Source organism: Vreelandella lionensis (assembly GCF_002087295.1).
GTDB classification, from domain to species: Bacteria; Pseudomonadota; Gammaproteobacteria; order Pseudomonadales; family Halomonadaceae; genus Vreelandella; species Vreelandella lionensis.
This window is the reverse complement of sequence record NZ_MWVI01000007.1, coordinates 1-45,683: the sequence shown is the minus strand read 5'-3', so window position 1 is coordinate 45,683 and position 45,683 is coordinate 1. Positions and strand designations below refer to the sequence as shown.

Genomic DNA, 45,683 nt, shown 5'->3' with positions numbered 1-45,683 from the left:
CACCATTCACCATTCACCATTCACCATTCAAACAGCACTTACTTCTCAACGAACGCACGCTCGATGACGTAGTCGCCCGGCTCGCCCATACGCGGGGAGATATTCAGGCCCAGTTCGTCGAGCAGCGCGCTGGTGTCGTCCAGCATTGCCGGGCTGCCGCAGATCATGGCGCGGTCTTGGCGCGGGTCAATCGGCGGTAGGCCGGTGTCTTCAAACAGCTTGCCGCTGCGGATGTGGCCGGTCAGGCGGCCCATGGTGGGGAACTCTTCACGGGCAACCGTGGGGTAGTACACCAGTTTTTCGGCGACTTCTTCGCCCAGGTACTCGTGGGCGGGCAGCTCTTTGGTGATGAAGTCGGCGTAGGCCAGCTCAGAGACTTCACGCACGCCGTGGATCAGCACTACTTTCTCGAAACGCTCGTAAACTTCCGGGTCTTGGATCAGGCTCATAAACGGCGCCAAGACGGTACCGGTCGAGAGCATATACAGGTTGCGGCCCGGTAGCAGGTCGTCGCACACCAGCGTGCCGGTCGGCTTGCGGCTGACCATGATTTGGTCGCCTACTTTCAGGTGCTGTAGGCGCGAGGTGAGCGGGCCATCGGGCACTTTGATGCTGAAGAACTCAAGGTGGTCTTCGTAGTTGGGGCTGGCGATGGAGTACGCGCGCATCAGCGGCTTGCCGTCCACTTCCAGGCCGATCATCACAAACTGGCCGTTTTTGAAGCGCAGGCTGCGCTCGCGGGTGGTGCGGAAGCTGAACAGGGTATCGTTCCAGTGGTGAACGCTTAGCACTTCTTCCAGGGCAAACTTGCTCATGCTAACTCCTCCAAGGGCAGCGCGGCCTAAGCCTTGCTCGCCATATTCCAAAAAAGAATAAAAAATAGCTCTATAAGTTGCTCTCAATTCTAAATAAGGGTGGTATATCTGTTAAGCAAATTATCTTGATAACGCTTATCTTTAAAATCGATATAGCCCTTTCGCGGACCACTCTACAGATAGGTTTTGGCCATGCACTACACCCTGCGACAGTTAGAAGTTTTCGTGGCTGTTGCTCAGCACGAGAGCGTTTCTCACGCGGCACGCGCGCTAGCCATGTCGCAATCGGCTACCAGCACGGCGCTGGCCGAGCTGGAGCGCCAGTTCGATTGCCAACTGCTTGATCGCATCGGGAAACGGCTGAAACTCAACGCGCTCGGCTTCCAGCTACTGCCCAAGGCGGTGGCCCTGCTCGACCGCGCCGAGGAGGTCGAAGAGCTGCTGCGGGGTCAGCAGGGCGTGGGCGCATTGGACGTGGGGGCAACGCTCACCATCGGTAACTATCTCGCCACGCTGCTGATCAGCGATTTCATGCAGCGCTATCCCGGTAGCCGAGTGCGGCTGGCGGTGCGCAATACGCGGCATATTATCGAGGGCGTGCGCCAACACTCGTTGGATTTAGGGCTGATTGAGGGGCAGTGCGATGACGATATGATTATCAGCCAGCCCTGGGTCGAGGATGAGCTGTGCGTGTTCTGCTCGCCGCGCCACCCGCTGGCAGGGCGGGAGCATCTGGAGCTGGATCAACTGCTGCGGGAGGATTGGATCATGCGCGAGGAGGGCTCCGGTACGCGTATGACGCTAGAGCATGCCGCCCGCCACCGTCGCAGTCGGTTCAATACGCTGTTGGAGCTGGAGCATACCGAGGGCATTAAACGCGCGGTGGAGTCGGGCCTTGGCATTGGCTGCGTGTCGCGGCTGGCGCTGCGCGATGCCTTCCGGCGCGGCAGCTTGGTGCCGCTGCCCAGGCCGGAGTTGGATCTAAAGCGCCATTTCTCGTTCATCTGGCATCGCCACAAAAATACCTCACCACCGGGGTGCGGGAGTTTTTAAGGCTCTGCCGCGAAATGACCGCCGGGGCCAAGCGCAGTGACGATATTCCGCTGCCACCGATACCTAGCGGTTACATCTTGGCCTTTTCAGGGCTTGGCAGCGCCTGAGCCTGGTGCTGCGACGCCTCTAGCGTAAAGCCACCCACTAGCGCGGCCAGCCTGTCCGCTTGGTCTTTAAGCTGCTCGCCCGCGGTGGTGGACTCTTGCACCAGGGCGGCGTTTTGCTGGGTCATCTGATCCAGGTCGGTCACCGCGATGCTGACTTGGTTGATCCCGTCGTTCTGCTCACCGGCTGCCGTACTGATATCGCCCAGCATTTGGGTGACGCGCGTTACGCTATCGGCCAGCTCGTGCATGGCGGCTTCAGCGTCGCGTACCATTTGCGTGCCGCTTTCGACCTTGTCGGCAGACGCATCGATGCGCTGGCGGATGTCCTTGGCGGCGTCGCTGCTGCGCGAGGCGAGCTTGCGCACTTCATCGGCCACCACGGCAAAGCCGCGCCCGTGTTCGCCAGCCCGCGCTGCTTCTACTGAGGCGTTGAGCGCCAGCAGGTTGGTTTGGAAGGCAATGCCGTCGATCACGCTAACGATGCTCTGAATCTCTGACGAGGTCGCGCGGATGTCATCCATGGTCGAGACCACCTGAACAAACGCCGTGTCGGTATGGGAAGCCAGCTGCGAGGCGGTGTTCGACAGCCCGCTAGCTTCTTGGGAGGCGTGGGTGGTGTGGCTGACGGTGCTGCTGATCTCTTCCATCGCTGCCGAGGTTTCTTGCAGGCTTGCAGCGGCTTGCTCGGTACGCCGTGAGAGGTCATGGCCGCCTTGAGTGATCTCGTTGGCCGCGTGGTTTACGGCCTCGCTGCTGCGCCGTACGTCCAGCAAAATGGCCTGAATTTTTTCGGCAAAGGCGTTGAACTGCTCGGCCACGGCGGCGCTCTCATCGCGGCCATGCACGGGCAGGCGCTGAGTGAGATCACCGTGTCCAGAGGCGATCTCTTCCATTCTGTTCGCCAAGCGTTTGAGCGGACGCGCAATACGCCCACCAATCCACCACAGAGCGGCGATGCCGATGGCTGCCAGCAGCAGCCCCACCAGCGTCATCCCCAGGGTGTTTTGCTGGCGCTGATCGCTCAAAACGTTTTGCAGCGCGTTGAGTTCGGCGAGCACGACGGACTCGGGCAGCTGTAGCACCAGCACCCACGGCTGCTCCGTATCGCCAATGGTTAGTGGCTGATAGCGCTGAAACATGCCGTTGGCCATGCTGCTGTAGAGGCTGCCTTGTGACGTGGCTTCGGCAATGCCGTCAAGCGCCGTGTCGCTCAGCGCGTTGCTGGCTGGCAGGCCCAGGGCCTCTTCGCCGTTGGTATCCGCCACCAAGCCGCCGCGCCCGGCGACCAGCGCCATCCGGCCTGCGCCGTCATACAGCGAGGCGTTGGCGTCGCGCAGCAGCGTTTGGATGAAGTTCAGCGAGAGGTCGACCCCGGCCACGCCGCGAAATTCGCCATTCACCAAAATCGGTGCGTTAAACGAGGTGACCAGCTGTGTTTCGCCGTCGTAATCGTAGGCGGCGGGGTCGATCACACAGGGAGCGAGCGTTTCGCGGGGGCAGAGGTAGTACTCCCCCTCACGCACGCCGCTGGCCAGGCGGGTTTCGCTCTCCATGGGGGCGCCTAGTGGCAAGACCTCGAGCGAGCCATCCCCGGTGCGGTACCACCAGGGCATGAAGCGGCCGCTGCCATCGTGGCCGTGGCGCTCGTCGCCAGCAAAGCGGGCGTCGTCCCAAAAGGCATTGGGCTCCCAGCCGATGAACGCATCCAACAGCGCCGGGTTGTCGGCAACCGTCTGCCGTACCAAGTTGGAAAGCTGACGGCGGCTCAGGTAGAGCGCGCGCTGGCCTTCGGCATCTTCCACGCCCATGAGGGCGTTGGTGGTGGCGAGCTGGCTGGCCAGGGTCATGGCCTTGTCCAGCTCGCGTTGAAGCCGTGCACCCTCTGCCTCTGCAATGGCATCGACCCGCGCGTCCAGTGCGCTCTGCATGAGCGTTTGGGTATGCTCTTCAACGGTGGATTGGGTGCGGGCGGCCGCGATCAGGTTATACACCACCAGCGCGGCAACGACGGCAAGCAGGCAAGGGCCTGCCAACGCCAAAACGAGAGAGCGAAGGGAGCGAAAGTGCATAGAAGAGCGGTCCTGTTTCAGCAAGAGGCGAAAGAGCGTATCGAGTGCCATCCTTGAACCAGTAGAACAAAGATTCATGGCTAACGCGTGACATGGCCACCACCGCAGGCGAGAGGGCGGAGGCTGCCATGGAGGCGCTGACGGTTAGAAACTCTCCGACGTGCGCGGTAAACGGTCCTGTGGTTCCTGTATCGCGGGCGATGCCGCGTGAGAGAGTTTGAAGCTACTAATCGTCCCGGTCAGGTGATCCGCCTGCTCTTTCAACTGCTCGGCGGCGGTGGTGGACTCCTCGACCATCGCAGCGTTTTCTTTGGTCATCCGGTCCAGTTCTGCCACCGCGATATTGACCTGCTTGATACCGTCGCTCTGTTCGCTCGTCGCGGCGTTGATCTCTTCTAGAACATCGGTCACGCGGGTGATGTGCACCACGATATCCTGCATCGTGCTGCCCGCGTTACGCACCAGCGCTGTGCCGTTATTCACTTTGGCTTGCGAGTCTTCGATCAGCTTCTGGATATCGTTGGCCGCGTCGCTGCTGCGGCCTGCCAGCTTACGTACCTCATCTGGTACAACGGCAAAGCCGCGGCCTTGCTCGCCTGCCCTTGCTGCTTCTACCGAGGCGTTCAGTGCCAGCAGATTGGTTTGAAAAGCGATGCTGTTCATCAACGTGACGATGTCGCCAATCTTGTTGGAAGCGTCGGAGATGTCTTCCATGGTGGTGACCACGTTCGACACCACCTGACCGCCCTCTTTCGCGACTTCGGTGGCTGCGTGGGAGAGCTTGTTGGCTTCCTGAGCAGAGGCCGCCGTATGTTGCACGGTGCTGGTGATCTCTTCGACCGAGGCTGAGGTTTGCTGCAGGCTCGAGGCGGCGTTATCCGTACGGCGCGAGAGATCCTGGCCAACCCATGGCAATCTCGTTAGCGGCGTGGTGCACCGATTCGCTGCTGGTGCGCACGTCGATTAAGACGTGCTCCATTTTGTTAACAAAGCGGTTAAAGGCGCTAGCGATTTGAGTGACTTCGTCGTTGCCTTCTTCTGGCAGACGCTGGGTGAGGTCGCCCTCGCCGGAGGCGATGTTATCCATCGCGTTGCGCACCCCCAGCAGGCGGCGCAACAGTAGCGACAGCAGCAGCCCAAATACCACAGCGGTAATGGCTGCAACGATCAATAGGGTAACAATAGATGTGGTGGCAATGGCGCGTAGTCCTGCGGTGGCCTCCGCTTCATCCAGTGCTACCACAAGCTGCCAGTCGCTATTGCCGCCTATTGGGCGGCTCAGCAGTAATTTACTGCTTCCTTCTAACTGCATCTGCTGTGGCTGCTTGGTGTTAGCAAGTTGCTCGATATAGGCGGCGTTTAATTCATCGCTTAAAACAGTGGTGGGTTCTAGCGCTAGCTCGCTGTTGGGATGGGCGCTTAGCGATCCATCGCCGGGAGTCAGAAAGCCAAAACTTGAAGGAGTAGGCGAGATGTCTTGCACGATCGCGACCATATCGCGAATATTGACGTCAGCACCTACTACCGCCTGAAGTTGGTTATTTTGGTAAAACGGGCGGGCAAAGGTCACGACTAAGTCGCCGCTTTGGGCATCGACCTACGGCGCGGTGACAATAGTATCCTGCGCGGCAGCGGCGGCTTGGTACCAAGGTCGCTCTCGTGGGTCAAAATCGGCGGGTGGCTCCCAGCCGTTGAAAAAAATGGTCTCTCCGCTATCAGCCAAGCTCAGGTAGGTTGCCATAAAATCGCCAGAGGTGGTCAACTGACGCAAGGCAATACGTGGGTCATTGCTGGAGATAGCTTCCTCCATACCGTTCAGCATGGTGCTACGGGATGCCATCCACTCATGTAGGGCGCTACTGTTACCACGTACTACAGCGTCTAGGTTGCGTGCTACCTGTTGGGTATTGTGCTGCTGGACTGTGTAGTAGCTGGCAACACCATTGACGATCAGGGCAAGGGTGATGGCAGTGAGTGCGGCTAGCAGTATGCGGGCTCGCAGAGATGAAAACATGGTCGCTCTCAACGTCGTTTGGAATCAGTACGCGGGTGCCACGTACACTAAAGTTCGACGTTAGCTATCGGCGAGAGCCACCATGCCTTTAATAAAAGAGTAAGAAAGTGTTGATTTGATTAGCGCAGATCGCTCACGGCGCTTTGAATATCTGCCATCGACGCCTTGCTAAGATCTTTTGAGAGCGTGTGCGTCACAAGCTTTTGGGTAGGGTGATCAAGCTTTTCTCGCAGTAGCCCTAAAAACTTGGGCGGCGCGACCATAATCAGTTTTTCCATGCTGTTACTCACGCGGGCGCTATACAGGCGTTGGGCGACCTCTTTAGCAAACAGCTCGTTCTCATGCTGAGAGGCAGCCCCCTCTTCGCCAGATGAGCGCGACGACGTTGACGTTGATTCATGGACATCAGCCCCGCGGCGGTCAGTGATCAAGTCACCTTCATGCAGCCTGCCGGCTGCGTGTACCAAGCTCTCTTGCTCGGCGAGATTGAGCGCGTCACGGGTAAAAATACGTGCGCGGGCGGCGTCAGCTACCACGATATAGGTGGTCATCGTCGTACGTCCTCCATGTCGTTGATTACCCTTTAACCATGGCAATCGTTCGGTGTTTGGTCAAACACGGTTTTTGAGAGGTGACAATGGACTTACTGCGTACAAATTATCATTGGCGAAATCGCTATTTACTCATGCGCCATGGACATAGCCAGGCTAACGCCCAGCGGAAAATTATCAGCTCCCCCGAGCGGGGGCTTACGAATTATGGGCTCTCTGAACAGGGTGAACAGCAGTTGGTGGATGTGCTGGCGCAGTGGCGCTGGCCGGAGCCGACGCGGGTGGTACATTCAGATTTTTTACGCACCACGCACACTGCCGCCAGAGTGACGGAGGCGTTCGCGCTGGACATGCAACAAGAGGAGCGCTTACGAGAGCGCCATTTTGGTGAGCTGGATGGCCAGGCCGATAGCTATTACCCAGAGGTGTGGGCCTTTGATGCGCAGAGTGCAGACCATACCCAGTGGCAGGTTGAGCCGGTCAGCCGGGTAGCTGCACGGATGTGCGCCGCATTGGACGCGCTAGAGCAGCGCTTTGAGGGGGAAACGGTGCTGGTGGTCAGCCACGGCGACCCCCTGCAAATTCTGCTCACGGCGCTGGCGGGCAAGCCGCTGACGCAGCATCGGGAGCAGCCTGCGCTACTGCCTGCCCGCCTTACGCTCGTGGGTGGTTAAGCGCCCGCTTTGGGAGGAATCCAGGCGATCATATCGACTTCGACATCCGCTCCGCCCGCAAGCCCGGTCACGCCAATGCAGGTGCGGGTGGGCAACGGTTGTTGGAAGTAGCTGGCGTAGACCTGATTCACTTCATCGAAGTGGCCCATATTGGTGATGAAGACCCGCGACTGAACCACGTATTCGAAGCTACTGCCGACCTCTTCCAGCACGATGGCCAGGTTCTGCATCACCCGGTGGGTTTGCTCGGTAAACGTGCCGAGCAGCATCTCGTTGGTTTCCGGCACCGTGGGCATTTGGCCGGTGATGAAGACCAGATCGCCCACCCGGCAGGCGTGTGAGAACGGGGCGATGGGCTGCGGCGCGCGGTCAATAAATAGCTTTTCCATGGTGGCTCACTTGTTGTGACGTTATTGGATCGAGTTTAAACATAAAAATGGGCCTCATAGGAGGCCCAGATTTAGCATCCAGTGATGCTATCCGTTGTGTTAATGGCCCAGAATCTGGCTCAAGAAGAGCTGGGTGCGCTCGGACTGCGGATTGTTGAAGAACGGCTCAGGCGCGTTCTCTTCAATGATTTGCCCTTGGTCCATAAAGATCACGCGGTCGGCAACGGTTTTCGCAAAGCCCATCTCGTGGGTGACGCAGAGCATGGTCATGCCTTCTTCGGCCAGTTCCACCATGACGTCCAGCACTTCCTTGATCATTTCCGGGTCAAGGGCCGAGGTGGGCTCGTCAAACAGCATGACGTCCGGGTGCATACACAGCGAGCGGGCAATCGCGACGCGCTGCTGCTGGCCGCCAGAGAGCTGGCCGGGATACTTTTTGGCCTGCTCGGCAATGCGCACCCGCTCCAGGTACTGCATGGCCATGGCTTCGGCCTCTTTGCGGGGCTTCTTCTGCACCCACATCGGTGCGATACAGCAGTTCTCTAGCACCGTGAGGTGAGGGAACAGGTTGAAGTGCTGGAACACCATGCCGACGCTACGGCGAATCTGCTCGATGCGTTTAACATCTTGGGTCAGCGGCACGCTGCCTACCGTAATCTCGCCTTTCTGATGCTCTTCTAAGTGGTTGATACAGCGAATCATGGTGGATTTGCCAGAGCCGGAAGGCCCGCAAATAACGATTCGCTCGCCGCGTTTTACCTCTAGGTTAATATCGCGCAGCACGTGGAAATCGCCGTACCACTTGTTGACGTCGCGCATTTCAACCATCAGGTCAGACGTACTGGTGCCAGGGTTGTTGGTGGCTGCTTGAGTCATGTCACTATCCTGCTAAAAATCGTTTAATGAAAGCGGCGTTAGCGCTTGTGGCCGGTGTGCAGCTTGCGTTCTAGGTACTGACTGTAGCGCGACATGCTGAAACAGAAGATCCAGAACATGAAGGCGGCAAACACGTAGCCTTCCAACGAGAAGCCGAGCCAGCGTGAGTCGGCCAGTGCCGCTTGCACGATCCCCAAAAGGTCAAATAGCCCGATAATCATGACCAGGGTGGTGTCTTTAAACAGCGAGATAAACGTATTCACGATGCCGGGAATCATCATCTTCAGCGCTTGGGGAAGAATGATCAGCCCCATGCGCTTCCAGTAAGTCATGCCGAGCGCTGCCGCGGCCTCTTCCTGGCCTTTGGGTATCGCCTGCAAACCACCGCGAATGACCTCGGCCATATAGGCACTCTGGAACAGCGTTAAGCCGACCAGTGCCCGCACTAAGCGGTCTACATTCATTTCAGAGGGTAGGAACAGCGGCAGCATCACCGAGGCCATAAACAGCACGGTGATCAGCGGCACACCGCGCCAGAACTCGATAAACACCACGCAGAAGCTTTTGACGATCGGCATGTTGGAGCGTCGCCCCAAGGCCAGCACGATGCCGATAGGCAGCGCGCCCACCATGCCCACCGTGGCTAACAGTAGCGTCAGCATCAGGCCACCCCAGCGGTGGGTAGGCACTTGGGGAAGGTCAAAGTAGCCGCCGTAAAGCAGTACAAACCGACAGAACTGGGAAGACCACCAGCGCAAAGACGGCAACCCAGCGCTTGAAGGGCAGGCGGGGTATGGCCAGCCAGCCAATCAGGGTAAAGAACATGGCGAACACGATATTGGCGCGCCAGGTCTCCTCGCTGGGGTACAGGCCGTAAATAAACTGGGATAAACGGGCGTTGATAAATACCCAGCAGGCGCCTTCGCGAGAGCAGTCGTCGCGGGTAGTGCCTACCCAGTCGGCGTTGATTAAACGCCCACTGCACGGTCGGTACCACCAACAGGTAGAGAATATAGAGGCCGACTAAGGTGAAAATAGTATTAATCGGGCCGTTAAACAGGTTGGTGCGCAGCCAAGCAACAGCCCCAACAGAGCTACTAGGCGCTGGTCGCTGCTCAATCACGGTTTGGTTATGAATCATGTATGGCTCCTCGCCTCAGCCTAGCGTTCAACCAGCGCCACGCGGGCGTTGAACCAGTTCATAAACATGGATACCAGCAGGCTGATCGTCAGATAGACCGCCATGGTCATGGCAATGACCTCAATGGCTTGGCCTGTCTGGTTCAGCGTGGTACCCGCAAACACCGACACGAGGTCTGGGTAGCCAATAGCGGTGGCCAGCGACGAGTTCTTAATCAAGTTCAGGTACTGGCTGGTCAGCGGGGGAATAATGACCCGCAACGCCTGGGGAATGACCACCAAACGCAGCACTAGGTTACGCGGCAGACTCAGGGCCTGTGCCGCTTCGGTTTGGCCATGAGAAATGGCCTGTATGCCTGAGCGCACGATCTCGGCGATGAACAGGCGGTGTAGATCGATAGTGCAAACCATAGCGCCAGGAACTCGGGAATCACCGTAATACCGCCGCGGAAGTTAAAGCCACGCAGTTCGGGCATTTCCCAAGTGACGGGCACGCCAGTCACAAACATAACCAACAGCGGCAAGCCAAAAATCAGCGCAAAGGAGATCCAGTAGGCAGGAATACGTTTCCCCGTGGCTTCCTGGCGGCGCTTCGCCCAAATCACCAGCGCAATGCTGGCCACAATGGCGATCACAAAGGTCACGGGAATTAGCCCAAAACCGGACTCAAACAGCGGTTCTGGTAGATACAGTCCGCGCACGTTGAGGAAAAACGCTTCCCCAAAGGCAAGGCTTTCCCTGGCGCTTGGCAGGGTGCGCAGCACGGCAAAATACCAAAAGAAAATCTGCAGCAGAAGCGGAATATTCCGGAACGTTTCGATATACGCCGCGGCCAGCTTGGCGATCAGCCAGTTGGGCGATAGGCGAGCGATACCGACAATAAAACCAATGATGGTGGCGGCGATCACGCCTAACCCGCCCACCAGTAGCGTATTCAGTAGGCCAACGAAAAAGGTACGGCCATAGGTGCTTTGGGAAGAGTAGTCGATCAGACTCTGTACGATCCCAAAACCGGCGGTATTACTCAGGAAACCAAAGCCTGTGGTGATACCCCGAGAGGAGAGGTTGTCTTGCACGTTGCCGACGATATAGAACAGAAAGGCGATGACAGCGGCAATCAGCAGACATTGGAAGATGAGCGCACGTTTGGCGCGGTCTCGCCAGAACGGTGGCTTTTGGCCAGCGGGGCGAGCGTTAGGTCTTACGGACATGGGTGGCGTCTCCGCGATACGGAAGGTCAATCAAATGGCCCGCCATGACCAAGAAGGGTGGCGGGCCGGGGTCAAGCGAGACGCTTAGCGAATCGGCGGTGCGTAAATGGAAGCCGCCTTGGTTCCACAGGGCGCGTTAACACCGCGCTCGATTTCTAGCGGTGAACCCATACCTACGTTGCGCTCGAAGCTTTCACCGTAGTTACCTACTTGACTCAGGATGTTGTAAGCCCAGTCGGCTTCAAGACCCATGCCTTCACCGTAGTTACCGTCCTGGCCGAGCAGGCGAGCAACGTCCGGGTTCTCAGAGCTGAGCATCTCTTCAGCGTTCTCGCTGGTGACGCCGTACTCTTCACCGTTGATCATGGCGAACAGCGACCACTTCACGATGTTAAACCACAGGTCGTCGCCTTGGCGTACTACCGGGCCCAGCGGCTCTTTCGAAATAACGTCGGGCAGAATCATGGCGCCAGCCGGGTCGTCCAGTTGGATGCGCAGAGCGGCCAACTGAGAGGTGTCAGAGGTTAGTACGTCACAGCGGCCAGCCTGGAAGCCGCCTACCGTTTGCTCAGAAGTATCGAAAACGATGGGGTCAAACTCCATGCCGTTGGCACGGAAGTAGTCCGCCAGGTTCAGCTCAGTAGTGGTACCGGACTGGATACAAATAGCCGCGCCATCCAGCTCCGAAGCACTGGAGATACCCAGGTCACGAGACACCAAGAAGCCTTGGCCGTCGTAGAAGGTCACCCCAGTGAAGTTTAGGCCTAGCGTGGTGTCACGGGTGGTCGTCCAGGTGGTGTTACGAGAAAGGACATCCACTTCGCCGGACTGAAGGGCAGTGAAGCGCTCAACGGCGTTCAAGGAAATGTAGTTGACGGCGTCTGCGTCGCCCAGTACTGCTGCGGCTACGGCGCGACATACGTCAACGTCCAGGCCCTGCCAGTTACCGTTATCGTCTGGGGCGGAAAAACCTGGTAAGCCGTCGCTGACGCCACACTGTACGGCACCGCGCTCGCGGGTATCTTCTAATGTATCGGCTTGCGCGGTGGGAACACCGGCGAGGGGAATAGCACCACCGCAGGCCAGCAGTACCAGGGGTTTCTTTTAATCATGTTTGTTCCCCTTCCTCGATTTAATGTCATTATGCATGGTGATGCATCATTAAAAGCTAGCAAGGAAGGTGCCAAGAAAGATATGCCGTCAAATTCAGCGCTTTTCAACGTAAAATCAGCGGATTTGACGAAGGTAGTGGTGCAAAAAAGTAGCCCAGCAGCTACGCCATGCGCTTTTTTGGTGCGCAGCCGCTGGCGGAGGTCGGTGGCTAGTCGCTTAGCGTGTTAGCGAATGGGCCGCGCGTACTGAATGCCACCATCTTTCCACAGAGCGTTCAGGCCGCGCGCAATGTTGAAATCAGAGTCCGCGCCCACGTTGCGGTCATAAATGTCCGCGTAATTACCCACCTGTTTGACGATTTGGTAAGCCCAGTCTGACGAAAGGCCCATGGCTTCACCAAAATCGCCATCTTGCCCAAGTAGGCGCATCACATCGGGGTTTTCTGAGCTTAGCTGCTCATCCACGTTGGCTTGGCTGACGCCCAGCTCTTCGGCATTCAGCATGGCAAACAGCGACCACTTCACGATGTTGAACCACTGGTCATCGCCTTGGCCGCACTGCTGGGCCAAGCGGCTCTTTGGAGATGATCTCCGGTAGTACCACGGCCATATTGGGGTCGGCCAGTTGAATGCGCCGGGCGTAGAGCTGCGAGGCATCCGAGCTCAATACATCGCAGCGGCCTGCTTCGAAGCCCGCAATCGACTGTTCAGGTGAATCAAACACCACCGCATCATAGGTCATGTTGTTAATGCGGAAGTAGTCGGAAAGGTTTAGTTCGCTGGTGGTGCCTGACTGAGTGCAAACAGCCGCCCCATCCAGTTCTTTTGCGCTCTGTACGCCGAGGTCGCTGGCCACCATAAACGCCTGGCCGTCGTAGTAGCTGACGCCAGTGAAGTTCATCCCTAGTGTGGTGTCGCGGCTAGAGGTCCAGGTGGTGGTGCGGGAGAGCACGTCCACCTCGCCAGACTGCAGCGCGGCAAAACGTTCCACCGAGTCTAACGGTACGAAATTGACTTTGCTGGCATCACCTAGCGCGGCAGCGGCAATGGCGCGGCACACATCGGTGTCCAGGCCGCGGTATTGGTCGTTATCGTCCAGCGATGAAAAGCCGGGCTGGGCCGCGTTAACGCCGCAGCGCACGCTGTCGCGCTCTTGAATGGCCTCAAGGGTATCGGCCATGGCCGTGGCAGGTAGCCATAGAGCGGGTGCTAACAGAGTGATTCCCAATCCTAACCAACGCGTTGTAGTCATTTATTATTCCTTAACGTCGAGCGCAGCAACTCCTGCGCATAAAAAAGGCCGGGCAGAGCCCCGGCCTGATGCATGTCGTTACCGCGAGGTTATGCGAAGGCTTTACGCATAAAGGGCGGCAGCGCCAGGGCACCACGGTGGGCATCTACTGTGTAGTACTGTAGCGGCATTTCGTGGCTGGCGGCAGCCTCTTCACGGAAGCTTTCAACGTTGGTCGCTTTGCCTGCCAGCGTCACGCTCCACCAGCCGGAAGGGTACACCGGCTGGGGGAAGGGCAGGGTGGCGACGCTATCAAAGCCTGCTTCGCGCATGTCGTTACGCAGTTCGCGGATGATTGAGCCGCTGTGGTACAGCGGTGACTCACTCTGCTGCACCATGACGCCGCCGCTTTTCAGAATGCGGTGGCAGCGCTTCAAAAAGTCGGTTTTGAACAGGCCTTCTGCAGGGCCTACCGGGTCGGTGGAGTCGATGATCAGCACGTCGATGCTCTCGTCGGCGGCGTCGTCGACCCATTTCACGCCGTCGGCAAACAGCAGCTCGGCGCGGGGGTCGCTGTTGGCTTCTACCAGTGACGGGAAAAAGCGCTCGGAGGCCTTGGTCACTTCTTCATCGATGTCGATCTGGGTGACTTTTTCAACGCCCGGATGGCGCAGCACTTCTTTCAACGTGCCGCAGTCGCCGCCGCCAATGATCACCACCCGCTTGGGGTCTTGGTGGGTGAACAGCGCCGGGTGGGCAATCATCTCGTGGTAGAGGAAGTTGTCGCGATCGGTCAGCATCACGCAGCCATCCAGCACCATCAGGTTGCCGTAGGTTTCGGTGGCGTACGCTTCCAGGTGCTGGTAGGGGCTCTGCACATCCAGCAGTTTTTCGGTGATTTTCAGCGAGAAAGCGCTGCCGTGGCTATCAAAGACTTCGGTAAACCACTGGTCGTCGCGTAAGTCGCTCATTGCTTGGCTCCTGGGCATTGGTCGTTCGTTTGGGTCGGAATGCCCTGATGGTACTGCGGGCTTAAGTCGTGCAGCGCCTCCATAAAGGCGGTGACGTGATCGGGGTTGGTGAACTGGCTGATGCCGTGGCCCAAGTTGAACACGTGGCCCGGGCCGTGGCCGTAGCTCTCCAGCACGCGGGCCACTTCGGCGCGAATGGCCGAAGGGCGAGCAAACAGCACGTTGGGGTCTAAATTACCCTGCAGGGCGACTTTATGGCCTACGCGGGCGCGAGCGTCAGAAAGCTCGGTCGACCAGTCGATACCCAGCGCGTCGGCACCGGCGCAAGCAATGTGTTCAAGCCACTGGCCGCCGTTTTTGGTGAACAGGATCACCGGCACGCGGCGGCCGTCGTGTTCGCGGATCAGCCCGGAAACGATCTGCTCCATATAGCGCAGCGAGAACTCTAAATAAGCAGGCGTGGAGAGCGCGCCGCCCCAGGTATCAAAAATCTGTACCGCCTGGGCACCGGCACGAATCTGCGCATTCAGGTAGTCAGTGACCGCTTGCGCCAGGGTATCCAGCAGCTGGTGCATGGTGTCCGGCGTGTCATACAGCATGGTTTTTAGGTGGCGGAAATCCTTGCTGGAGCCGCCTTCCACCATATACGTCGCCAGCGTCCAGGGGCTGCCGGAGAAACCGATCAGCGGCATGCGGCCGTTCAGCTCGCGGCGAATCGTGGATACCGCCCGCATCACGTAGTCCAGGTCGCGCTCGGCGTTTGGCACCGTCAGCGCCGCTACTTCTTCCGGCGTGCGGACGGTTTTTCTGAATTTGGGGCCTTCACCGGTTTCGAAGTAGAGGCCCAGCCCCATGGCATCGGGGATGGTCAAAATATCCGAAAACAGAATTGCGGCGTCGAGCGGGTAGCGCTCTAGCGGCTGCAGGGTCACTTCACAAGCCAGGTCATGATTGCGGCACAGGTCCATAAAGCTGCCTGCGTCGGCGCGGCTGGCGCGGTACTCCGGCAGGTAGCGGCCGGCTTGGCGCATCATCCACACCGGAGTGCGGTCAACGGGCTGGCGAGCCAGCGCGCGAAGAAAACGGTCGTTTTGCAAAGGTGTGGTGGTCATAAACACTTGCTCTTGAAAATTTGCCCGCATTGTAAGGGAGTCATCGTACCTGAAGATAGGAATTGTACGTGAAGATAGCCGGGGGTGGCGGCGCAAACCGTGGCAAAAATCGTCGCACCCCGCTAAGACCGTGAGGCCTGCGCGGCTTCCTGGTAAACTGTTCGTCCACTTCGCCAACACTGGTGTGGTTAACTGGTTTGGTTAATCAGCGAGGAAACCTGTGACCATTCGCTTCATTGCTGCCTCTCGGCTGCCCACTCCCTGGGCCACATTCACAATGCATGGCTTCGAAGACGACGCCACGGGTAAAGACCATATCGCCTTAACGTTGGGCGATGTGAGCGGCGGCGAGCCGGTGTTAGGGCGCGTGCACTCTGAGTGTTTAACCGGCGATGCGCTATTTTCGATGCGCTGCGACTGCGGCTACCAGCTGCAAGAAGCGCTGAAGCGTATTGCCGAAGAGGGGCGCGGCGTGCTGCTCTATTTACGCCAGGAAGGGCGTGGCATTGGCCTGCTCAACAAAATCCGCGCCTATCATCTGCAAGACCAGGGGGCCGACACCGTCGAAGCCAACGAGCAGCTCGGCTTCGGTGCTGATATGCGCCGCACGACCTCTGCGTACCCATGCTCAAACACCTGGGCATCACGGCGCTCAAACTGATGACCAATAACCCCCGCAAGGTGGATGCGCTAACCCGCGACGGCGTGAACGTCGTCGAGCGCTTGCCGATTACCACCGGTTTAAACCCTCACAACGAGCAGTATCTCTCCACCAAGGCGGGCAAGCTCGGCCATATGATGGCGCTGGATGACTTCACCCAGGCCAGCGACGTGGATATTGAACGCAAAGGCTAGGTAGGTGGCTGTTGTTATCCGTTGTTAACTTAAGTTGCCTGATTAGGGCGTGATTGTCGTCGAACACCCGTAAAAAAGCTTTTTCTTAACTTTGGTTGCCGTGTGTCTGAGCTATGGTGATACATGGCAGGACGCTATGCGCAACCATGTAAGGAGAAGCAGCCATGAAAGCACTTTGCTGGCACGGTAAGAACGATGTTCGTTACGACACCGTGCCCGACCCCGCGCTCGAACACCCCCGCGATGCCATTATCAATGTCAGTAGCTGCGCCATCTGCGGCTCTTGATCTGCACCTTTACGATCACTATATCCCCGGTATGTCCTGTGGCGATGTCCTAGGCCATGAGTTTATGGGCGAAGTGATGGAAGTGGGCAGTGAGACGAAAAATCTCAAAGTAGGCGATCGAGTGGTGGTGCCCTTCACCATTGCTTGCGGCGAATGCGAGCAGTGCCAGCGCGGCAACTACTCGGTTTGCGAGCGCTCCAACCGTAATAAATCCCTGGCGGATAAAGTTTTTGGCCATGGCGGTGCCGGGCTGTTTGGCTACTCTCAACTTACCGGCGGCTATGCGGGCGGCCAGGCCGAGTTTGTGCGCGTGCCTTTTGCCGACACCCCGCATATTAAAGTGCCCGATACGCTCACCGATGAGCAAGTGCTGTTTCTAGGGATATTTTCCCAACCGGCTGGCAGGCCGCCGCGCAGTGCGACATTCAACCCACCGATACCCGTTGTGATCTGGGGCGCAGGCCCGGTTGGCCAGTTCTGTGTGCGTAGCGCGGTACTGCTGGGCGCCAAGCAGGTAGTGGTGATTGATAACGTACCCGAGCGGCTCTCAATGGCCGCTGCCGGTGGTGCTCTCACCATTAACTTTGCCCACGAAAGCGTACTGGGCAGGCTGCAGGAGCTGACCCACGGTAAGGGGCCAGAAAAGTGTATCGATGCGGTGGGGCTGGAAGCCCACGCCACGCGTTCGCTGGACTCGGTGTATGACCGGGTAAAACAGGCCATGTGGCTGGAAACCGACCGTGCTCATGTGCTGCGCGAGATGATCTATGTCTGCCGTCCGGCGGGTATTTTGTCGATCCCCGGGGTGTATGGCGGGCTGGTTGATAAAATCCCTATGGGGGCGCTGATGAACAAAGGATTGACCGTGCGCACCGGGCAAACCCATGTCAAACGCTGGACGGATGATCTGTTGAGGCGCATTGACGAGGGCCAGATCGACCCTTCGTTTGTGATTACCCACTCGGTGGATTTAGCCCAGGGGCCCGAGATGTACCAAACCTTTCGGGATAAGCAGGATGGCTGCGTCAAAGTCATTCTGAAGCCGTAATACTGCACAGGGAGGAGAGTATGAAAACATCGATGAAACGCCATTCCCACTCGCCAACGCGCTCAATGTCACCAGCGGATAAATTAGCTAGAGGCTTGGGTTGGCTAAGCTTGGGGATGGGGTTGTATCAGCTAGTGGCCCCGCGTCGGTTGAGCCGCGCGTTAGGTATGCCTCATCGTGAAAATAAGATACGCGCCTGCGGTGCGCGGGAAATCCTCAGCGGCATCGGCGCGCTGTCGGATAACCCGACCAACGCGATTTGGAGCCGAGTTGGCGGAGATGTGCTGGATTTTGCCGCGCTCACCTTTGCGTTAAAGCGCCACCCATCGCACAAAGAGAACCTCTATTTAGCACTCACTGCGGTGGGCGTGCTGACGGTAGTGGATTATAGCTGCGCCAAAGCGCTAAGCCAGCGCCATGCCTACCAGGGCGGTGTCACTCCGGATTACAGCCAGCGAAGCGGCTTCCCTGGCGGGCTGGAAAGTGCCTGGGGAGCCGCCCGTGCCGAAGGAGTAAAGCGCAGGAAACACTCCGGCTGCCTGCGCCTAACGCGGTGTAATCAGGTCGCTTGCGCCGCCGCCTGCTCTTTTTCGGCGGCGCGAGCAAGCGCTGGGCGGTTGGCGTGGCGGGCGCGGTAAGCCACCAACGGCTCCGGTAGGCGGGGCTTCATGCTAGCTGCCCAGGTCAGCGTATGCGTCAGGAAAAGATCCGCGAGGGTGAAGGTATCGCCTACCAGGGTTTCTTGGCCGCGGTAGCGGCGCTCCAGCGCGAGCAGCGCCCGCTGAAATTCCCAAGCCGCAGTGGGCAGTACTGAGGGGACGCGCTTATCTTGAGGCAGGGCGAACTTGTGCTTGGCCTGTAACCACAGCGGCTGCTCAATCTCGGTAACGATAAAGCTGAGCCACTGGTCGACCTGGGCGCGCTCGGCAACGCTTTGAGGCAGTAGGCTGCCATCGCCATACTGCTCGGCGAGATAACGGCAGATAGGCGCAGACTCAAACAGCATTAGCTCGCCATCTTCCAGCACCGGCACCTTGCCATCCGGGTGGCGAGCAAGATGCTCGGTACTTTGCCCCTCGCCTTTATCCAGCGCTACATGGTGGCACTGGTACTCTAGGCCCAGCTCTTCAAGCGTCCAAGCAGCGCGTAGCGAGCGGGAATTGGGAAAGCTGTATAGCGTGATCATTCGGCGACTCCAGGCAGTACCGTGAAGCTTTCACTGTAGCACTCCCTGGAAACCTGTCACGGGCTACTGGCCGCGTGCCGCGCGAATACGCTCGTAGGCATTACCAATTTCGCTGGTGCGTGCCTGGGCTACTTCGCGCATGCTCTCCGGCAACCCTTTGCCAGCCAATTTGTCTGGGTGGTTTTGGCTCATCAGGCGGCGGTAGGCTTTCTTAAGCTCGGCATCGCTGGCCTCTTCTGATACCCCAAGAACGCGGTAAGCATCTTTTAAGGCTTCTTCGCTGGCACCTTGGGAGTTGGCGGCAGCGCCGTGCAGCATTGCTTCGATTTGCTGAACTTCGGCGTCGCTACAGCCAACGCCGCGGGCAACGCGCAGAATCATCTCGTGCTCGGCGGGGTGCAGCACGCCATCGGCGGCAATCGCGCTCAACTGAACCTGTAAAAACACTTGGCGCAGTACCGGCTGGCGCTGGGTGAGGCGGTTGACCTTGGCCAGCTCGGCATCCAGGTTGAAGTCAGCCGCGCGGCCCCGGTCAAAGGCGGCGCGAGCTTTGGCGCGGTGCTCGCCCTGAAGGCGCATTTGATCGAAGAGCTTTTCGGCAACGTCTAGCTCGCCCTCGGTGACTTTGCCGTCGGCCTGACAGAGACAGCCCATCACGGAGAAGATTGATTCCAAAAAGCCTTCTTGAATTTGAACACGGGCAGCGTTCAAGCGACGGCTGATGCGCCGACCCAGCCACCAGCCAAGGCCGCCACCTACGAGGTAAGCCAATGGGGCCACCGACGGCAAGGCCAATCAAACCAAACACAATAATTAGAAATAACATAGACATCTCAACAGGTTAAAAACGCGTGGTTCACACGCGGAGGTTACGGCAGCCGGGCGCGAATAGCGCGCTCGATGCCTTCAGCGTCCAGGCCGCAGTCGCGCAATAGCTCGGCGGGGGTGCCGTGTTCCACAAAGGCGTCCGGCAAGCCTAAGTTCAGCACTTCCACCTGAACGCCTTCCGCGTTGAGCAGCTCGTTCACCGCGCTACCCGCACCACCCGCAATAACGTTCTCTTCCAGGGTGACCAGCAGTTCATGCTCGTCCGCTGCGTGGAGCACAGCGTCGCGGTCCAGTGGTTTCACCGAACGCATGTTGATGTGGGTGGCGTTGAGCTTTTCAGCCACTTCGGCGGCGGCGCTATTGACGCTGCCAAACGCCAGCAGCGCAATGCGCACACCGTCGCTGGTGCTCTCGCGGCGCACCTGGGCTTCGCCGATGGTCAGCGGGCTCTAGGTGCTCAGGAATCACCGCGCCGGGGCCGGTGCCACGGGGGTAGCGCACGGCAGCCGGGCCAGAATGGTGGTAGGCAGCGCTGAGCATGGCGCGGCATTCGGCTTCATCCGACGGGGCGAGAATCCCCATGCCCGGCACACAGCGCAGGAACGAAAGGTCCATGCTGCCGTGGTGGGTGGGACCGTCTTCGCCCACTAGGCCTGCCCGGTCGATGGCGAAGGTGACATCTAACTCCTGTACCGCCACGTCATGAATCAGCTGGTCGTAGCCGCGCTGCAAGAAGGTGGAGTAGATCGCCACCACTGGCTTCATGCCTTCGCAGGCCATACCGGCGGCCAGCGTGACCGCGTGCTGTTCAGCAATGGCGACGTCGAAGTAACGCTCGGGATAGGTTTGCGAGAAGCGAATCAGATCCGAGCCTTCGCCCATGGCGGGGGTAATGCCCATGAGGCGTGAGTCGGCGGCGGCCATATCACATAGCCAGTCGCCAAACACGTTGCAGTATTTTTTCTTCGCAACGCTTTTGGGGGCCGCTGCTTGCTTCACCAGCGGAGCGCTGAGGGTCGTGGTGGTTTTTTCCAGCTTAGTAATCGCGTGATAGCCAATCTGGTCGGCTTCGGCGGGCAGGAAGCCTTTCCCTTTGACCGTTTTGATATGCAGGAACTGCGGGCCTTTCTGGTCGCGCAGGTTACGCAGCGTTTGAGTCAGCGCCTCTAAGTCGTGGCCGTCGATGGGACCAACGTAGTGGAAACCCATCTCCTCAAACAGCGTGGCGGGGCTGACCATGCCCTTCATGTGCTCTTCGGTACGCTTGGCAAGCTCCAGGGCGCCGGGCAGGTGGGATAGCACCTTTTTGCCCTCTTCGCGCATTTTGAGGTAGGGCTTGCTGGAGAGCACACGTGCTAAATACGTGGCAATTCCGCCGACGTTTTCGGAGATCGACATCTCGTTGTCGTTCAGCACTACCAGCATATTGGCATTCACGTGGCCCGCGTGGGCCAGCGCTTCAAACGCCATCCCTGCGGTGAGCGCGCCGTCGCCGATGATGGCGCAGACCTTGCGCGGGTCGTTTTGCGCCTGGGCGGCCAGGGCCATGCCCAGCGCTGCAGAAATGGAAGTGCTGGAGTGGCCAACGCCAAAGGTGTCGTACTCGGACTCTGCCCGGCGGGGAAACGCGGCCAGGCCGCCGTGCTGGCGAATGCTCAGCATGGCATCGCGTCGCCCGGTGAGGATTTTATGCGGGTAGGCTTGATGACCCACGTCCCACACCAAGCGGTCTTTCGGCGTGTGAAAGGCGTGGTGCAGCGCGACGCTGAGCTCAACAACGCCCAGGCCTGCGCCAAAGTGGCCACCTGTCACGCCAACGCTGTAGAGCAGGTAGGCGCGCAGCTCATCCGCTAGCTGGGCGAGCTGTTTAGCATTCATGGCCCGCAACGCAGCGGGATGGTCAAAAGAGTCGAGCAGTGGCGTCGCCGGGCGCTCGCGGGGTATCTCGTCGAACAGCTTCATAGGCATGTGTTAGTGGTCGCGCTCGATCATATAGTGGGCAAGATCGGCCAGGGGTGCGGCCTGCTCGCCTAACGGGGCGAGGGCGGCAATGGCCTCGTCAATAAGCGTGTTCGCTTTGCGCTGCGCCCCCGCCAGCCCCAGTAAGCTTGGGTAAGTAGGCTTGGCACGGGCGGCGTCAGCGCCGGAAATTTTGCCCAGCGTGGCGGTGTCACCCGTCACATCCAGGATGTCGTCATGAATCTGGAAGGCTAGACCAATGGCGCGGGCGTAGCGAATTAGCGCTGCTAGGCGCGGGTCGTCCTCTTCCACCGCGACCAGGCCGCCCAAACGCACGGCCGCCACGATCAGCGCGCCGGTTTTATGGGCGTGCATGTGCGCCATCGCTTCGGCGTCCGGGTGGCCTCCCACGGCGGCTAAATCCAGCGCTTGGCCAGCCACCATGCCATCGCGGCCAGAGGCGACCGCCAGCGTGGTGACTAGCTGGCCCAGGCGCGGGTGCGGGCGGCTGGCCAGCACTTCAAACGCCAGGGCTTGCAAGGCATCGCCCGCTAAAATAGCCGTCGCCTCATCAAAAGCTTTATGCACCGTGGGCTGGCCGCGGCGCAGGTCGTCATCATCCATGGCGGGCAGGTCGTCGTGAATCAGCGAGTAGGCGTGAATCAGCTCGATGGCCGCCGCGGGAGCATCCAGGGCGTCGTCACTTGCCCCAAGGGCTTGACCCGCTAAATAGACCAGCAGTGGGCGCAAACGTTTGCCGCCTACCAAAAGCCCGTGGCGCATGGCCGCCTCTAAACGCTCATCTACCGCTGGGCGTGCATCGAATAGCGCGGCCAGCGTGGCATCCACTCGGGTGCTGCTGGCATGGCGCAGCGTGGCTAGTCGGGAGGCGTGGGCGGTCACCATGGCGGCGTCTCCTCGCTGTCGTTGCCAGCATCCGGGGCACCTGCAAACGGGGCGACTTCCAGTTTACCGTCGGGGTCTTCGCTCAGTGCCCGTACTTTTAGCTCAGCGCTATCGAGGCGCTGCTGGGCATCGCGGGTCAGTCGAACGCCCTGCTCAAAAGCGGTCAGCGCATCTTCCAATGAGAGTTCGCCGGACTCCAGGCGTTCCACAATGGTCTCTAGCTGGGCAACCGTTGCGGCAAAATCTTGTGGGGGTGTGGTGTCGCTCATTGGGCAATGCCTACCGTTTTCCGGGCGCCCTGGTATCAGCAAGGGCGACGAGTGTGGCTGCGGATGCTGTTAAATAAACGCACAGTATACACCGAGGCGAGGGGGTGGCGTCTGCCCTCCCTATGGGTTGATTGTTCGACTTGCACTCTGTTCATCTTGAAAGCGCACACTTTTCATCACGCCAAGACACCGGGAGCGCAAGCGGCTGTGCTACCATACGGGCCTCCCGTGAACCGATACACGGCGCATGCCGCCGACCATAGAGGTTGATTCAGCCATGGCCAAAACGTCCCTGGAAAAGAGCAAGATCAAGATCCTGCTACTCGAGGGCGTCCACCAAAGTGCGGTGGACAATTTTCACAACGCAGGTTACGAGAACATCGAACATCTGCCGACTTCGCTGGATGAAGAGTCGCTGATCGAGAAGATTCGTGATGTTCACTTTATCGGCATCCGTTCCCGCACTCAGCTAACTGAGCGCGTGTTTGAGGCGGCCGAGAAGTTAGTAAGCGTTGGCTGTTTCTGTATCGGTACCAACCAAGTTGACCTGGATGCGGCGCTCAAGCGCGGTATCGCGGTATTTAATGCGCCTTACTCCAACACCCGCTCGGTGGCGGAGCTGGTACTGGCAGAAGCCATTATGCTGCTGCGCGGTATTCCCGAGAAAAATGCTCGCGCGCACCAGGGCGGCTGGCTGAAGTCGGCGAAAAACTCCCACGAAGCGCGTGGTAAAACCCTCGGTATCGTGGGTTACGGCAGCATCGGCGCACAGCTCTCTGTCTTGGCGGAATCACTCGGTTTCAACGTGATTTACTACGATGTGATCACCAAGCTGGGCATGGGGAACGCCAACCAGGTCAGCAGCCTGGAGGAGTTGTTGGGCCGCGCGGATGTGGTCAGCCTGCACGTACCGGATATGGCCTCTACCCGCTGGATGATTGGCGCGAAAGAGATCGCTGCCATGAAGGATGGCGCTATCCTGATCAACGCCGCCCGTGGCAGCGTGGTGGAAATCGAGCCGCTGGCGGATGCCATTAAAGCGGGCAAGCTGAACGGCGCAGCTATTGATGTCTTCCCGGTCGAGCCGAAAGGCAACGATGAAGAGTTCCAAAGCCCGCTGCGCGGCCTGGATAACGTGATTCTGACGCCGCATATCGGTGGTTCTACCCGGAAGCTCAGGAGAACATCGGTATCGAGGTATCCGAAAAGCTGATCACTTATTCGGACAACGGCACCACGGTCACGTCGGTCAACTTCCCCGAAGTGGCGCTGCCTGCGCACCCGGACAAGCACCGTTTGCTGCACATTCACGACAACGTGCCCGGCGTGCTTTCTCAGATCAACCGCGTGCTGTCAGAAAACGGCATCAACATTTCTGGCCAGTATCTGCAGACCAACGATAAGGTCGGTTACGTGGTGATTGATGTCGACAAAGCCTACGGCCCGCAGGCGCTGGAAGCGCTGAAGCAAGTAGAGCACACGCTGAAGATTCGCGTGCTCTATTCGGCGCAAAATAGCTAAGCAAATAGCTAGCCAGCGCTTGTTACCCAAAACGGCCCCAACGGGGCCGTTTTGCGTTATACCACTTGCTATGCAGGTGCTGTTAGGCCAAATCAAACAGCAGCACTTCACTAGCATCGGTGCACGTCAGCTCAAACGGCTCATCGGGGGTGAACGCAGCGGCGTCGCCAGTGGCGAGCGCCTCACCGTTGACCTCGACAGCCCCCTTCACCACATGCAGCCATGCATATCGAGAAGGCGGAGCCGTCACCTGATCACCTGCACCCAGCAGGCTGGCGTAAAGATTGACATCCTGATTCACGCTCACCGAGCCATCACGACCATCTGGGGAGAGCACCAAGCGCCACTGGCCCTGCCGCTCGGCGGTGGGGAAGTGCTTCTGCTCGTAGCTGGGCTGAATGCCACGCTGGGCGGTTTCGATCCAGATTTGCAGAAAGTGCAGCCCGTTTTCTTGAGAGTGGTTGAACTCGCTGTGCAGTACGCCCGTGCCTGCGGACATGCGCTGCACATCGCCGGGGCGCATCACTTCGCCATTGCCCATGTTGTCCTTGTGCTCCATCTCGCCATCGAGCACGTAGGAGATAATTTCCATATCCCGGTGGGGGTGGGCGCCAAAGCCGTGGCCGGGGGCCACACGGTCTTCGTTGATCACCCGCAGCGCGCGGAAGCCCATGTGGTTGGGGTCCATGTAATTGGCGAACGAAAACGTGTGGTAAGAGCGCAGCCAGCCGTGGTCCGCGTAGCCCCGCTCGTTGGAACGACGAATCTTCATGAAAAGCACCTCATCACTGAGTTAAGTTGCCGCCTACTATACGACCGAGTGCGCGTGACGTGGGGTGAAGCTTTCTCAATGATGTCGTCGAAATAATCGACGATTGGCGGTGTCGTTGATCTGAGTCAAACACGCGAGATGCACCCACGGCGGGCTTTTTGTTATCATGCGCGCCTTTATTGACCCGGTCCGCCCCTTGCGGGGGCGACTACCAGAGGCACTCCATGACGACCCCATCTCCCACTGCGCCCGTTGTGGTGGCAGCGCTGTATAAATTTGTCACCCTGAACGACTTTGAAGCCCTGCGCGAGCCGCTGCGCCAAACCATGGTCGATAATGACGTGAAAGGCACGCTGTTGCTGGCCAAAGAGGGCATCAACGGTACCGTGGCCGGTAGCCGCGAAGGCAGCGACACGCTGCTGGCTTGGCTCACCGCCGACCCACGTTTAAGTGATATCGACCACAAAGAGTCATTTTGCGACGAGCCGCCGTTCTACCGCACCAAGGTCAAACTGAAAAAAGAGATCGTTACGCTGGGCGTGCCGGGCATCGACCCCAACGACACCGTGGGCACCTACGTAGAGCCAGAGAATTGGAACGACGTGATCTCCGACCCCGAAGTGCTGGTGATCGATACTCGCAATGACTACGAAGTGGCGATTGGCAGCTCTGAAGGCGCGGTGGACCCGAAAACGACTACTTTCCGCGAGTTTCCAGAGTACGTGCGCGAGCACTACAACCCGGAGCAGCATAAAAAAGTCGCCATGTTTTGTACCGGCGGCATCCGCTGCGAGAAAGACTCCAGACTTATGCTGAAAGAGGGCTTCGAAGAGGTCTACCACCTGAAAGGTGGCGTGCTGAACTACCTGGAAAAAGTGCCGGAAGAGAAGTCTTTATGGCGCGGCGAGTGCTTCGTGTTCGATAACCGGGTCACCGTGCGCCACGACCTCACCGAAGGCGAGCACGAGCAGTGCCACGCCTGCCGGATGCCGATCTCCCAGGAAGATATGCAGTCGTCGGCTTATGAACCGGGCATCAGCTGCCCCCACTGTATCGACTCGCTGCCCGAGAAAACCCGCGCCGCCGCCCGCGAGCGTCAGCGCCAGATTGAGCTGGCCAAAGCCCGTGGTGAGCCTCATCCGCTGGGCTATAACCATCGCCAAGTCACTCGCGAGAAAGCGTAATCATCAGTGGCCTTCTGTTTTGCAGGAGGCCACTTTGGTCTTAGCTTGCGCTCAATGTGCCCAGCAAGCGCTAGACTGAGCAGCAACCACTGCTCAGGAGCCAGCCATGTCGTCCTCCCCCGTTACTGACTCTCGCGATTGCCTGCTGCGAACCTCCCATGCGGGCGTCGTCACGCTTACCCTCAATCAGCCCGAGCGTTTCAATGCGCTGTCAGAAACGATGCTGGAAGCGCTGCAAGCGGCGTTGGATAACATTGCCCAAGATGAGCACGTGCGCTGCGTGGTTTTGGCGGCCAATGGTAAAGCCTCTGCGCAGGCCATGACTTAAAGCAGATGCGCGCGAACCCGGGAAAAGGCCTACTACCAAGCGCTGTTCGAGCGCTGCGGCAAAGTGATGCAAAGCATCGTCAGCCTGCCTGTGCCAGGGATCGCTAAAGTGCAGGGCATTGCCACCGCCGCGGGCTGCCAGCTCGTCGCCAGCTGCGATCTCGCCGTTGCCGCCAGCAGCGCCCGCTTTGCGGTTTCCGGAATCAACGTGGGGCTGTTTTGCTCGACCCCGGCCGTGGCGCTTTCGCGCAACTTGCCCCGTAAGCGCGCCATGGAGATGCTTCTGACCGGCGAGTTTATCAGGCCAGACACTGCCGACGAGTGGGGGCTGATCAATCGTGTAGCGGAAGAGAGTGAGCTTGATGGTGCCGTGGCAGCGCTGCCATCGAGCATCTGTGCGAAAAGCGCCGTTGCCGTGCGCACCGGCAAAGCTATGTTTGCTCGACAGTTGGCGATGCCACTGGAAGAGGCTTACGCCTTTGCGGGAGAAACCATGGCCTGCAATATGCTGGCCGACGACGTGGCTGAGGGCATTGATGCCTTTATCGAGAAGCGCCCGCCGAACTGGCGTCACCGCTAGTACATACCGCTAGTCATTGGTGGAATTTGTTTCCGTAAACGCGACAGCGGCCCCTACAGCGCGTTATCCTGCTGGTTTTTTACGCCATTAAGCGCCTTCAGGAGAACGTCAGGTGAGTGAAGCCAAGCGCAGGTCAGTCGGACGTCCGGCAGGAGCCACCAAAGCCAGCGGTGGGCATAGCCAATCGTTAGTACGCGGCCTCACGCTACTCGAATATTTGTCCGCCAGCCCCCTGGGCCTTGCGCTTTCAGAGCTGGCGGAGATGGCTGACCTTGCCCCTTCCACCACTCACCGCCTGCTGCAGGCGCTGCAAAGCCAAGGCTTTGTCACCCAAGAGAGCGAGCAGGGCCTGTGGCGCATCGACGTCAAAACCTTCCGCATTGGTAACAGTTTCCTTGAAGCTCGCGACGTGGTGGCCAACAGCCGCCCGTTTTTGCGCCGCTTAACCGCAGAAACCGGCGAAACGGCGAACCTGGGTAACCGCGATGGCGCCACGGCGGTCTTCCTGGCTCAAAACGAATCCCCGCAGATGATGCGTATGATTACGCGGCTGGGGTCCCGTGCGCCGCTTCACGCCTCCGGCGTGGGCAAGGCGCTGCTGGCGTGGATGAGCGAGGAGGAGCGCAGCGCGCTGTTAGAAGGCGGCTACGAGCTGGCCCGTGTCACTGAAAATACCCTCTATCAAACGGATTCACTGCAGGCGGAAATGGCCGCCATTCGCGCCCAAGGCTTTGCCTGCGACCGGGAAGAGCATGCAATTGGCCTGCACTGCGTGGCGGCCTGCATTTTCGACGAGCACGCCACGCCGTTGGCGGCTATTTCCGTCTCGGGCCCCATGGCGCGTATTCCCGAAGAGCGCCTGCTGGTACTGGGGGCGCTGGTGCGTCAAATAGCCGACGAAATTACCCAGCAGCTCGGTGGCCAGTTGCCCCGTTAAACGTTAGAGGGCGCGTATCGTGTTCAGCCTGTTTTGGGGGGCGCTAGCCAGCGCCACCCTGCTGCCTGGTGTCTCGGAAGTGTGGCTGGCGCGGCTATGGTGTGTTGGTGAGCCTGCGCTGGTGCTGTGGGTTGTGGCGACGGCTGGCAACACGCTGGGCAGTTTGATCAACGTGGCTCTTGGCCGCTACGCTCGCCAATTTCAACATCCCCGCTGGTTTCCTGCATCTCCCCAAGGACTTGCCCGTGCCGAGCGCTGGTATCACCGCTTTGGCGAGGCGAGCCTATTACTCTCCTGGTTACCTGTGATTGGCGACCCGCTCACCGTGCTGGCTGGGGTGATGCGCCTTGCCTGGTGGCGGGCGCTACTGTGGATTGTGCTGGCAAAAGGTGCCCGCTATGGGCTGCTGATTGCGCTGGCCCATCAATGGTTGGCGCCTTACTGCCAATAACCGGCAATTACCTTCACTCGGTTTCATTGGTGCACCAAAAGAAGGCGCGTTAACGTCACTTTCATTGAGGCATGTTACGCTAGCCAACGTTATACAAAGCTTGCACTCTTAGCGGATGCACAATTCTGTGTTTAACTTTAATACGTTAGATCTTAGCGTTAGCGAGTCGCAGGATTGCAAATATTCACCCAAAGGGAGGATATGGTGTGTCGTCACTACGTTTACTACCCTGGCTAAGCGTCTGGATGCTGACGCTGTTCGCCATGCTGGCGGGGCCCAGCCATGGCGCAAACCACGCTGGGCGCTGAGAGGAAGCGCCTGCCACGGAAGAGCCGCCCTCTTATACGGCGCTGGCGGATCTGCTGGAAGATGAGCAGGCTCGCCAGGAGCTGATTGAGCTGTTGCGCAATCAGGCCTCCGAACTGCCAGCTGGCGTTGCTGCCGAGCTCTCGCCGGAAGCGGCCGCAGCAGGTGGCAATGTGGCCCCGGAAGATGTCTCGTTGCCCCGACAGTTGGCTGAGCTTACCAGCCGTGTCGTCGGTGATGTGGGCGGCCAGATTGAGCAGGCAGCGGCGATTGTCGGCAACATGTTCACTGGCCAGGGCACAGGCAGTAGCTTTGATATGGCAGCGTTTATCAGTGCTGCCATTAATCTTGGCATCGTGATTGTGGCCACCTTTGCGCTCTTTATGGTGTTCCGCCGCTTGGCGAAGTCGCTGTTTACCAAGATTAGCAGCTGGTCGCAGCAGGGCAGTGGCTTAACGCCGGTGCTGCGTTTAGTGCTCTGCGTGGCGATTGCCGCGGTGCTGGATGTGCTGCTGGTGGCGCTGGCGTACGTCGGCGGTAACCTGATTGCGACCTTTGCGGTGGGAGAGACCGGTGAGTTATCCACCCGCGCATCGCTGTTTTTAAATGCTTTCCTGATCATTGAGCTATTGAAAGCTGGCGTGCGGATGCTGTTCTCTTCGCGCTATGAAGGCCTGCGCCTGCTGCCGATCTCGGCCCAAGAAGCCTCCTACTGGAACCGCTGGCTGGCACGCCTAATTGGTATGGTGGGCTATGGCCTGATGGTGGTGGTGCCATTGGTCAACTTCTATATCGCGGCCTCTCTGGGGAAAGCGGTCGGCACGCTGATTATGCTGCTGGCGTTTATTTATGCGGTGGGCGTGGTGCTCAAAAACCGTGTGCGGCTGCGCGATAACCTGAATCAGATGGGCACGCGCTCTACGCTGACCGCCAGCCGTGTATCGGTGCAGCTGTTTGCCCGCACGTGGCACCTGTTCGCGCTGATCTATTTCTTAATGGCGTTTGTGCTGACGCTTACCCGTCCGGGTGATGCGCTGCCCTTTGTCCTCTTTGCGACGTTGAAGACGCTCGGCGCCGTGGTCGTGGGCCTGCTGCTGTCTGCGTTCCTGACACAGACCATTGGTCGTCGTATTCAACTCTCCGATGACCTGCGCCGTAAGCTGCCGCTGCTGGAAGTCCGGTTGAACAGCTACGTGCCCAACGCGCTTCGCGTGCTGCGCACGGTGATCGTCGTTGCGGTGATCATGGTGGTGCTGGATGCTTGGGGCGCCTTTGATCTTGCCGCCTGGTACGCCTCCGAGCGCGGTGCCAATCTGGTGGGTAACCTGATCAGCGTAGCAGTGATCCTGATTGTGTCGCTGGGCATATGGCTGGGCTTGGCAAGCCTGATCGAGCACAAGCTCAACCCGGAAACCGGTCACGGCGAACCCTCTGCCCGTGCCAAAACGCTGCTGAGCCTGTTCCGTAATGCGCTGGCCATTGCCATGGTGACCATCACCGGCATGATCGTGCTGTCGGAAATTGGCATCAACATCGGACCGCTGATTGCTGGTGCTGGTGTGCTGGGTCTGGCGATTGGTTTTGGTGCCCAGAAGCTGGTGCAGGATGTGATTACCGGGGTATTCATTCAGGTGGAAAACGCGATGAATACCGGCGATGTGGTGACCGTAGGGGGTATTACCGGTACCGCAGAGCGCTTGAGTATTCGCTCGGTGGGTATCCGCGACCTCTCCGGTACTTATCACATTGTGCCGTTCTCCCCAGTGTGGATACCGTCTATAACTACATGCGCGAGTACGGTAACCATGTAGGCGAGTATGGCATTGGCTACAACGAGAGCATCGATGATGCCATCGAGCAGCTGCAGCTCGCCTTTGAAGATCTCAAGGCCAGCGAAGAGCATGGCAAACAGCTGCTGGCGGATCTGACCGTGGCAGGGGTTACCGCCCTGGCCGACAGCTCGGTGAACATTCGTGTGGTCATTAAAACCCACGCCGGGCGACCAGTGGGCTGTAGGTCGTGCCTACAACCGCCTAGTGAAACTGCGCTTTGACGCGGCGGGTATCGAGATTGCGTTCCCCCCTACCACCCTCTACTTTGGCGAAACCAAAAGCGGCAAGACACCGCCTGCCAACGTGCGCATTCTGGAAGCGAAAGCGGAAAGAAAGCGCACCGACACGGCGCCGCTTGCAGAGCGTAGCGAAGCCTCACTTGAGCATGAACCGGATCACCATAAGCCGGACCATGATGATGTGGATGAAACCTAAGCGTACGCTTAGGTAAGCCAATGAGGCCGCCTTCGGGCGGCCTCATTGCGTTGGGTCAGTCGCGCCGCTCGCCAGGGTAGTTTTCGGAGTGGCGACCCTCTAGGTTGATCGATTCGCCGCCGTCTACAAATAGCACTTGCCCGGCCACAAAGGCATTATCCAGCAAATAGTGCAATGCTTGTACAAGGTGTGCTGGGTTGCCTTGGTGAGTGACCGGAATGCCTTCGATGCGCCACTGGATATAGTCGTTGGTACGCTGGGAGGCAGGCAGCACTACCCCGGGGGCGATACCGTTAATCCGTAGGCGCGGAGCAAACTCCAGCGCTGCCATACGGGTCATCTCAGCTAGGCTTTTCTTGGAGAGCAGGTACGCCGCATACGGATATTGGTGATAGGCCACCTTGTTGTCGATGATGTTGATCACCTGACCGTGCTCTACCGCCTCGGCAAAATGGCGTGTGAGTAGCAGCGGCGTGAACATATTGACCCGAAACTGGGTCTCCAGCTTGGCCATATCGGTACGGGCGATCGGCGCTGGTTCATAAGCTGAGGCGCTATTGAGCAGCACGTTCAACCCAGGAAAATGTGTTTTAGCTTGGGTGATTAATTCTTCTAGCGAATCCTCTAAAAAGTTGCAGGGCAGAATCTCGCACTCACGACCCTTGCCGCGAATTGCGTCTTCCACTTCCTCTGCTTCCCCCCGGGAGCTATTAACGTGTAACGCGATATCAAAGCCCTTATCGGCTAGCGCTTCAGCAAAATAGCGGCCCAGGCGCGTGGCGCCGCCGGCTACAAGTGCAGCAGGTGTATCCATTGCTTTATCCCTCGCAGCAGGTAGTGTTTGTTAACTAACGTTGTCATGGTAATCAAAAAGACTCTCTGCGTGAGCGCAGCGTTTGTCAATAACTTGTACAGAGCTTGAACAGAATGCTTAACCGTCTACTCTATTGGGGCGCCGATTGATTCCTATACGCTAAAACGGTGTGGGCTAGGTCATCGGCTCACCAGCCGTTAGTCATCCAGCCTCTTATATTGGGATATAGTTATGTCATTAAGGTCGTCACCCGTAACGCCAACCCCCTCGCCCGCGTCGGCTCAACACGAGTGCGTTATCTCGCTAGGAACCAATATTGAGCCAGAGCATCACTTTGCCCAAGCCCTTGAGATTTTGAGCAGTGAATGCGAACTGCTGGCCCGCTCCGAAGCGGTGCGCACTGCCCCGGTAGGCTTTCAGCAGCAGCCAGACTTCTTAAATGCCGCCCTGGTGGTGCGCACTACGCTTGAGCTGTGCGACTTTAAAGCCTACCTAAAAGAGGTTGAGCATCGCTTAGGCCGTGTTCGCGGGCCGATCAAATCTGGCCCCCGGACCATGGACTTAGACATTGTGGCCTGGGATGGCGAGGTGGTCGACGACGGCTACTTTCATCACGACTATGTTCGGGGGCCGGTGGACGAAGTGCTAGCCGTACTGAAGAGACCGAACTGAAAAAAGAGTAGCGACTGGGAAAGTTTTACGGGGCAGGGCTCACGTTTTCTAAAGATAGGCCGATATTCACGCTACCTCCGCACTGTTTGCGTTCACTTCCGAGGTCACGCCCGTGATCAGCCTTGCGACTAATATCACGTCGCTACTGGTGATGAATAATCTACGCAGTAGCCAGCAAGCAATGCAGACCTCCATGGAGCGTCTGTCGTCTGGGCTGCGTATTAATAGCGCCAAGGATGACCCGGCAGGCCAGGCGATTGCCAATCGCATGGGCGCACAAATTCGCGGTATGAACCAGGCGATCCGCAATACCAACGACGGTATCTCTATGGTGCAAACCGCAGAAGGCTCGTTGGACCTGATCAACGATAGCCTTCAGCGCATCCGCGAAACTCAGCGTTCAGGCGCTCAACGGCACCAATTCCTCAGAAGATCGGGCGTCTATTCAGTTAGAGATCGACCAACGGCTGGAAGAGATTGACCGCGTCGCTGAGCAGAGCAACTTTAACGGCATTAAGCTGATCGAGAGCGATAAAACGCTCAATATTCAGGTAGGGGCCAACGCCGGGGATGTGATTGGCGTGAGCTTTTCGGCGATGGGGCGTCAGGCGCTGGGGTTGGATAACTTCAGCGTATTAGATGATGGTTCGGCCACGCCCAAGCCGATGGATGTCGTGGATGAAGCCATGAAGCAGGTCGACCGCCAGCGCAGCTATTTAGGCGCGGTGCAGAACCGCTTCGAGAGCGTCATTGACGGGCTCAACACCAGCATCATTAACACCTCCGCCGCCCAGTCGCGTATTCAAGACGCCGACTACGCGCAAGAAGTCTCCAATCTTATTCGCGCCCAACTGCTTCAGCAGGTGGGTATCGCGATGCTGACCCGGGTGAACCAACAGCCGCAGATGATTCTGCGGCTGTTGGAAGGGCTGTAGTTAGAAGTGGCCGATCATCGTTAGTCGATGATGCCCTGTTCACGCGCCATGGCGTAAGCCGCCTGCGGGCCGTTCCACAGCGAGGGCAGCAGAATCAGCGACACCGGGATCGCGGTAATCACGATAAACTGCTGCAGCGCGCCAATTTGACCTGCACCCATATACAGCAGCACGGCCGCCATCAGGGCCATCGCAATGCCCCAAAAAGCGCGCATGTAAGGGCTCGGGTCATCATGGCCTGCGCCGACAACGGCAATCGCGTAGCTCATGGAGTCGCCGGTGGTGGCCACAAAAATCGTGGTCAGCAGCAGAATCGCCAGTGCCATCCAGGTGCCGCCGGGCAGCGCTTGAGCCACCGTGAGAGTCGCCACGTCAAACTGGAAGTTATTGAGCGCTTCGGTCAGGTCAATTACCCCGGTCAACTGATAGTAAATGCCGGAGCCGCCCAGTAGCGTAAACCATACAGTGGTGGCGATCGGGGCGAGTACGGCAACCGCCAGAATCATTTCACGAATGCTGCGGCCCCGTGAAATGCGCGCCACGAAAATCGCCATCAGCGGTGTATAGCCGATAAACCAAGCAAAGAAGAACACCGTCCACCACTGCATCCACCACGCCGGGGCGGTTTCAGCGGTCATCGTGGCCATGGTGAAAAACTCGCTGACATACGCGCCCATGCTGGAAACGTAGGTGTTCACCAAAAACAGCGTGGGGCCGAACACGATAATCACGGCGCCGATTGCTAACGCCAGCAGTACGTTGAAGCGGCTCAGCAGTTGGATGCCTTTATGCACCCCGCTCATCGAAGAGAGCACATAAATAGTGCCCAGTACGGCCAGAATCATCAGTTGCCCGGTGTAGCCTTCCGGCAGGCCAAACAGCTCATGCAGGCCAAAGCTCACCTGAGTTGCCAAAAAGCCGATGGGGCCTACCGTGCCTGCCACTAAGGCAATCACGCAGCAGGCATCCACTAAGCCGCCCAGCGGGCCACGCATCAAGCGTTCACCAAAAATCGGGTAGAGCAATGCGCGCGGCTGCAGCGGTTGGCCTTTCACGTAGTGCGCATGTGCCAGCACCACGGCGGTGAGCGAGCCCAGCACCGCCCAGGCCATAAAGCCCCAGTGCATAAACGACTGCGCCAGCGCGCCGGATACCGCTTCAGCGGTGCCCGCTTCGGTATCAAAGGCGGGTGGGGTGACCACAAAGTGGTACACCGGCTCGCCTGCGGCAAAAAACACCCCACCACCGGCTAACAGCGTACATAGAATGATGGAGAGCCACTTAAAGGTGCTCATTTCTGGTGCAACGAGATTGCCGATCTTAGCTTTTGCCGCAGGCGTTAACGCCAAGCCAATGGCGATAAAACATCGTCTGCAGAAGCAGCAGCTGGAAATAGCTGCCCAGCACCAGCGCGGTCCAGGCAAAGCCTGCGCTGATGGAATTGGCGACTAGGTCAATGTCGTAAAACGAAAGCGCCAGAAATGCCACGATGAAGCCGATGCGAAGCACCAGCACAATAGGGTCACCGAGGGAAAACCGCGAGGGCTCCTCGGCGCGTTGAGCAGGTTGGTTCATGAAGAGCACCTATTTGGAATGGGAGGTTGCAGGAAAGAGCGGGAGTAGAACCTTTAGCTTAATAAACCCAAGAGGGAGCCGACTTAACGCAGCTGGCCACAGGTTTACAAAGCAAAAAAAAGCGCCATTCAATGAATGGCGCGAGGACAGGAAACTGCGCATAGTATACGTGGTGTATAGACGAAAGTCTAAAAAAGTTGCTATTTGGTGCATATGGTTATGTCTACGCACCTCCATAAGGCATGTTGGCTTGGGAAGATAAGGCGATAGACGGCGATATCTTCCTAAGTATTATCTATCAATGCTTATTAACGTATTGAGATAATTATAGTTGTAAAAGATTGGCAGCATTCATGCTTGGTACGTAGCACAATTTTGTATACAAGGCGTGCTTGCTATGAATGCTTCAACAGCGGTTTTTCCGGGATTAAAGCGCGTTGCATTAGTGGGGGCGACGGCTCTTTTATGGTTGCCTGGGGTCGGTCAGGCGGAAGAGACAACCATCCGCTTCCAGTTAGATTGGCGCTTTGAAGGGCCTTCCGCCCCCTTTCTGTTGGCTGAATCCCGCGGCTACTTTGCTGAAGAAGGCCTTGATGTACAAATTGATTCCGGCAGCGGGTCAGCAGGCGCGATTAACCGAGTGGCCTCGGGTGCCTATGAGATGGGCTTTGGTGACCTTAATGCGCTAGTGGAATTCCTAGCCGAGAACCCCGATGGCCCCGGTATTAGCGGCGTCTATATTGTATACGATGGTACGCCTGCCGCCGTTTTTGCTCGTAAGGATAGCGGGATTGAGACGCCCGCTGACTTAGCAGGCAAAACCATCGCTGCCCCTGCCTTTGATACCGGCTACCGCGCTTGGGGTATTTTTGCAGCGGCCAATGATCTAGCGGCGGATGCGGTGGAGTGGCAAAACGTCGACCCTACGCTGCGCGAAACACTGCTTACCCGAGGTGATGTAGATGCCATTACCGGCTTCTACTTCACCAGCCTGCTGAACCTGGAAGAGCGGGGAATGAGCGAAGAGGAGCTCACCATCATGCCGTTCCCCGAGTATGGGGTCCCGCTTTACGGCAATGCCATCATTGTTAGCGAGTCCTTCGCCAACGAGAACCCTGAGGCCGTGCAAGGCTTTTTGCGGGCGTTTAACCGCGCCCTGGGCGACACCTTGGATGATCCCGAAGCGGCGATTGAGTACGTGCGCGAGCGCGATAGCTTGATTGACGTTGAAATGGAAACCCGCCGTCTGAAGCTGGCCCTGGAAAGCGTGGTAGACACCCCAGATGCCCGCGAGTATGGCGTGGGGGGAGTGGACGATGAGCGCCTACGGGATGCTGTTGCGCTAGTGGCTAAGGCCTACGACCTACCCACACTGCCATCACCCAGCCAAGTCTTCGACTCCCGTTTCTTACCGCCCGTCGATGAGCGCATGCTGCTGCCGGAGACTGAGTAATGTCGGCAGCGTTTGTCCGCTTTGATGATGTGAGCCTGGCCTATGACGGCACAGGCAACGCCATTGAGGATATTAATCTCTCCATCCGCGAGGGCGAGTTTGTCGCCTTCGTGGGGCCATCCGGGTGCGGCAAATCCACCTTTATGAAGTTATGCACGGGCCTGCACGCACCTACCCAAGGGAGTGTCAGCGTAGATGGCGCGCCGGTCACCGGACCCCTGAAAACCTCCGGTATGGCGTTTCAGAATGCCAACCTGCTGCCCTGGCGTACCACGCTGGATAACGTGCTGCTGCCGCTGGAAATTGTTGAGCCCTACCGTCGGCAGTTTCGTAAGCGTCGCGAGGAGTTTGTGGGCTGGGCGCGCTCCCTGCTGAAAACCGTCGGGCTCGCCGAGCATGAGAATAAATACCCTTGGCAGCTATCAGGCGGTATGCAGCAGCGGGCGTCCATTTGCCGGGCGCTGATCCACCAGCCGCGTCTGCTGATGTTGGATGAACCGTTTGGCGCGCTGGATGCGTTTACACGCGAAGAGCTGTGGTGCGTGCTGGCGGGTTTTATGGGAAGCCCAGCGATTTACCGTGGTGCTGGTACCCCCGACCTGCGTGAAGCAGCGTTCTTAGCCGATACCGTCTGCGTGATGAGCCGCCGCCCTGGTCGCGTGATTGAGCGCCGCACCATTGAGCTGCCTCGCCCCCGAGCGTTGGAGACCACCTACGAAAAACCCTTTATTGATCTGGTGCAGGAACTACGCGCCCAGATTGGCGAAGTGCGTAGCACCTGATCGATGACTCTCTGCGTCGGCACCATTAGGCATTTTTTATGACCGTAAATAGCAAACTGATTGAGCGTCTGGCGCCCTGGATCGCGGTGGTGGCGCTGGTGATTATCTGGGAAGTCACGGTGCGGCTATTTAACGTACCGAGCTTTATCTTCCCCAGCGCCTTGGAAACCGCGCAGGCGTTGATTACCTATGCAGGCCCCATTGGTCAGCACTCTTGGCAAACCTTCTGGACCACGCTGATGGCTTTGGGTTGGGAGTGGCGGTCGGGTTAGTGCTGGGCTTTATCATCGGCTCGTCGCGCTTTTTGTATAACGCCTGCTACCCGCTGCTGGTGGGGTTTAATGCCATTCCTAAAGTGGCCTTTGTGCCAATTCTGGTGGTCTGGTTTGGTATCGGTTCGGTACCTGCGATTCTCACTGCCTTTTTAATCTGCTTTTTTCCCATTGTCGTGAATGTGGCCACAGGGCTGGCAACCCTGGAGCCAGAAATGGAAGACGTGCTGCGAGTACTGGGTGCGCGGCGCATGGATGTGCTTTTGAAAGTAGGGCTGCCGCGTTCGCTGCCGTACTTTTTTGCCTCGTTGAAAATCGCCATCACCCTAGCGTTTGTGGGCACCGTCGTATCGGAAACCGTCGCCTCTAACCAGGGCATCGGCTACCTGATGATGAGCGCTGGTTCGCAAATGCGTATGGGGCTGGTATTTGCCGGGCTGCTGGTGATCAGCGCGATGGCCATGGTGATGTACGAACTGTTTGCCCAATTAGAAAAGCGTATGACTGCCTGGGCACACCGTAGTTGAGAAAAGAAACGCCGTAGCGGCGAAGTACCGCTGCGGTTTAACTGAATTTGCTGGCATAGCCAGTGTTGAACAATAAGGGGACCCAATGAAATATTTACCCATCGCTAGTTTAGCCGCTGCCATGTTGATATCACCGCTTGCCTCGGCTGAAAAACTATTTTCAGACTCAAGTATCTCGCTGCTATATAGCGATCAGTACCAAGCGTTTGGGCGTAATGAGCGCACCGATACCTATGTCACCTTTGAAAACGTGACGGCACACGACTGGGGCGGCACTTTTTTGTTTGTGGATCGTAACCAAGGGCGAGGTAAAGCCGATGGTGACGACGATCTGTATGGCGAATTCTCCCCAACGCTCAGCCTTGGCTGGCTAAGTGGCGTCGATTTGCAGCGGGGCGCGCTGAAAGATGTGTCGCTAGCAGGAACCTATGAATTTGGCGGCGGCACCAATGCTACCAACATTCTGACAGGCGTGAGCTTCGCCTGGGACGTGCCAGGCACAACGTACTTCAACAGCACGTTCTACTACGTCAATAACAGTGAAATCGCCGATGATCTGCAAATGACGCTCACCTGGGGTGCGCCGTTTGAGGTGGGTGCATCGCGTTTTCTGTTTGATGGCTATATCGACTACTCAACGTCGGCATCGGACCATGACGCAGAGTTTCATTTCAACCCACAGCTAAAATTAGACTTAGGGCACTACCGTGGCCGTCCAGGAGTGCTCTACGCAGGGATTGAGTACTCCTACTGGCACCATAAATATGGCCTTTCCGACAGCGTTATGGATACGGAAAGCGCGGTGAGTGCACTGGTTAAATTTCACTTCTAATCGGCGTGGGTAGCACCATGATGGTGCTACCAGCGATACAGCAGCGAGGCGCTGGTCGTGGTATCAGTGCGCTCGCTGGCATCCTCTGGGGGTTGTGAGTTGTGCTTCACTTCATAAGAGAGGCGCAGCGACAGCCTAGCGTTAAGACGGGCGGTAAGCGCCGTTAGCGAACGGCCGGTGGTGTTTGCATCGGTGTACTCTACCGACATCTCCTGGGCAATATCAGCGTAATTATAGAATCGGTAGCGGTAGTCCAGCGCGGTATAGGCCACGGCCAACTGCTGGTTATCTTCTTTTCGCAGGCGGTCATTGCGATAACCCGGCCCCGCTTCTAATGAGAGCGTATGTTGCTTATTTTCCAACAGCTGCCGCCCATAGCCGCCCATCACTGAGAGCTGCTGGTCGTAACCGGCAAAGCGGTCCTTCTCCCAGCGGGCAAAGCCGAAGAGATAGTGCGGCCCGCTAAAGTCATAGCGCTCTCCCGCCCGGCCAATAAGTACTGCTCCGCGCTGGTTTCGCCATCCTTACTCACATTACGCACTTCACCGCGTAGCGAATGGGTCAACTGCCCCGTTAGCGAGGTCAGGCGGGTCTTGCCGATCAGGGTTTGGCTGTCGGTGTTGCCAGAAAGATGGGTAAAACCAAGCTCCGCATCGCCGCTAAATTCGGGGGTGTCCTCTTTCGGAGGCGGCGGCGCATAGAACGGCGAGGCCGCAACGCCGGTCGCCCAAAGTGCGCTGCTAGTGAATACCAGTGAGCGTAGCAAATGTCGCACGACACTCCTCCTTGAGCTCTTGGGTTCAGTAAGTGGCTGCTATATAAGCAAAGGTGAGGTGAAAGCGCAACGACTAACGCCGCTTGGCGCTGCGTGGCATAATGACGCTGTCGCGCATTGTGAGTTCCGTTATGACCGCCCCCCGCCCTAGAACGCTGGCCGAATTGCAGCGCTGGCGCCGCACCCGCGCCAAGCGCCGCTGGTATAAGCGCAGTTTTCGCCTACAGGTAATGATGCTGGTGGGGCTACTGTTATCGGGCATGTTGCTGGCCCAGGGCACCTATTTGAACCACCGCAAAGCCGAGATCATCACCCACCAAATGGGCGAGCGGGCACTGGCTGTGGCCAAAACCGTGGCCGGGATGCCGCAGATTGTAAACGCTTTTTCCTCTCCTGACCCCCCCGCCATTATTCAGACCCTTGCCGAACGAGTGCGTCAGGAGACCGGCGCGCGCTACGTGGTGGTGGGTAATGCCCAATCGATCCGCTACTCCCACCCTGTGCCCGAGCGTATCGGCCAGCCCATGGTGGGCGGCGATAACGACCAGGCGCTTATCTCTGGCTAGTCGTATGTTTCCGAAGCCACCGGCACGCTGGGCACGGCCATGCGCGGCAAAACGCCATATGGGACGAAGAGGGCAATATTATCGGGGTGGTCTCAGTGGGCTTTATGCTCGACCGCGTCGATATGGATGTGGCCCGCTACACCAGCCTCGGCTGGGCGCTCGTCGCGTTGATGATCATGCTCGGATTTGCCGGGGCTTACTGGCTATCACAGCACCTTAAAAAGATCATCCTAGGGTTAGAGCCTTACGAAATCGCCCGTTTGGCAATGGAGAAAGAGGCCATTCTGCAGTCGATTCACGAAGGCATTCTCGCCGTGAATCGGGATGGTCATATCACCTTGGTGAACCAGCAGGCGCGGCGCTTTTTAGAGCTGCCGGATGAGCACGTGCTGTTGGGGCAGCCTATCCGTGAGGTGGTGCCCAACTCGCGGCTGCTGGAAGTCTTGAAGCATGGCGAGCAGGAGTTTGACCAGGAGATGTGGCTGGGAGATCACCCGGTGGTGGTAAACCGCGTGCCCATTCTGCATGAAGGCGAGATAGAAGGGGCCGTAGCCACCTTCCGTAGCCGCCGGGAAATTATCGACCTCTCCCAGGCGCTTACCCAGGCCAGCCGCGATGTGGATATGCTGCGCGCCCAGGCCCACGAGTTCTCCAACAAGCTCTACACCATCTCCGGCCTGTTGCAGTTGCAGCGTATCGACGAAGCGCTGGCGCTGATTCATCAGGAAACCGAGCGCGCCCAGGCGCAAATGAGCTTTTTAATGCGCCACGTGGCGGATGCGGTATTGAGCGGCACGCTGCTGGGCAAACTCACCCGCGCCCGCGAGCTGGGCGTTACGTTAGAAATCGACGAGCAGAGCTCGCTCTCCTGCCCGCTAACGCCCACCGGCCAAGAGGTCATGATGAGCGTGGTGGGTAACTTACTGGATAACGCCTGCCACGCCGCGCTCAACGGCCCTCACGGCGACCAGCCCACTGTGCGGCTGTTTTTCACCGACCTGGGCGAGCAGCTACTTATTGAAGTGGAAGATAACGGTGCCGGGGTGCCCGCCGAGCATGCGGAGTCGATTTTTGCCGAAGGATTTTCCACCAAAACCGGCAAGCATCGGGGCATAGGGCTGGCCCTGGTGGCGCGGCTGTGCCGCCAGCACGGGGGCGCAGTGACGCTGGAAGAGAGCGAACTGGGCGGCGCGTGCTTTATTGCCGTGCTGGACCGCTCGCTATGCGCCGAGGCCGCCACCGAGCCTGCGCCCTCATAACGACACGAATAATGACGACGCTAATAAATAAGAGGAAACACCATGTCTGCGACGCAATACGGCATTTTGGTCGTCGAAGACGATTTTCGCATCGCCGATATCCACCGCGCCTTTATTGAGCAGAGCGACGGGTTTTATGTGGTCGGCATGGCGCGCAACGGCAGCGAAGCCAAGGCGCTGATGGCCCAGCACGCCGCCGAAATTCAACTGATTTTGCTGGATGCCTACCTACCGGATGTTGAAGGGCTGGAGCTACTGTGGGCCATCCGCCGGGATTATGTGCATGTGGATATTGTGATGGCGACCGCCGCCAAGGAGGTGGAGACCATTAGCGAGGCGCTGCGCGGCGGCGTATTCGATTATCTGATCAAACCCATTGAAGCGGCCCGCATGAACCAGATGTTGACCCGCTTCCGCCTCGAGCGTGAAGTGCTGGCGAACCGTGCCGAGATGAGCCAGGACGAGTTGGATCACGTGTTGGCCCGGGTTACCCCGAGCGAACCCACACGCTCCGACAGACGAGCGCTACCCAAGGGCATCGACCGCTTAACCGCTGCGCCGGGTGGTGGATGCGCTGGCTGCCGCGCCCGACTCGCTCACCGCGATGCAGGTAGCACGCACCATGGGCGCCAGCCGCTCAACCACGCGGCGCTATTTGGAGTTTTTAGTCGCTGAACAGGCGGTGAGCGCCGAGCTAGGGTATGGCGATGTGGGCCGCCCCGAACGGCGCTATCGGCTGCTAGGCGCCGCTAAGGGGTGGCTAGAAACGTTATAAGCATGTCTGCGTGAACAAAATGAACAAAACGCACAAAAAGAACAATTTGTCGTTTATGGTCATAAGCTTGCCGCTAGGGGTGGCGCTCTTCTAACGTTCGCTGCGTAACCACACACAGTTAATAGCCGAGTGCCCGGCGCCGTTTATTAACTCTGCGTATGAAGAAGCTTGGTTAACAAAACCAAAACGTTAATAACAACACTGTTTGAATAACAATGTGGAGAACGCCAATGACGACGCTACCCTTAAAGCGCATCGCCGTGCTTGCCCTGCCGATGGCTGCCCTGGCCATGACGACCTCTGCCCAAGCGCAAGAGTGGACCCCAAGCCGTTCTATCGAATTTGTTGCCCCGGCGAACCCCGGTGGTGGCTGGGATACGCTGGTGCGCACCATGTCCCGCGTGATTCAACAAGAGTCCTTGGCGGATGAAAGTTTTGCGGCCATCAACGTACCCGGCGGCGGCGGTGCGGTAGCGTGGGCCCAGGTCCCCCGTGATAGCGGCACCCCCCTAAACTGTTTGCGACTAGCCCGCCGATGATCCTGGTACCGCTGGCAGGCGCTTCGCGCTACGACCACACCGATTTCACGCCGATTGCGCGGATCAACACCGACTACTACATCATCCTGGTCGCTGCGGGCTCCGAGTACCAAACCTGGAAGACCTGTTCGAAGCGCTCAAAGCCAACCCCGGCCTGAGTGTGGGCGGCGGCAGTGCGCCAGGCTCCATGGACCATATCTCGGTGGCGGGCTTGGCCTCGGCGGCGGGAATGGCAGCCTCTGCGGAGAACTACTTTCCGTTCTCCGGTGGCGGCGATGCCATGACCAACCTGATGGGCGGCCAGATTGAAGCGGTGATCGGCGGAGCCGGTGAAGCCGTTGGCCAACTGGGCGGAGGCAGCCAGCTGCGCGCATTGGGCGTCTCTTCTGAAGAGCGTCTGGGCGGCGGCTTGGCCGACGTGCCCACCTACCAAGAGCAGGGCTTCGATTACACCTTCGATATTTGGCGCGGTGTGATGGGCGCCCCGGACATGCCGGAAGAAGCGGTCGAGTACTACGAGACGCTGTTCGCTGAAATGCTCGAAACCGACGCATGGCGCGAAGCCAGCGACCAGCTGGGCTGGATCGATGCCTACCAGGATAGCGAAACGTTTGGTGCCTTCCTGGACGATCAGCAAGAGCAGTTCAGCAGCGTGCTGACCGATCTGGGCCTGCTGCGCCAGTAAGCGCCAGCGCCCGTTAGAGATTTCCCGGTGGCGCCACGCCGCTGGGATCTTCTGTCTGTTACCGCGAGGGCCAGCGCATCCGCGTTGGCTCCTTCGGAGAAATCCCAATGACCCGATTGAATACTAACCAGTGGCTAGCGCTTGTACTGGCGCTGGTGGCGGCTGCTTATTTAGCCATGGCTTGGCAAATCCCGACGTTCCCCTTACCGCGCCCGGTGGATTCCGACCTGTTCCCCAAAGTATTGGGCGTGTCTCTGCTGCTGCTGGCGGCGCTGCTGTTTTTTGAAAAGCCGAGCGCTATTGCCGGGGCCGATGCGATCGACCATGAGGCCACCAACGGCCCGCTGCTGTTCACCCCCTGGGCGCGTGTCATCGTGACCTCGTTAGCCATCGCCGCCTATGCGTTTTTGCTGGTGCCGCTGGGCTTTTTCTTGGCTTCCACGCTCTTAAGCGTTGGTTGAACCGCCTACTACGTCTCACCCCGCCACGGCGTCAACCTGGCGGCATCGCTGGGTGTGGTACTGGCCCTTTACCTGACCATGACACGGGTAATGGATGTTTACCTACCCACCGGCGTACTGCCGTTCTAAGCAGGGCGTGCTGACGCACGCTTAGCGGGTTTTAACGAGAGACACCCCCATGGATGCCTTAAACAATCTGATGTATGGCTTTGGCATCGCGCTTGGGCCAATCAATATCGCTTACGTTTTCGCCGGTGTGTTTGCCGGTACCATTATCGGTATGCTGCCAGGCCTAGGGCCGATCAGCGCGCTGGCGCTGATGCTGCCGATTACCTTTGCCATGGAGCCCTCCTCCGGTTTGATTCTGATGGCAGGGGTCTCTTACGGCGCTATTTTCGGCGGCTCGACCTCATCCATTCTGCTCAACGCGCCCGGCGTGGCGGGCACGGTGGCAACCTCCTTTGACGGCTACCCGATGGCCAAGCAGGGCATGGCGGGTAAGGCACTGGCCATTGCGGCGTATGCCTCCTTTATCGGCGGTACGGTATCGGTGATCTTTTTGATGCTGGTGGCACCGCTGCTCTCCAAAGTGGCAGTAAGCTTTGGCCCTGCTGAGTACTTTGCACTGATGGTGCTGGGCTTAACGGCGGTGGTGTCACTGTCGGATAAATCCTTGGTAAAAGGCCTGATTGCGGCGGTAGTGGGTGTGATGATCTCGATTGTGGGGATCGACACGCAAACCGGTACTGAACGCTTTACCTTCAACTCGATTCAACTGCTCGACGGTATCGACTTTCTGGTGGTGGCGCTGGGTATCTTCGCCCTGGCGGAAGTGTTCTACATGCTGCTGCGTGGCGGCGGCGGTAAAGAGGTGCCGCGCAATGTGATTGGCTCGCTGAAACTGAGCCGCGGTGAAGTGAAGAAAATTGCTGGCCCCATTAGCCGCAGTTCCGTACTGGGCTTCTTTACCGGCGTACTGCCGGGGGCGGGCGCCACCATTGGCTCCTTCCTGGGCTATAGCATGGAGAAGCGCCTAGCGAAAGATGGCGACTCCTTTGGCCAGGGCAACATTAAGGGCGTAGCCGCTCCGGAAGCGGCCAATAACGCCGCCTGTACAGGCTCTTTCGTGCCGCTGTTACCCTGGGTGTGCCGGGCTCTGGTACCACGGCGGTTCTGTTGGGGGCGCGTCTGGTAATGGGTGTGACGCCTGGCCCCATGATGCTGGAGCAACGTCCGGATGTGTTCTGGGGCGTGATTGCCAGTATGTACATCGGCAACATCTTCCGGCTGGTACTGAACCTGCCGCTGATCCCGCTGATCGCTAAAATCCTCGACCTGCCGCGCCCGCTGCTGCTGTCGATGATTTTAATCTTCTGCATGATCGGCGTTTACGGCATGAGCTTCAGCGTATTCGACCTGTTGCTGCTGCTGGGCTTTGGTCTGCTGGGCTTGGGCATGCGCCTGTTTGGCTTCCCCACCGCGCCGCTGATCCTTGCGCTCATCCTAGGTAATATCATGGAAGAGTCCATGCGCCGGGCGCTGCAGATCTCGGGGGCGATTGGACCACTTTTATCGACAAGCCAATTTCGCTCTCTCTGTTGGTGATTGCGATGCTGTCGCTGGGCCTGCCGTTCCTCAAGAAGCGTCGTAATAAAGCGGCCACTGCCGCTAACTAACGCTCAGTGCGGTACCCCCAAAGCGCCCTAGCGTCTGCTGGGGCGCTTTTTTTGTTTGCCCGGCGAAGCCGGCAAAC

The 45,683-nt window shown here is 58.4% G+C and carries 26 protein-coding genes and 19 pseudogenes; 24 read left to right on the top strand and 21 right to left on the bottom strand.

Going from position 1 to position 45,683, the window contains the following annotated elements:
* Nucleotides 1–38: 38 nt before the first annotated feature.
* Nucleotides 39–815 carry a ferredoxin--NADP reductase gene (locus tag B4967_RS00815; RefSeq protein WP_083023020.1) on the bottom strand — a complete coding sequence of 259 codons (777 nt, stop codon included), beginning with the start codon at nucleotides 813–815 and terminating at the stop codon, nucleotides 39–41.
* Nucleotides 816–1,007: 192 nt separating this feature from the next.
* Between B4967_RS00815 and B4967_RS00810 the strand changes: the two are divergent.
* A pseudogene (locus tag B4967_RS00810) lies at nucleotides 1,008–1,975 on the top strand (LysR family transcriptional regulator).
* On the opposite strand, the gene B4967_RS00805 reads toward B4967_RS00810, so the two are convergent.
* From B4967_RS00805 to B4967_RS00795, 3 genes and pseudogenes are all read right to left on the bottom strand, one after another.
* Nucleotides 1,939–4,044, bottom strand: coding sequence for a methyl-accepting chemotaxis protein (locus B4967_RS00805; protein WP_083023025.1), 2,106 nt, complete (start codon nucleotides 4,042–4,044; stop codon nucleotides 1,939–1,941). The pseudogene B4967_RS00810 and the gene B4967_RS00805 overlap by 37 nt on opposite strands.
* A gap of 144 nt (nucleotides 4,045–4,188) precedes the next feature.
* Nucleotides 4,189–6,058 (bottom strand): annotated as a pseudogene (locus B4967_RS00800) (methyl-accepting chemotaxis protein).
* A 119-nt stretch (nucleotides 6,059–6,177) separates the two neighbouring features.
* On the bottom strand, nucleotides 6,178–6,609 hold the full coding sequence (locus B4967_RS00795; RefSeq protein WP_083023018.1) for a host attachment protein: 432 nt from the start codon (nucleotides 6,607–6,609) through the stop codon (nucleotides 6,178–6,180).
* An 86-nt stretch (nucleotides 6,610–6,695) separates the two neighbouring features.
* On the opposite strand from B4967_RS00795, the gene B4967_RS00790 reads away from it, so the two are divergent.
* Nucleotides 6,696–7,283, top strand: coding sequence for a histidine phosphatase family protein (locus B4967_RS00790; RefSeq protein ID WP_243470250.1), 588 nt, complete (start codon nucleotides 6,696–6,698; stop codon nucleotides 7,281–7,283).
* Here the strand turns inward: B4967_RS00790 and B4967_RS00785 are convergent.
* The 8 genes and pseudogenes from B4967_RS00785 to hemE all read right to left on the bottom strand — a co-directional run bounded on the left by B4967_RS00785 (nucleotide 7,280) and on the right by hemE (nucleotide 15,325).
* Nucleotides 7,280–7,672: a RidA family protein gene (locus tag B4967_RS00785; protein WP_083023016.1), complete on the bottom strand. Its 393-nt coding sequence runs from the start codon at nucleotides 7,670–7,672 to the stop codon at nucleotides 7,280–7,282. The genes B4967_RS00790 and B4967_RS00785 overlap by 4 nt on opposite strands.
* Nucleotides 7,673–7,771: 99 nt before the next feature.
* On the bottom strand, nucleotides 7,772–8,500 hold the full coding sequence (locus tag B4967_RS00780; protein WP_083023022.1) for an amino acid ABC transporter ATP-binding protein: 729 nt from the start codon (nucleotides 8,498–8,500) through the stop codon (nucleotides 7,772–7,774).
* An 86-nt stretch (nucleotides 8,501–8,586) separates the two neighbouring features.
* Nucleotides 8,587–9,689: pseudogene (locus tag B4967_RS00775) on the bottom strand (amino acid ABC transporter permease).
* A 20-nt stretch (nucleotides 9,690–9,709) separates the two neighbouring features.
* Nucleotides 9,710–10,899 (bottom strand): annotated as a pseudogene (locus tag B4967_RS00770) (amino acid ABC transporter permease).
* 84 nt (nucleotides 10,900–10,983) lie between these two features.
* Nucleotides 10,984–11,994: pseudogene (locus tag B4967_RS00765) on the bottom strand (amino acid ABC transporter substrate-binding protein).
* 242 nt (nucleotides 11,995–12,236) lie between these two features.
* Nucleotides 12,237–13,263 (bottom strand): annotated as a pseudogene (locus tag B4967_RS00760) (amino acid ABC transporter substrate-binding protein).
* A gap of 89 nt (nucleotides 13,264–13,352) precedes the next feature.
* Nucleotides 13,353–14,213, bottom strand: coding sequence for a polyamine aminopropyltransferase (gene speE, locus B4967_RS00755; protein WP_083023012.1), 861 nt, complete (start codon nucleotides 14,211–14,213; stop codon nucleotides 13,353–13,355).
* Nucleotides 14,210–15,325: a uroporphyrinogen decarboxylase gene (gene hemE, locus B4967_RS00750; protein ID WP_044629901.1), complete on the bottom strand. Its 1,116-nt coding sequence runs from the start codon at nucleotides 15,323–15,325 to the stop codon at nucleotides 14,210–14,212. The genes speE and hemE overlap by 4 nt, the downstream gene beginning before the upstream one ends.
* 220 nt (nucleotides 15,326–15,545) lie before the next feature.
* Between hemE and ribA the strand changes: the two are divergent.
* The 4 genes and pseudogenes from ribA (at nucleotide 15,546) to B4967_RS00735 (ending at nucleotide 18,153) form a co-directional block, all read left to right on the top strand.
* Nucleotides 15,546–16,180, top strand: a pseudogene (gene ribA / locus B4967_RS00745) (GTP cyclohydrolase II).
* Between the two features lie 164 nt (nucleotides 16,181–16,344).
* A complete protein-coding gene (locus B4967_RS19950) occupies nucleotides 16,345–16,467 on the top strand; it encodes a hypothetical protein (RefSeq protein WP_279384619.1) in 123 nt (40 codons plus the stop codon).
* The gene (locus B4967_RS00740; protein WP_243470249.1) at nucleotides 16,436–17,515 is read left to right on the top strand and encodes an alcohol dehydrogenase catalytic domain-containing protein; all 1,080 of its coding nucleotides are present in this window, start codon (nucleotides 16,436–16,438) and stop codon (nucleotides 17,513–17,515) included. Before B4967_RS19950 ends, B4967_RS00740 begins: the two co-directional genes overlap by 32 nt.
* Nucleotides 17,516–17,535: 20 nt before the next feature.
* Nucleotides 17,536–18,153 carry a hypothetical protein gene (locus B4967_RS00735; protein ID WP_243470248.1) on the top strand — a complete coding sequence of 206 codons (618 nt, stop codon included), beginning with the start codon at nucleotides 17,536–17,538 and terminating at the stop codon, nucleotides 18,151–18,153.
* On the opposite strand, the gene B4967_RS00730 is transcribed toward B4967_RS00735, so the two are convergent.
* The 5 genes and pseudogenes from B4967_RS00730 to B4967_RS00710 form a co-directional block, all read right to left on the bottom strand.
* A complete protein-coding gene (locus tag B4967_RS00730) occupies nucleotides 18,075–18,701 on the bottom strand; it encodes a glutathione S-transferase family protein (protein WP_083023011.1) in 627 nt (208 codons plus the stop codon). The genes B4967_RS00735 and B4967_RS00730 overlap by 79 nt on opposite strands.
* 63 nt (nucleotides 18,702–18,764) lie before the next feature.
* Nucleotides 18,765–19,527: pseudogene (djlA, locus tag B4967_RS00725) on the bottom strand (co-chaperone DjlA).
* Nucleotides 19,528–19,570: 43 nt separating this feature from the next.
* A pseudogene (dxs, locus tag B4967_RS00720) lies at nucleotides 19,571–21,497 on the bottom strand (1-deoxy-D-xylulose-5-phosphate synthase).
* Between the two features lie 3 nt (nucleotides 21,498–21,500).
* Nucleotides 21,501–22,394 (bottom strand): (2E,6E)-farnesyl diphosphate synthase, encoded by an 894-nt coding sequence (gene ispA, locus B4967_RS00715; protein ID WP_044629906.1) that lies wholly within the window; start codon nucleotides 22,392–22,394, stop codon nucleotides 21,501–21,503.
* Nucleotides 22,388–22,663, bottom strand: coding sequence for an exodeoxyribonuclease VII small subunit (locus tag B4967_RS00710; protein WP_062359204.1), 276 nt, complete (start codon nucleotides 22,661–22,663; stop codon nucleotides 22,388–22,390). The genes ispA and B4967_RS00710 overlap by 7 nt, the downstream gene beginning before the upstream one ends.
* Nucleotides 22,664–22,940: 277 nt before the next feature.
* Here B4967_RS00710 and serA point away from each other — a divergent pair.
* Nucleotides 22,941–24,184: pseudogene (gene serA, locus B4967_RS00705) on the top strand (phosphoglycerate dehydrogenase).
* An 82-nt stretch (nucleotides 24,185–24,266) separates the two neighbouring features.
* Here serA and B4967_RS00700 read toward each other — a convergent pair.
* Nucleotides 24,267–24,956: a pirin family protein gene (locus B4967_RS00700; protein ID WP_083023009.1), complete on the bottom strand. Its 690-nt coding sequence runs from the start codon at nucleotides 24,954–24,956 to the stop codon at nucleotides 24,267–24,269.
* Nucleotides 24,957–25,180: 224 nt separating this feature from the next.
* Between B4967_RS00700 and trhO the strand changes: the two genes are divergently transcribed.
* From trhO to ybiO, 5 genes and pseudogenes are all read left to right on the top strand, one after another.
* On the top strand, nucleotides 25,181–26,140 hold the full coding sequence (gene trhO / locus B4967_RS00695) for an oxygen-dependent tRNA uridine(34) hydroxylase TrhO (protein WP_083023008.1): 960 nt from the start codon (nucleotides 25,181–25,183) through the stop codon (nucleotides 26,138–26,140).
* A 106-nt stretch (nucleotides 26,141–26,246) separates the two neighbouring features.
* Nucleotides 26,247–27,047, top strand: a pseudogene (locus B4967_RS00690) (enoyl-CoA hydratase).
* Between the two features lie 112 nt (nucleotides 27,048–27,159).
* Complete coding sequence (locus B4967_RS00685) at nucleotides 27,160–27,984, top strand: IclR family transcriptional regulator domain-containing protein (protein ID WP_083023006.1); 825 nt, start codon at nucleotides 27,160–27,162, stop codon at nucleotides 27,982–27,984.
* 19 nt (nucleotides 27,985–28,003) lie between these two features.
* A complete protein-coding gene (locus B4967_RS00680; protein ID WP_083023004.1) occupies nucleotides 28,004–28,435 on the top strand; it encodes a YqaA family protein in 432 nt (143 codons plus the stop codon).
* A 245-nt stretch (nucleotides 28,436–28,680) separates the two neighbouring features.
* A pseudogene (gene ybiO, locus B4967_RS00675) lies at nucleotides 28,681–31,008 on the top strand (mechanosensitive channel protein).
* A 55-nt stretch (nucleotides 31,009–31,063) separates the two neighbouring features.
* On the opposite strand, the gene B4967_RS00670 reads toward ybiO, so the two are convergent.
* A complete protein-coding gene (locus B4967_RS00670) occupies nucleotides 31,064–31,822 on the bottom strand; it encodes an SDR family oxidoreductase (protein ID WP_083023003.1) in 759 nt (252 codons plus the stop codon).
* Nucleotides 31,823–32,053: 231 nt separating this feature from the next.
* Here B4967_RS00670 and folK point away from each other — a divergent pair, with 231 nt between their 5' ends.
* Nucleotides 32,054–32,494: a 2-amino-4-hydroxy-6-hydroxymethyldihydropteridine diphosphokinase gene (gene folK, locus B4967_RS00665; protein ID WP_083023001.1), complete on the top strand. Its 441-nt coding sequence runs from the start codon at nucleotides 32,054–32,056 to the stop codon at nucleotides 32,492–32,494.
* Between the two features lie 112 nt (nucleotides 32,495–32,606).
* A pseudogene (locus tag B4967_RS00660) lies at nucleotides 32,607–33,429 on the top strand (flagellin N-terminal helical domain-containing protein).
* 20 nt (nucleotides 33,430–33,449) lie between these two features.
* On the opposite strand, the pseudogene B4967_RS00655 reads toward B4967_RS00660, so the two are convergent.
* Nucleotides 33,450–35,004 (bottom strand): annotated as a pseudogene (locus B4967_RS00655) (BCCT family transporter).
* Nucleotides 35,005–35,401: 397 nt separating this feature from the next.
* Between B4967_RS00655 and B4967_RS00650 the strand changes: the two are divergent.
* From B4967_RS00650 to B4967_RS00635, 5 genes are all read left to right on the top strand, one after another.
* Nucleotides 35,402–36,457, top strand: coding sequence for an ABC transporter substrate-binding protein (locus tag B4967_RS00650; protein ID WP_083022998.1), 1,056 nt, complete (start codon nucleotides 35,402–35,404; stop codon nucleotides 36,455–36,457).
* Nucleotides 36,457–37,239: an ABC transporter ATP-binding protein gene (locus B4967_RS00645; RefSeq protein ID WP_083022997.1), complete on the top strand. Its 783-nt coding sequence runs from the start codon at nucleotides 36,457–36,459 to the stop codon at nucleotides 37,237–37,239. The genes B4967_RS00650 and B4967_RS00645 overlap by 1 nt, the downstream gene beginning before the upstream one ends.
* Nucleotides 37,240–37,277: 38 nt before the next feature.
* Nucleotides 37,278–37,511 (top strand): hypothetical protein, encoded by a 234-nt coding sequence (locus B4967_RS18520; protein WP_243470247.1) that lies wholly within the window; start codon nucleotides 37,278–37,280, stop codon nucleotides 37,509–37,511.
* Nucleotides 37,454–38,038 carry an ABC transporter permease gene (locus B4967_RS00640; protein WP_243470246.1) on the top strand — a complete coding sequence of 195 codons (585 nt, stop codon included), beginning with the start codon at nucleotides 37,454–37,456 and terminating at the stop codon, nucleotides 38,036–38,038. The genes B4967_RS18520 and B4967_RS00640 overlap by 58 nt, the downstream gene beginning before the upstream one ends.
* Before the next feature lie 85 nt (nucleotides 38,039–38,123).
* Complete coding sequence (locus tag B4967_RS00635; RefSeq protein ID WP_083022995.1) at nucleotides 38,124–38,870, top strand: outer membrane protein OmpK; 747 nt, start codon at nucleotides 38,124–38,126, stop codon at nucleotides 38,868–38,870.
* Nucleotides 38,871–38,896: 26 nt separating this feature from the next.
* Here the strand turns inward: B4967_RS00635 and B4967_RS00630 are convergent.
* Nucleotides 38,897–39,645 (bottom strand): annotated as a pseudogene (locus B4967_RS00630) (DUF481 domain-containing protein).
* A 131-nt stretch (nucleotides 39,646–39,776) separates the two neighbouring features.
* On the opposite strand from B4967_RS00630, the pseudogene B4967_RS00625 reads away from it, so the two are divergent.
* The 5 genes and pseudogenes from B4967_RS00625 to B4967_RS00605 all read left to right on the top strand — a co-directional run bounded on the left by B4967_RS00625 (nucleotide 39,777) and on the right by B4967_RS00605 (nucleotide 45,606).
* A pseudogene (locus B4967_RS00625) lies at nucleotides 39,777–41,470 on the top strand (ATP-binding protein).
* Nucleotides 41,471–41,512: 42 nt separating this feature from the next.
* A pseudogene (locus B4967_RS00620) lies at nucleotides 41,513–42,245 on the top strand (response regulator).
* A gap of 230 nt (nucleotides 42,246–42,475) precedes the next feature.
* Nucleotides 42,476–43,469, top strand: a pseudogene (locus B4967_RS00615) (Bug family tripartite tricarboxylate transporter substrate binding protein).
* Between the two features lie 107 nt (nucleotides 43,470–43,576).
* A complete protein-coding gene (locus B4967_RS00610) occupies nucleotides 43,577–43,930 on the top strand; it encodes a tripartite tricarboxylate transporter TctB family protein (protein ID WP_243470243.1) in 354 nt (117 codons plus the stop codon).
* Nucleotides 43,931–44,108: 178 nt separating this feature from the next.
* Nucleotides 44,109–45,606: pseudogene (locus tag B4967_RS00605) on the top strand (tripartite tricarboxylate transporter permease).
* The last annotated feature ends 77 nt before the right edge of the window (nucleotides 45,607–45,683 follow it).

Bases quoted from the DNA above. Each gene is read 5' to 3' on its own strand.
- B4967_RS00815 (WP_083023020.1), bottom strand. From the start codon at position 815: ATGAGCAAGTTTGCCCTGGAAGAAGTGCTAAGCGTTCACCACTGGAAC.
- B4967_RS00805 (WP_083023025.1), bottom strand. From the start codon at position 4,044: ATGCACTTTCGCTCCCTTCGCTCTCTCGTTTTGGCGTTGGCAGGCCCT.
- B4967_RS00795 (WP_083023018.1), bottom strand. From the start codon at position 6,609: ATGACCACCTATATCGTGGTAGCTGACGCCGCCCGCGCACGTATTTTT.
- B4967_RS00790 (WP_243470250.1), top strand. From the start codon at position 6,696: ATGGACTTACTGCGTACAAATTATCATTGGCGAAATCGCTATTTACTC.
- B4967_RS00785 (WP_083023016.1), bottom strand. From the start codon at position 7,672: ATGGAAAAGCTATTTATTGACCGCGCGCCGCAGCCCATCGCCCCGTTC.
- B4967_RS00780 (WP_083023022.1), bottom strand. From the start codon at position 8,500: ATGGTTGAAATGCGCGACGTCAACAAGTGGTACGGCGATTTCCACGTG.
- speE (WP_083023012.1), bottom strand. From the start codon at position 14,213: ATGAGCGACTTACGCGACGACCAGTGGTTTACCGAAGTCTTTGATAGC.
- hemE (WP_044629901.1), bottom strand. From the start codon at position 15,325: ATGACCACCACACCTTTGCAAAACGACCGTTTTCTTCGCGCGCTGGCT.
- B4967_RS19950 (WP_279384619.1), top strand. From the start codon at position 16,345: ATGAAAGCACTTTGCTGGCACGGTAAGAACGATGTTCGTTACGACACC.
- B4967_RS00740 (WP_243470249.1), top strand. From the start codon at position 16,436: ATGTCAGTAGCTGCGCCATCTGCGGCTCTTGATCTGCACCTTTACGAT.
- B4967_RS00735 (WP_243470248.1), top strand. From the start codon at position 17,536: ATGAAAACATCGATGAAACGCCATTCCCACTCGCCAACGCGCTCAATG.
- B4967_RS00730 (WP_083023011.1), bottom strand. From the start codon at position 18,701: ATGATCACGCTATACAGCTTTCCCAATTCCCGCTCGCTACGCGCTGCT.
- ispA (WP_044629906.1), bottom strand. From the start codon at position 22,394: ATGGTGACCGCCCACGCCTCCCGACTAGCCACGCTGCGCCATGCCAGC.
- B4967_RS00710 (WP_062359204.1), bottom strand. From the start codon at position 22,663: ATGAGCGACACCACACCCCCACAAGATTTTGCCGCAACGGTTGCCCAG.
- B4967_RS00700 (WP_083023009.1), bottom strand. From the start codon at position 24,956: ATGAAGATTCGTCGTTCCAACGAGCGGGGCTACGCGGACCACGGCTGG.
- trhO (WP_083023008.1), top strand. From the start codon at position 25,181: ATGACGACCCCATCTCCCACTGCGCCCGTTGTGGTGGCAGCGCTGTAT.
- B4967_RS00670 (WP_083023003.1), bottom strand. From the start codon at position 31,822: ATGGATACACCTGCTGCACTTGTAGCCGGCGGCGCCACGCGCCTGGGC.
- folK (WP_083023001.1), top strand. From the start codon at position 32,054: ATGTCATTAAGGTCGTCACCCGTAACGCCAACCCCCTCGCCCGCGTCG.
- B4967_RS00650 (WP_083022998.1), top strand. From the start codon at position 35,402: ATGAATGCTTCAACAGCGGTTTTTCCGGGATTAAAGCGCGTTGCATTA.
- B4967_RS00645 (WP_083022997.1), top strand. From the start codon at position 36,457: ATGTCGGCAGCGTTTGTCCGCTTTGATGATGTGAGCCTGGCCTATGAC.
- B4967_RS18520 (WP_243470247.1), top strand. From the start codon at position 37,278: ATGACCGTAAATAGCAAACTGATTGAGCGTCTGGCGCCCTGGATCGCG.
- B4967_RS00635 (WP_083022995.1), top strand. From the start codon at position 38,124: ATGAAATATTTACCCATCGCTAGTTTAGCCGCTGCCATGTTGATATCA.
- B4967_RS00610 (WP_243470243.1), top strand. From the start codon at position 43,577: ATGACCCGATTGAATACTAACCAGTGGCTAGCGCTTGTACTGGCGCTG.